Source organism: Clostridium sp. LY3-2, from assembly GCF_024705715.1.
Classification (GTDB): domain Bacteria; phylum Bacillota; class Clostridia; order Clostridiales; family Clostridiaceae; genus Clostridium.
In genome coordinates this window covers 1-52,379 of record NZ_JAMDLQ010000038.1, presented here as the reverse complement: position 1 = coordinate 52,379, position 52,379 = coordinate 1, and the positions used below count along the sequence as shown (strand labels likewise).

General features: G+C 27.5%; 48 protein-coding genes, 2 pseudogenes and 1 other annotated feature. Of the genes and pseudogenes, 43 read left to right on the top strand and 7 right to left on the bottom strand.

Features of this window, described 5'->3' with window-relative positions:
* The 13 genes and pseudogenes from M4I33_RS12310 to M4I33_RS12250 all read left to right on the top strand — a co-directional run.
* A pseudogene (locus tag M4I33_RS12310) lies at window positions 1-279 on the top strand (1-acyl-sn-glycerol-3-phosphate acyltransferase); the annotation flags it as partial.
* Between the two features lie 99 nt (window positions 280-378).
* Entirely contained in the window at window positions 379-726 is a 348-nt protein-coding gene (locus tag M4I33_RS12305) for a DUF5301 domain-containing protein (RefSeq protein WP_257917069.1), read from the top strand.
* A 77-nt stretch (window positions 727-803) separates the two neighbouring features.
* Entirely contained in the window at window positions 804-1,439 is a 636-nt protein-coding gene (nth, locus tag M4I33_RS12300) for an endonuclease III (RefSeq protein ID WP_257917068.1), read from the top strand.
* A gap of 101 nt (window positions 1,440-1,540) precedes the next feature.
* Window positions 1,541-2,302, top strand: a complete 762-nt coding sequence (locus M4I33_RS12295) for an EFR1 family ferrodoxin (protein WP_257917067.1) — start codon at window positions 1,541-1,543, stop codon at window positions 2,300-2,302.
* A 13-nt stretch (window positions 2,303-2,315) separates the two neighbouring features.
* Window positions 2,316-2,888: a DJ-1/PfpI family protein gene (locus M4I33_RS12290; protein ID WP_257917066.1), complete on the top strand. Its 573-nt coding sequence runs from the start codon at window positions 2,316-2,318 to the stop codon at window positions 2,886-2,888.
* 15 nt (window positions 2,889-2,903) lie between these two features.
* On the top strand, window positions 2,904-3,464 hold the full coding sequence (locus M4I33_RS12285) for an NUDIX hydrolase (protein WP_257917065.1): 561 nt from the start codon (window positions 2,904-2,906) through the stop codon (window positions 3,462-3,464).
* A gap of 22 nt (window positions 3,465-3,486) precedes the next feature.
* Window positions 3,487-3,987, top strand: coding sequence for an AAA family ATPase (locus M4I33_RS12280; RefSeq protein WP_257917064.1), 501 nt, complete (start codon window positions 3,487-3,489; stop codon window positions 3,985-3,987).
* Between the two features lie 100 nt (window positions 3,988-4,087).
* Entirely contained in the window at window positions 4,088-6,250 is a 2,163-nt protein-coding gene (recQ, locus tag M4I33_RS12275; protein WP_257917063.1) for a DNA helicase RecQ, read from the top strand.
* A gap of 10 nt (window positions 6,251-6,260) precedes the next feature.
* A complete protein-coding gene (truA, locus tag M4I33_RS12270) occupies window positions 6,261-6,998 on the top strand; it encodes a tRNA pseudouridine(38-40) synthase TruA (RefSeq protein ID WP_257917062.1) in 738 nt (245 codons plus the stop codon).
* Between the two features lie 174 nt (window positions 6,999-7,172).
* The gene (locus M4I33_RS12265; protein ID WP_257917061.1) at window positions 7,173-7,823 is read left to right on the top strand and encodes a D-alanyl-D-alanine carboxypeptidase family protein; all 651 of its coding nucleotides are present in this window, start codon (window positions 7,173-7,175) and stop codon (window positions 7,821-7,823) included.
* Window positions 7,816-8,499: a response regulator transcription factor gene (locus tag M4I33_RS12260; RefSeq protein ID WP_257917060.1), complete on the top strand. Its 684-nt coding sequence runs from the start codon at window positions 7,816-7,818 to the stop codon at window positions 8,497-8,499. Before M4I33_RS12265 ends, M4I33_RS12260 begins: the two co-directional genes overlap by 8 nt.
* Window positions 8,489-9,619, top strand: a complete 1,131-nt coding sequence (locus tag M4I33_RS12255) for a cell wall metabolism sensor histidine kinase WalK (RefSeq protein ID WP_257917059.1) — start codon at window positions 8,489-8,491, stop codon at window positions 9,617-9,619. Before M4I33_RS12260 ends, M4I33_RS12255 begins: the two co-directional genes overlap by 11 nt.
* 25 nt (window positions 9,620-9,644) lie before the next feature.
* The gene (locus M4I33_RS12250) at window positions 9,645-11,129 is read left to right on the top strand and encodes an NAD(P)/FAD-dependent oxidoreductase (RefSeq protein ID WP_257917058.1); all 1,485 of its coding nucleotides are present in this window, start codon (window positions 9,645-9,647) and stop codon (window positions 11,127-11,129) included.
* Window positions 11,130-11,141: 12 nt separating this feature from the next.
* Here M4I33_RS12250 and M4I33_RS12245 read toward each other — a convergent pair whose 3' ends face one another.
* Entirely contained in the window at window positions 11,142-11,783 is a 642-nt protein-coding gene (locus M4I33_RS12245; RefSeq protein ID WP_257917057.1) for an undecaprenyl diphosphate synthase family protein, read from the bottom strand.
* Between the two features lie 123 nt (window positions 11,784-11,906).
* Here M4I33_RS12245 and M4I33_RS12240 point away from each other — a divergent pair, with 123 nt between their 5' ends.
* The 4 genes from M4I33_RS12240 (at window position 11,907) to M4I33_RS12225 (ending at window position 15,422) form a co-directional block, all read left to right on the top strand.
* Entirely contained in the window at window positions 11,907-13,703 is a 1,797-nt protein-coding gene (locus tag M4I33_RS12240; protein WP_257917056.1) for a carboxypeptidase-like regulatory domain-containing protein, read from the top strand.
* A 10-nt stretch (window positions 13,704-13,713) separates the two neighbouring features.
* Window positions 13,714-14,076 carry an RNA polymerase sigma factor gene (locus tag M4I33_RS12235; protein ID WP_257917055.1) on the top strand — a complete coding sequence of 121 codons (363 nt, stop codon included), beginning with the start codon at window positions 13,714-13,716 and terminating at the stop codon, window positions 14,074-14,076.
* Entirely contained in the window at window positions 14,069-14,359 is a 291-nt protein-coding gene (locus M4I33_RS12230; protein WP_257917054.1) for a hypothetical protein, read from the top strand. The genes M4I33_RS12235 and M4I33_RS12230 overlap by 8 nt, the downstream gene beginning before the upstream one ends.
* Window positions 14,360-14,471: 112 nt before the next feature.
* Window positions 14,472-15,422, top strand: coding sequence for a hypothetical protein (locus M4I33_RS12225; RefSeq protein ID WP_257917053.1), 951 nt, complete (start codon window positions 14,472-14,474; stop codon window positions 15,420-15,422).
* Between the two features lie 47 nt (window positions 15,423-15,469).
* On the opposite strand, the gene M4I33_RS12220 is transcribed toward M4I33_RS12225, so the two are convergent.
* Window positions 15,470-16,603 (bottom strand): DEAD/DEAH box helicase, encoded by a 1,134-nt coding sequence (locus M4I33_RS12220; protein ID WP_257917052.1) that lies wholly within the window; start codon window positions 16,601-16,603, stop codon window positions 15,470-15,472.
* Between the two features lie 108 nt (window positions 16,604-16,711).
* The gene (gene aspD / locus M4I33_RS12215; RefSeq protein ID WP_257917051.1) at window positions 16,712-18,340 is read right to left on the bottom strand and encodes an aspartate 4-decarboxylase; all 1,629 of its coding nucleotides are present in this window, start codon (window positions 18,338-18,340) and stop codon (window positions 16,712-16,714) included.
* A 255-nt stretch (window positions 18,341-18,595) separates the two neighbouring features.
* Between aspD and rpsD the strand changes: the two genes are divergently transcribed.
* The 6 genes from rpsD to tdc all read left to right on the top strand — a co-directional run bounded on the left by rpsD (window position 18,596) and on the right by tdc (window position 28,509).
* Window positions 18,596-19,186: a 30S ribosomal protein S4 gene (gene rpsD / locus M4I33_RS12210; RefSeq protein ID WP_257917050.1), complete on the top strand. Its 591-nt coding sequence runs from the start codon at window positions 18,596-18,598 to the stop codon at window positions 19,184-19,186.
* Window positions 19,187-19,308: 122 nt separating this feature from the next.
* Window positions 19,309-21,924, top strand: coding sequence for a 3'-5' exonuclease (locus M4I33_RS12205; RefSeq protein WP_257917049.1), 2,616 nt, complete (start codon window positions 19,309-19,311; stop codon window positions 21,922-21,924).
* A 148-nt stretch (window positions 21,925-22,072) separates the two neighbouring features.
* Window positions 22,073-22,609 (top strand): TetR/AcrR family transcriptional regulator, encoded by a 537-nt coding sequence (locus M4I33_RS12200; RefSeq protein ID WP_257917048.1) that lies wholly within the window; start codon window positions 22,073-22,075, stop codon window positions 22,607-22,609.
* A gap of 63 nt (window positions 22,610-22,672) precedes the next feature.
* Window positions 22,673-24,373 carry an MFS transporter gene (locus tag M4I33_RS12195; protein ID WP_257917047.1) on the top strand — a complete coding sequence of 567 codons (1,701 nt, stop codon included), beginning with the start codon at window positions 22,673-22,675 and terminating at the stop codon, window positions 24,371-24,373.
* Between the two features lie 681 nt (window positions 24,374-25,054).
* Window positions 25,055-26,461, top strand: a complete 1,407-nt coding sequence (gene tyrP / locus M4I33_RS12190; RefSeq protein ID WP_257917046.1) for a tyrosine-tyramine antiporter — start codon at window positions 25,055-25,057, stop codon at window positions 26,459-26,461.
* Between the two features lie 185 nt (window positions 26,462-26,646).
* On the top strand, window positions 26,647-28,509 hold the full coding sequence (gene tdc, locus M4I33_RS12185) for a tyrosine decarboxylase (protein ID WP_257917045.1): 1,863 nt from the start codon (window positions 26,647-26,649) through the stop codon (window positions 28,507-28,509).
* Between the two features lie 85 nt (window positions 28,510-28,594).
* On the opposite strand, the gene M4I33_RS12180 is transcribed toward tdc, so the two are convergent.
* Both M4I33_RS12180 and tyrS read right to left on the bottom strand, forming a co-directional pair.
* Window positions 28,595-29,512 carry an AEC family transporter gene (locus M4I33_RS12180; RefSeq protein WP_257917044.1) on the bottom strand — a complete coding sequence of 306 codons (918 nt, stop codon included), beginning with the start codon at window positions 29,510-29,512 and terminating at the stop codon, window positions 28,595-28,597.
* Window positions 29,513-29,763: 251 nt separating this feature from the next.
* Window positions 29,764-30,993 (bottom strand): tyrosine--tRNA ligase, encoded by a 1,230-nt coding sequence (gene tyrS, locus M4I33_RS12175; protein WP_257917043.1) that lies wholly within the window; start codon window positions 30,991-30,993, stop codon window positions 29,764-29,766.
* A gap of 98 nt (window positions 30,994-31,091) precedes the next feature.
* Window positions 31,092-31,325 (bottom strand) — a binding site (T-box leader).
* Between the two features lie 319 nt (window positions 31,326-31,644).
* Between tyrS and M4I33_RS12170 the strand changes: the two genes are divergently transcribed.
* The 6 genes from M4I33_RS12170 (at window position 31,645) to M4I33_RS12145 (ending at window position 37,141) form a co-directional block, all read left to right on the top strand.
* On the top strand, window positions 31,645-32,148 hold the full coding sequence (locus M4I33_RS12170) for a GNAT family N-acetyltransferase (RefSeq protein ID WP_257917042.1): 504 nt from the start codon (window positions 31,645-31,647) through the stop codon (window positions 32,146-32,148).
* 96 nt (window positions 32,149-32,244) lie between these two features.
* Window positions 32,245-33,294 carry a calcium/proton exchanger gene (gene cax, locus M4I33_RS12165; RefSeq protein ID WP_257917041.1) on the top strand — a complete coding sequence of 350 codons (1,050 nt, stop codon included), beginning with the start codon at window positions 32,245-32,247 and terminating at the stop codon, window positions 33,292-33,294.
* 267 nt (window positions 33,295-33,561) lie between these two features.
* A complete protein-coding gene (locus tag M4I33_RS12160; RefSeq protein ID WP_257917040.1) occupies window positions 33,562-34,764 on the top strand; it encodes a DHHA1 domain-containing protein in 1,203 nt (400 codons plus the stop codon).
* Window positions 34,765-34,820: 56 nt separating this feature from the next.
* Window positions 34,821-35,777, top strand: a complete 957-nt coding sequence (locus M4I33_RS12155) for an aromatic acid exporter family protein (RefSeq protein ID WP_257917039.1) — start codon at window positions 34,821-34,823, stop codon at window positions 35,775-35,777.
* Window positions 35,778-35,864: 87 nt separating this feature from the next.
* Window positions 35,865-36,311: a GNAT family N-acetyltransferase gene (locus tag M4I33_RS12150; RefSeq protein ID WP_257917038.1), complete on the top strand. Its 447-nt coding sequence runs from the start codon at window positions 35,865-35,867 to the stop codon at window positions 36,309-36,311.
* Between the two features lie 68 nt (window positions 36,312-36,379).
* A complete protein-coding gene (locus M4I33_RS12145; RefSeq protein WP_257917037.1) occupies window positions 36,380-37,141 on the top strand; it encodes a sporulation protein in 762 nt (253 codons plus the stop codon).
* 47 nt (window positions 37,142-37,188) lie between these two features.
* Here M4I33_RS12145 and M4I33_RS12140 read toward each other — a convergent pair whose 3' ends face one another.
* On the bottom strand, window positions 37,189-37,956 hold the full coding sequence (locus M4I33_RS12140) for a histidinol-phosphatase HisJ family protein (RefSeq protein WP_257917036.1): 768 nt from the start codon (window positions 37,954-37,956) through the stop codon (window positions 37,189-37,191).
* 90 nt (window positions 37,957-38,046) lie between these two features.
* Between M4I33_RS12140 and M4I33_RS12135 the strand changes: the two genes are divergently transcribed.
* From M4I33_RS12135 to M4I33_RS12075, 13 genes and pseudogenes are all read left to right on the top strand, one after another.
* Complete coding sequence (locus tag M4I33_RS12135) at window positions 38,047-38,436, top strand: hypothetical protein (RefSeq protein ID WP_257917035.1); 390 nt, start codon at window positions 38,047-38,049, stop codon at window positions 38,434-38,436.
* Window positions 38,437-38,578: 142 nt separating this feature from the next.
* A complete protein-coding gene (locus tag M4I33_RS12130; protein ID WP_257917034.1) occupies window positions 38,579-39,817 on the top strand; it encodes a hypothetical protein in 1,239 nt (412 codons plus the stop codon).
* Window positions 39,818-39,837: 20 nt separating this feature from the next.
* Window positions 39,838-41,169, top strand: a complete 1,332-nt coding sequence (locus M4I33_RS12125; RefSeq protein ID WP_257917033.1) for a murein hydrolase activator EnvC — start codon at window positions 39,838-39,840, stop codon at window positions 41,167-41,169.
* Between the two features lie 430 nt (window positions 41,170-41,599).
* Window positions 41,600-41,743, top strand: coding sequence for a hypothetical protein (locus M4I33_RS12120; protein WP_257917032.1), 144 nt, complete (start codon window positions 41,600-41,602; stop codon window positions 41,741-41,743).
* A 66-nt stretch (window positions 41,744-41,809) separates the two neighbouring features.
* Entirely contained in the window at window positions 41,810-42,607 is a 798-nt protein-coding gene (locus M4I33_RS12115) for a hypothetical protein (protein ID WP_257917031.1), read from the top strand.
* A 116-nt stretch (window positions 42,608-42,723) separates the two neighbouring features.
* A pseudogene (gene tig, locus M4I33_RS12110) lies at window positions 42,724-44,007 on the top strand (trigger factor).
* A gap of 156 nt (window positions 44,008-44,163) precedes the next feature.
* Complete coding sequence (clpP, locus tag M4I33_RS12105; RefSeq protein WP_194189797.1) at window positions 44,164-44,760, top strand: ATP-dependent Clp endopeptidase proteolytic subunit ClpP; 597 nt, start codon at window positions 44,164-44,166, stop codon at window positions 44,758-44,760.
* A gap of 26 nt (window positions 44,761-44,786) precedes the next feature.
* Complete coding sequence (gene clpX, locus M4I33_RS12100; RefSeq protein WP_257917030.1) at window positions 44,787-46,085, top strand: ATP-dependent protease ATP-binding subunit ClpX; 1,299 nt, start codon at window positions 44,787-44,789, stop codon at window positions 46,083-46,085.
* Window positions 46,086-46,226: 141 nt separating this feature from the next.
* The gene (gene lon / locus M4I33_RS12095) at window positions 46,227-48,563 is read left to right on the top strand and encodes an endopeptidase La (RefSeq protein ID WP_257917029.1); all 2,337 of its coding nucleotides are present in this window, start codon (window positions 46,227-46,229) and stop codon (window positions 48,561-48,563) included.
* Window positions 48,553-49,149, top strand: coding sequence for a ribosome biogenesis GTP-binding protein YihA/YsxC (yihA, locus tag M4I33_RS12090; protein ID WP_194189800.1), 597 nt, complete (start codon window positions 48,553-48,555; stop codon window positions 49,147-49,149). The genes lon and yihA overlap by 11 nt, the downstream gene beginning before the upstream one ends.
* Before the next feature lie 128 nt (window positions 49,150-49,277).
* Entirely contained in the window at window positions 49,278-49,808 is a 531-nt protein-coding gene (locus M4I33_RS12085; protein ID WP_257917028.1) for a hypothetical protein, read from the top strand.
* 38 nt (window positions 49,809-49,846) lie between these two features.
* Window positions 49,847-50,113 (top strand): hypothetical protein, encoded by a 267-nt coding sequence (locus tag M4I33_RS12080; RefSeq protein ID WP_257917027.1) that lies wholly within the window; start codon window positions 49,847-49,849, stop codon window positions 50,111-50,113.
* Window positions 50,114-50,260: 147 nt separating this feature from the next.
* Entirely contained in the window at window positions 50,261-50,974 is a 714-nt protein-coding gene (locus M4I33_RS12075) for a hypothetical protein (protein ID WP_257917026.1), read from the top strand.
* A 130-nt stretch (window positions 50,975-51,104) separates the two neighbouring features.
* Here the strand turns inward: M4I33_RS12075 and M4I33_RS12070 are convergent, their stop codons facing one another.
* Window positions 51,105-52,016 (bottom strand): hypothetical protein, encoded by a 912-nt coding sequence (locus M4I33_RS12070; RefSeq protein ID WP_257917025.1) that lies wholly within the window; start codon window positions 52,014-52,016, stop codon window positions 51,105-51,107.
* 98 nt (window positions 52,017-52,114) lie between these two features.
* On the opposite strand from M4I33_RS12070, the gene M4I33_RS12065 reads away from it, so the two are divergent.
* Window positions 52,115-52,379, top strand: a 265-nt coding sequence (locus M4I33_RS12065; RefSeq protein ID WP_257917024.1) for a hypothetical protein, incomplete at its 3' end; no start/stop codon positions are given.

Genomic DNA, 52,379 nt, shown 5'->3' with positions numbered 1-52,379 from the left:
AAAAGAGGTATACTTCTTTTAGCAAAAGTTAAGGGTGCAAAGGTTGTTCCTATAGGAATGCACGGGACTGACAAACTTCTTCCTATCTGTAAAGATGGGGATATGGGGGGAGAAGAGTGGCATGATGCTGATGTATATGTAAACTTTGGAGAACCTGTGGTATTACCTAAAAAAGATAAAGAAGAAACAAAGCATGAATATGATGATAGATGTATGGAAATATTAATGAAATCTATAGCTAAAGAATTACCAGAAAGTTATAGAGGAGTTTATAAATAGAAAAATTGCCTAAGAGATTTAGGCAATTTTTTTTACTTTAAAGGACTTTTTTTAAGATTATAGAAGATAATAATTAATATAAAGTTTTAGGGGGATTTTATGAAGAAGATTTGTTTAATTATAGGTTTAAGCTTATTTTTCTTAGTAGGCTGCACTAAAGAAGAGTTATTTAAAATAGAAAAAGAAGAAAATATAGAAAAAGTTATAGTATCTAAAGATTCAAAAGAAGAAGAACTTAAAGATAAAAAAGAGATAGATAGATTAATTAAAGAACTAGAATCTTATAAAAAGACTAAAAAAGAAAGTGTACATGATACTCCAAGTAGTGAGTTTACTAAGATTACTATAAAAGGTAAAGATTCAGAAGAGATTATTTTTTTATATGAAGAATATGAAACAAAGTATTTAGAAAAACCTTATGTAGGTATTTATGCACTAAAAGAATAAAGAAAAGTTAAAATTTAATAATAATTATTATTAAATATATGATAAAATAAATATAATATATTTAAGGCGGTGCTAAAGTGAAAAAAAGAACAAAAGAAATTTTAGAAATATTAAAAGAAACATATCCTGATGCAAAATGCGAACTTAATCACGAGACTCCATTTCAGCTTTTAGTAGCTACTTGCCTTTCAGCACAAACTACTGATAAAAAGGTAAATGAAATCACAGAAACCCTTTTTAAAGAGTATCCTGATTTAGATGCGTTTTTAACATTATCAAATGAAGAGATAGAAGAAAAAATTAAAAAGATAGGTCTTTATAGAAATAAAGCAAAAAATTTAGTTATGATGTGTAGACAATTAAAAGAAAATTTTAATGGAGAAGTTCCAAACACTATGGAGGGAATAACTTCTCTTAGCGGGGCTGGGAGAAAGACTGCAAACGTAGTTTTATCAAATGCTTTTAATGTACCTGCAATTGCAGTAGATACTCACGTATTTAGAGTTTCAAATAGATTAGGCCTTGCAAACTCTAATAATGTTTTAGATACTGAAAAACAACTTCAAAAAGAAATTCCTAAAAAGGAATGGACTTTAACTCACCATTTACTTATATTCCATGGTAGAAGATGTTGCAAAGCGCAAAGACCAACTTGTTTTGAATGTCCTTTAAATCACATCTGTAAATGGGAAGGCAAAAAAAATCATATGTAAAAATTATTGAGTACAAAATAGTACTCAATTTTTTTACATTAAATTCTTTAAAAGTTTGATATAATAAACTTATATGTAGATATAAATTTTGGAGGATTTTTATGAAAATATTTTATTTCACGTCTACTGGAAATTCACTTTATGTTTCTAAGAAGATAAAGGAGAATTTTGAAGAGTGTGATTTAGTTAAAATTTCTAGAGAATTAGATGAAGTAATAGTTGAAGACGAAAAGATAGGTATAGTTTATCCACTTCATTCTTTTGGACTACCTATAATAGTTGAGGAATTTATTAAAAAAATGAAATTTAATAGCAATCCTTATATATTTGTAGTTCAAGTTACAGGAGGCGGAAAATCTAATAATGGTTTTTATAAGATAAATGAAATACTTAAGAAAAAAGGTGTTTCAATAAGTAATTATGAAGAGGTAAAATATATCTCAAACTATATAAGAGCTGGAAGAAATCCAAGCAAAGAAAGAGCGATTAAAGCTATTGAAGATAGTGAAGAAAAGTTAAATGATTTTATTGAAAATATAACTTTAGATACTATAAAAGAATTTAAAAAGAGAAAAAATCAGATAACTTTTTTAATTCATGATTTATGGAGAGACAAATATAAAAAAAGAGACAAAAATTTTAACGTAAATGATGATTGTATAAATTGCGGTTTATGCATAGATTTATGTCCTTCTAATAATATAGAAATAGTAAATGGAAAAGTAAAATTTAATGGGCATTGCGTAGATTGCATGGGATGCATTAATATTTGTCCAAAGAATGCAATTAATATAGGTAATAGTACTATCAGAAAAGATAGATACTTAAATCCTTTTATAAAAAGAGATGAATTAATAAAATAAGGGGAGTTAAAACTTGAAAAGAATAGGAATATTTATTTTTAAAGATATGACAGATTATCATGTATCTTTAATTTCACAATTATTAAATAGTTCAGAAGGTATTGAAGTCGTAACTTTAGCAAACAAAGATGGAGTTATAAAAGCTAGAAGTGGATTTAACTTTATTCCAGATAATACTTTAAGAAAGATAGAATTTGAAGAGTTAGATGGACTTATTATTCCAGGCGGTTGGAGTAATGACTTTTCAGATGAATTAAGAGAGCTTATTTGGTATTTAAAAGATAATAATAAATTAATAGCTGGAATTTGCGGTGCAGGAACGATTGCACTTGCAAAATCAGGAGTTTTTGAAAAATACGAATATACAACACCTGTAAAAACTTGGACTAAGAAACATGAAGAGGTTTTTGGAGGAGAAGATCCATTTAATCGCAAAAATTACGTAGAATATGATGTAGTAAGAGACTGCAATTGTATTACAGCAGATGGAATGGCTTTTATTGATTTTTCAATTGAGATTTGTGATATGTTAAATCTTTTCTCATCAGATGAAGAAAAGAAGGAATTTAGAAGAATGTTTAAATAAGAAAGAGAGAAAACTATGGATTGGGTTTTATATATTTATAATTATAAACCATGTAATGAGCAAGAGGAAAAAGATAAAGAAGCTATATTAGAATTTATAAAAAATAATGATAATGTACTTTTAAGAGAAAATAAAACTGCGCACATAACTAGTTCAGCCTTTGTTTTAAATAAAGAAAGAGACAAGACTTTAATGATTCATCATAATATTTATAACTCTTGGGCTTGGACTGGCGGGCATGCAGATGGTGACTCCAATCTTTACAAGGTATCATTAAAGGAACTTAAAGAAGAAACAGGAGTTTTAGGAAGAAAAAATATCTTAGGAAAAGAAAATATTGCATCTATAGATATTTTACCTGTATTTGGTCACGTAAAAAATGGAAAGTACGTTTCAGCTCACCTTCATTTATCTATAGCCTATTTAATAGAAGCAAATGAAGAAGATAAACTAAGTATAAAAGAAGATGAAAACAGTAACGTAAAGTGGATAAAGATAAAAGATTTAGAAAGCGTTATAAAAGATGAACCTCATATGAATTATGTATATAATAAAATTTTAGATAAATTAAGATAAACTAAGAAGAGGTGGTGCATTTATGAAAAAACTTATAATAGTAAATGGTCCTATGGGTGTTGGAAAAAGTAGTGTCTGTAAAAGGTTAAATTCAAGATTACCTAAGTCTGTATGGCTTGATGGGGATTGGTGCTGGATGATGGACCCCTTTATAGTAGATGATGAAAATAAGGATATGGTAATAGATAATATATCTCATATACTTAGAAATTATCTTAAAAATTCAAACTTTCAAAATGTAATATTAAGCTGGGTAATTCATAAAGATGAAATCTTAAACGAAATTTTAGATAAGATTGCACTTAATAATTATGAACTAAAAAAAATAACTTTAGTTTGTAGTAAAAATGTACTTAAAAAGAGAGTATCAAATGATATAGCTTCTGGAAAAAGAGATGTTGAAAGTTTAGAGAGAAGCTTAGCTTATCTTAAATATTATGAAGAGTTTGTAGATAATAAACTTGATACATCAGAAAAAGGAAAAAGTGAAATAGTAGATGAAATAATTAAAATAATAGAATAAATATAAAAAGATAGACCTTTTGTGGTTTATCTTTTTATATTTATATTAAAAATGATATTATATGGATAGAATTAAAATAAAAACTTAGGAGTTAGTAGATTTGAAAAATAAAGCTTTAGATATTTTAAATAAATATTACGGATACGATAAATTTAGAAAAGGTCAAGAAGAAATAATAAATGAAATTATAAAAGGTAATGACGTATTATCTATAATGCCAACAGGTGGAGGAAAATCTATCTGTTATCAAATTCCTGCTGTAATTTTAGATGGAGTAACTGTTGTAATATCTCCTCTTATTTCTCTTATGAAAGACCAAGTAGACTCTATAAATAATATAGGTATTAAATCAGCTTATATTAACTCATCTCTTTCAAACATTCAAATAGAAGAGATTTTTAATGAAATAAGAATGGGTGAAGTTAAAATACTTTACGTAGCACCAGAAAGATTAGAATCTTTTAGTTTTTTAAATATTATTTCAAATATAAATATAAGCCAAATTGCAGTAGATGAGGCCCATTGCGTATCACAATGGGGTCACGATTTTAGAAGTAGTTACAAAAACATTAATAAATTTATAAATATGCTTAAAAAAAGACCTATAGTTACTGCCTTTACAGCAACAGCAACAGAAGAAGTTAAAGAGGACATAATAAAGCTTTTAGAACTTCAAAACCCAAAGGTCTTTGTAGCTGGATTTGATAGAGATAATTTAGAACTTGTAATAGAAAAAGGTGTAAATAAAAGATCTTATATTTTAGATTATGTAACTAAAAACAAAGAGCAGTCAGGAATAATATATTGTGCAACTAGAAAAGAAGTTGATGAATTATATAATGCTTTAAATAAAAAGGGAATTGAGGCTTTAAGATATCACGCTGGGCTTTCAGATATAGAAAGAAAGGAAAATCAAGAAGCCTTTGTTTATGATAAAGGAAGTGTAATAATTGCAACAAACGCCTTTGGAATGGGGATAGATAAACCAAATATAAGATACGTTATCCATAACAATATGCCAAGGACTATAGAAAACTACTATCAAGAAATAGGTAGAGCGGGGAGAGATTCAGAAGAATCAGAATGTATTTTATTATTTTCTCCAGGAGACGTTCAAACTCAAAAATATATTATAGATAATGGAACTACTAACCCTTTTAGAAAAAGAAATGAGTTAGCGAAGCTTCAAACTATGATAGACTTAGTTTACTCTAATGGATGTTATAGAAAGTTTATTTTAAATTACTTTGGTGAAGAGGGAAAAGAAAGATGTGACAAATGCAGTAGTTGTAATTTTGATGGTGAAATATTAGATAAAACTATAGATGCACAAAAAGTTATATCTTGTATTTATAGAATGAAAAGACCTTATGGAATAGGAATGATTGTAGACGTATTAAGAGGTTCTAAAAATAAAAAAATAGTAGATTTAGAATTAAATACTTTAAGCACTTATGGAATAATGAAAGATTATTCTAAAGATGACTTAAAAGAATTTATTAATACTTTAATATCTCACGGATATATTAATTATGGGGGAGAATACCCTGTAGCTGAGCCTAATTCAAACTCTTTAAATATAATAAAGGGATTAGAAAAAGTTTTATTTAAAGAGGAGAGAAAAATTAAAGCCTTCAGTAGTAATAACGAATTATTTGATATATTAAAAGGTATAAGACAAAGAATTGCAATCGAAGAAAAGATACCTCCCTATATGGTCTTTGGTGATAATACTTTAAAAGAGATGAGTGTAAGGCTCCCTAAAACTTCTGATGAGTTATTAGATATTTCTGGAGTAGGATTTAAAAAGATAGAAACATTTGGAGAAGCGTTCTTAAATTCTATTAATGATTATATAAAAGAAAATGAAATAGAAACATCTTTTACTTTTATAAAAGGTGGAAATTTAAAAACTGAAGAAAAAGAAAATAAAAAAAGAAAAACTAATAGCGATAAAAAGAAATCATTTGAAGTAACTATAGATATGCTAAGAGATGGGAAAATGTTTAAAGAGATTGCACAAATTCGTGATATGTCTTTAAATACAGTTATATCTCACGTAAATACTTACTTAAGCGAAGGAAACTCTATAGACTTTGAAATTGATTTTAGCACAATAATAAATGAAGATGATGAAATAGAAGTTTTAAGTGCTATAGATAAAATAGGTTTTAATAAACTTAAGCCTATAAAAGAAGCTATAAGAGATAATATTTCATATGATACTATTAAGTATGTTATACTTAAAAAAACATTAGGTTAAAGGTGATAAGATGAGAAACATAAAAATGATAATAGAATTCGATGGAACTAGATATAAAGGATGGCAAGTACAAAGTACAGAAACTTCAACTATAGGTGAAAAGTTTAATAAACTTTTAAGTAAGATGACAGGAGAAGAAATTAAAGTTATAGGTTGTGGAAGAACTGATTCAGGAGTTCATGCTGAAAATTATATAGCAAACTTTAAAACAAATGATAATAAAACTTTAGAAGAAATGTTTAATTATATAAATGAATACCTTCCTGAAGATATAGTTTTAAAAGATATAAGAGAAGCTAGTGATAGATTTCACTCAAGATATAATATAGTTTCTAAAACTTATGTGTATAGAATAAATAATAATTTATACCATAATGTATTTGATAGAAGATATACTCTTCACATTAAAGAAAAATTAAATGTAAAAGATATGATTATAGCTTCAAAAAGCCTAGTTGGAACTCATGATTTTAAAAGTTTTACTACTTTAAAATCTAAAAATAAAACAACTGTTAGAACTATAAATTATATAAATATAACTGAAAATAACGGTTATATAGAATTAGAGTTTAATGGAAACGGCTTTTTACAAAGAATGGTCAGAATAATAACTGGAACTTTAATAGAGATAGGTCTTGGAAAGAGAAAAAAAGAAGATATAATAAATATCTTAGAAGCTAAAAAAAGATCAGAAGCTGGTTTTGTAGCTTTAGCACACGGACTTTCAATGAAAGAAATAGAATATTAGATAAAATTATTGCATCTTTATAATCATAAGGGTGCTATTTTTTTACTAAAAATCTGAAAATAGTATTATAATTATGTATAATGAAAATGTAAGATTTCGTAAGAATTAAGTTAAGAAAACGAAAAGTTCCCCATTTAAAATTAAAGTATACTTAAATTAAGGGGGACAAAAATTATGAAAAAAATACTAAAAATACTTATTTTATGTTTAATATTTTATGGTGTATACATGGGTTTTGATAAAGAAACAAGAGCAGCAAAAAAAACAATAATTAAAAATGATATAATTTTAATTAATGACTCAAGCGAAATAGGAGAAAATTATAAAAGTGATTTAGTAGAAGCAGAAATAGAATTTGTTCATGAAGCGGATAACGAAGAAAGATTAGTTTCTAAACAAATTAAAAAACCTCTTAAAGAATTAATAAATGGTGCAAAAGAAGAGGGGATTTCACTACTTGGTACTTCAGGATATAGATCGTATAATACTCAAAAATTTATTTACAAAAGAGAAGTAATGATAAAAGGTAAAAGATATGCAGAAAATTATATTGCAAAGCCTGGACAAAGCGAACACCAAACTGGTCTTTGTATTGATTTAACTAATCCTAGTAGACTTTTTATAAGAGGAACTAAAGAAGCTGATTGGCTAAACGATAATTGCTATAGGTATGGATTTATAGTTAGGTATCAAAAGGGCAAAGAAAGAATAACAAAGAAAAATTATGAACCTTGGCACATACGATATGTAGGTAAAAAGGTAGCAAAAGAAATATATGAAAAAGGAATTTGTTTAGAAGAATATTTAGGAGAAGCTTATGAATAATATTTTAGTTGTTGATGATGAAAAAGAAATAAGAGAGATTATATCAATTAATTTGAAAAATGAAGGGTATAATGTACTTCAAGCTAAAGATGGAGTAGAAGCATTAGTATTATTTGAAAACTTTGATATTAATTTAGTTATATTAGATATAATGATGCCAAAACTTGACGGAATAGGAGTTTGTAGAAAAATTAGAGAATCTTCAAACGTACCTATTTTAATGTTATCTGCTAAATCTGAAAATATGGATAAGATAGAAGGGCTTTTAACTGGAGCTGATGATTATATAGTAAAACCTTTTGATTCTTTAGAATTATTAGTAAGAATAAAAGCATTACTTAGAAGAGCTTATTTTTTTAATAAAAGTGTAGATAGAGATATAATACAAGTAGAGAGTTTAATAATAGATAAAGGAAAACATAACGTAACTTCAAATGGGGAAGAAATAAATTTAACTGCAAGAGAGTTTGAAATACTTTATTTATTATGTAGCAATAGAGGAAGAGTATTTAGTACAGAAGAAATATTTGAAAGAGTATGGGAAGAAGATTACTTTCAATCAAATAATACCGTGATGGTACATATGAGTAGACTTAGAGATAAATTAAACAAAGCTACAAAAGGTGAAAAGATTATTCATACTGTATGGGGAGTTGGTTATAAAGTTGAGAAATAACAGAGCATTAAAAGAAACTTTAAATATATTTATTGATTTAATGATAGGCTTTGCTATATTCTTTGCAGGAATTACTGCTTTAAAGTATATAGTACTTTTCTTTTATAGATATACTAAAATAGAGCTCTTTAATATAATTATTGAATTCTCATATTCTTATAGAATTTTTATAAATGGAATATTAGTATGCATATTATTATTATTGATAGTTTATTTAATTTATAGAAGAAATAAAAAGTTATATACTTATTTAGAAGAATTAGAAAAGAATGAAAGTGAAATTGAAAGTTTAAGCAAAATAGTTTCACGTATGCCTAAAGAAAACTTCCAAAAAGAGATAGATATAGAATGCTTTAGTGGAGATATAAAGGGGCTTAGTATTAATATAAATAATTTAGTAAAAGATCTAAAAAATATTACTTTAGAAGAAAAAAAAGCACAAAAAACTAAAAATGATCTTATAACAAATGTTTCGCATGATTTAAGAACTCCACTAACATCAATTATAGGGTATTTAAACCTTATAGAAGAAGATAAGTACAAAGATGAAGTAGAACTTAGGTATTATACAGATAGCGCATATAAAAAGGCAAAAAGATTAAGGGTTTTAATAGATGATTTGTTTGAACTTACTAAATATCAAAATGATGGTATAGCACTATCTTTTCAAAATGTTGATTTTATTGAAATGGTTTGGCAACTTATCTCAGATTTTCAATTTGAGTTAGAAAAAGAAAATTTAAAAATAAATACAAACTTTTGTAAAGAAAAAATATTCTTAAAATGTGATCCTATGAAACTTTCAAGGGCTTTAGAAAATTTAATTAGTAATTCTATAAAATACGGAAAAAATGGTAAACATATAGATATAGAAGTTAAGAATTTAGGTGAATCAGCATCTTTTTCTATAAAAAATTATGGAACGCAGATTTCAGAGTTTGAACTTGAACATATTTTTGACAGATTTTATAGGGTAGATAAAGCTAGAAACAGTGAAGTAAGTGGTAGTGGGCTTGGGCTTTGTATAACTAAAAGTATAATAGAATTACATAAGGGGAATATCAAAGCAAAGAGTGTTTGCGGGGTAGTAGAATTCGAAGTGATTTTACCTTTAGTATAAAAATTTAGATTTGAGGTAGATATTTATGAAAAAGGTTATTGTTGTAGGGTCAGGTCTAGGTGGACTTAGAACTGCTATTAATTTATTAAATAAAGGGTATAGCGTAACTATAATTGAAAAAGAAAAAACTTTAGGTGGAAAGATTAATTATATAAAAGAAGGTGATTTTAAATTTGATTTAACAGCATCGATTTTAATGACTCCAAACTCTTATATAGATACATTTAAAGATGTTAATAAAGACTATAGAGATTATATTCATATGTTTGATTTAGACCCTCTTTATAGAGTATATGGTTTTGATAAAAGTGATTTTAGAGTTTATCAAAAATCTGATAAAACTTTAAGAGCGCTCGAAAAACTAAGGGGGAATCTTCCTAAAGAATATATTAGATTTTTAGAAAGTTCTAATGAAAAGTATGAGATAAGTAAAAAAGCTTTTTTAGATAAACCTATGGTTTCTTTTAAAGAGATATTTAGCTTTGATTCTATTTCAAGTTTTTTTAAGCTTCATCCTTTAAAAAGCAATTATGATTACACAAAAGATATTATAAAAAATAATAGATTTTTAGAATACTTATTATTTACATCTATGTATATAGGATGTAATCCTTATAAAAATACAAACATTTATTCTTTAATACCAGCTATAACTCAATTATACGGTTTAGTTTATATTAAAGGTGGATTCTATTCGTATATTGAAGCTTTAGAAAAACTTATTTTAGAACTAGGCGGTGAAATTTTAACAGAAACAAATGTAAGTGAAATAGTTTTAGAAGATAGAAAAGTTAAAGGCGTTATAGCAAATGGAAATAAAATTTCATCTGATATAGTAGTTTGTAGCGCTGATTATCCTTATGCAATTAATAATCTATTTAAAGAAGAAGTAGGTTCTATAAATAAAAAAGATACAGAAAATATGGAACTATCACCTTCAGTTTTTATAATTTATTTAGGGTTATCTGAAAAATTAGAAAATCTAGAAGTCCATAATATTTACTTAAATGATGATTTTAGAGAAGGAATAGAAGCACCTTTTAATTTAAAACTTCCGAAAAAGCCTTCAGTTTATCTATACTATCCTTCAAAGGTTGACGATACTTTAGCAAAGGGAGAAAAGAGCATATTAAACCTTGTAGTTAGAGTTCCAAATCTAAAAAATGAAGAAATAATTTGGGATGATGAATCAATTAAAGAGTATAGAGATATTGTTATAAATTCTATAAAAAAGATAAATGGACTTTACAATATAGAAGATATTATAGAATTTGAAAAAATTCTAACTCCAAAAGACTTAGAAGAAAAATTTAATTTATATAAAGGTGCAGCTTTTGGAATAAGTCATAAATTAAATCAAAGCGGCTACTTTAGGCCTCATTTAAAGGGAAGAGGAACAAAGGGCTTATATTTTATAAGTGCATCAACCCATCCTGGAAACGGGGCTTCTGTAGCATTAGATGGCGGAAAGGTACTAGGAGAGTTAATAGAAAAAGAGAACCCAATTTAAAAATAGGGTTCTCTAACCTCCAAGAGTTACATCTTGCTCGTTATACCAAGAAAGGGCATCGTAAAAATCACTTTCTTTAAAGTCAGGCCACATATTATCTAAAACATAAAAGTCAGAGTAGACAGTTTGGATAGGTAAAAAACCTGATAGTCTACGGCGACCGCCCCACCTTATAACTAAATCAATTCTTGAAATATCTTTAGAGTGGATAAAAGGAATTATAGTTTTTTTAGATGAAGTAGATTCTTTTAAAGGGTTAAGATCCCACTCCCAACCGTAATGAACTAAAAAGTTTACTTTTAAACCACCTTTTCCAAATACTCTTCTCTTTGTAAAGGGAAGTAATTCTTTAGGGAATGCAGAAGATTTAGTGTTTCCTATAACTAAAATCTCGCAATTTTCTTTCGATAAAAGATTAACTGAGTCTATACAAGCTTTAGTAAAAGCAAGCTTTTGAACAGCAGGTCTTTTAGTGTTATCAACAGTAAAACCGTAAAAAGTAACCTCTTCAATATTTTCTTTTTCGCAAAGTTTAAAAAGTTCTTTTCCAGGGTTTATACCGTGGTCATACCCCATATCTTTAGTAAGGCTATTATTTAAAGCCCAGCGTCTATTTCCGTCTGGAATAATTCCAATATGTTTTGGTACTCTCATAAAATCCCTCCTTTTAATATTAATATTTTGCCCAATAAATTCTAATTTAAACAAAATTTATTTTCAAAACTGAAACTTTTATTTAAGTTTAGGAGTCTAAATAAATAAAGGGGGCTAAAGTTCATGAAAAAAAAGATTAAAATAGTAGTTAAACATATTATATTTATACCTATAATTGTTTTTATATTAATTCCAAACTTGTTATTTTTAATAGGTAACACTATGGCAAATAGTGATATTTATTTAAGTAGTATAAGAAGAGATTTAAAGGATTTTTCTTATGGTATTTTAAAGTTTTATACTATATATCCAAAGGTTTTAAGCCCGTATGAAGGAGAAGCTTATTATAATTTAGCAAACTTAAAATATGATTTAGGAGATTATATGGCAACTAGCAATTACTATAATGGAATTAGATATAATAGTCTTAAATTTGATACTTTAGAAAATTTAAATGAGGCTATAGATATAGAAAAAAAAGCTTTAGATTATAAAAAAAGCAATTCGTTTTCAAAAAATGTTATAAACCTTTTAAAGTTATATGTTGAAAAAGGTGATATAAAATCAGGAGAAAAATTAGTAGAAGATTTTTTAAAAGAAGAAGATTTTAATCTTAAATTATCAGGGGAAATAGGAAAGCTTTATTTACTTCATATAACTAATAATAAAAAAGAAGCTAAGACTTTTGGAGAGGGTTTATCAAAAAAGTATAATAATGATGTGTTTAATGAGTTTAATTATAACGTTTTAGAAGGAGCAGCAGAAGATTATACTTTTTATAATTATGATGAATTTGGTAAGCCTTTATTAGATAATAAAAATAAATTTATTACAAAAGCACTAAACGAAACAAAATTAATTAATAAAGAAATTTATTTTTCAGAAGATAATTTAAAATCAAGCGCTTTTGATGTTAAAAGTAAAGAGGAATATTATAATGGCAAAAACAAATTAAAAGGAAGGGTGACTTTTAATGGGGAGCCGTTAAAATATAGACCTGTTATTATAGGGGGTTCTAATGATTTTGTATTTGACACGTATTTAAGAGATACACCAATAAGTAATACAGATTTCATTACTTATACAGATAAAGATGGATATTATGAATTTAATAATATTCCAAATTTAAAAGACGATTTATATATATCATGTATAATTCCAAAATTTTTAGGAGCAAAATCAAATATTCTTAATTTAGCTGATAAAAAAATAGATTTAAAAGAGGGAAAAGAAAATATCTTTAATATAGAACTAAATAAAGCTATTCAGTTTAAAGAACCTGGAGTTAAAAATTTAGAAGGGGATGAATATACTATTGAATTCTTTAAAGTAAATAATGCTAAAAGTTATAGGGTATCTTTAAATTATACCTGTGATTATGGAAATAATAATAAATCTTTAGAGGGAGTAGGAAATAGAAATATCTATACAGTTAAAGATAATAAACTTAAAATTCCTTTAAAAGATGGAGCTTTGATAAGTCAGTATTATAGAAAACCTATTTTAGAAGATGACGGATATAAATATTTAGAGAATGTAGGTCTTATTAAAGAAGGAGAAATAGTAGTTTCTGTAGAAGCTTTAGATAAAGATTCTAATGTGATTAATTCTTCAAGTAACTTTATGGAGGGAAATAAAGATTATGGATTGATTTTAAAAGGGAAAGAAAAAGAATTAAATAAAGGGGAAGAACTTTTCTTAGATAAAAGGTTTGAAGAAGGGGTAGATTGGTTTTTAAATAGAATAAAAGATGAAGGCTTTAAAAAGGAATATCTTTATCCTTTAATATATTTATCTTTTAATGAAGAAAATTATATTAAAAAAGAGAAGTGCAAAAATCTAATTGAGGAGCTTTATAAAATAAATAAAAATAAAAGTGAATATGACTATTTTAACCAATTATTAAATGAAAAATCTTAGGGGTAAGTTTATGGAGTATATGGGGAAAGAAAAGATACTTTCTTATATAGTTAAAGATAGAAAGAAAGCTTTTAATACTATAGTAGATAAATCTTTTTTATCATTAGATTATTTAGATAATTTAAATGTGGAATCTTTTGAAGAAGAGGTTATAGAAGATATAGGAAGGTTTGACCTTTTAGAGCTATTAAATAAATTAGATTATAAATATAGAAGAGTTCTTTATTTATATTATTATGAGGATTTTAAAATAAAGGAAATAAGTGAAATTTTAAAGACAAAGGAAGAGACTATAAAGACTTGGCTAAGACGAGGAAAAATTTACTTAAAAAAAGAACTTTTAAAAAATGGAAGGGAGGAGTATTTTGGATAATTTTGATAAAGAATTAAAAAAGGAATTTAAGAAATCATTTGATGATTTAAAGTTAAGCTGTGACTATTTAAATAGTTTAGAAGTTAAAATTTTAAAAGAAGAAGAATTTTTAAATACTAAAAGAGGGAAATTATATAGCTTTTTAAATAAAGAAATAGAAATTGATATTAGATTTATAACCGTTGCCTGTTTGATATTTTTAGTTGTATCTACTACTTTTTCAATTAAAGGTCTAAATGAAACTCCTAAAGTTTTAGAAATAGGTAGCTGTAATTTAAAATAGCTTTTAAAAAATTTTTAAATTTAGAGATATATTAAATAAAATAATAATACCTATATACAAATAAGTACCAGTATATTGAAAAAAAGGTTATAATTATATAGGGGGTGAGGTATTGTTTACAGAAATAAATGAAAAAATCAATGGTTTTGCAGATGCAGCAAAGGAAGAAAAATCTATAAAGAATAAGCTAAAAGTATTAGAAGAAAAGATAAGAAATTCTAAAGAAGAACTACTTTTATTAAATAAAAAGGTTGAGAAGGAATATAGGGATGTAAAAAACTTAGAAAAAAACAATTTAAGCAACTTTTTAGCTAATGTACTTGGGAAAGTAGATATGAAAATTGAAAAAGAGCAAAGAGAATATTTTGAGGTTAAAAGTTTGTATGAAAAATGCGAAAGAAATTTAGAAGATTATAAAATAGAAGAATCAATACTAAAAGAGAGGTTAAAGGTAGTTAAACCTCTAAGTTACGAATATAAAGAACTAATATTTAAAAAATATAACATGATATTAGATGGTGATAGTGAAGAAAAGATTCGAATTATTCAATTAGAAGATAGAATAAAAGAAATCAAAAATGAAAAAGTCCAATTAAATGAAGCCTTAAAAGAGACTGATAACTGCATGCCGATTTTAGATGATGCAAAAAGACACCTAGTTTGGGCTCAAAATTTAGGTCATTTAGATATGGCAAGTAGGGGGAAAGGCGGAATGCTTACATCTATGATAAAACAAGCTAAGATGAGAGAAGCTAAAAAGTGCCTTGAAGATCTTAATTTTGCTATGAAAAAATTAAATGAAGAGTTAGAAGATGTTAATATTAGGATATTTATAGAGGGGATAGAGGTAGATTATTTTACTAGTGTCTTAGATATTTTCGTTGATAACTTTTATACTGATTTAGCTGTTCAAGATAAGATAAGAAATAGTTTAAATAATGTTTCAAATTTAAGGGATAGGGTTTATGATATAGCAAAAACAGTAAGACAAAGAGAAGAGGATATATTATTAGAACTAGAATCTAAAGAAATAGAGTTAGATAATATTTTGTTAAAAGCATAATGAAAAAAGCCACAAAAAGAATTTAAAATCTTTTTGTGGCAATATTTTTATACTAGAGCCCCGTGACTTAGAGATTTTTTCTCTATTTTAATTCCAAATTCTCTTTCATATACTCTAATTGCAGGTAATTCTCTTTCTGTAACTAATGATATAGTACAGCCGCTTTTAGTTCCTCTTGCAGTTCTACCAGCTCTATGAAGATACTCGTTTGTGTTTTTTGGGAAGTCTAAATTTATTATATGAGTTATATCATCTATATCTAAACCTCTAGCTGAGATATCAGATGAAACTAATATATTTATTTTTCCGCTTCTAAAGTTTTGAAGAGCTTGTTGTCTTTGCTCTTTTGTTATTTTTTTATGCATACCAAAAGCTTCTCTGTTGTGGTATTTTAATTTTTCAGTAACTTCGTTTATATCAAAACCGTGATTTATAAACACTAAAGCTTTCTTTGGTTCTACAGCTGCAAGTAATTTTCTTAAAGTTTCGATTTTATCTCTAGGGTCAACCTTAATATACATATGCTCAATATTAGGGTTTAAGCTAGCTTTAGAATCTGATTTTATAATTACAGGATTCTTTAAGAAAGATTTTGAAATTTCAATAGCTTTTTTACTTATAGTTGCAGTGAATATAAGTATTTGAGTATCTCTCATAAGAGATTTAATTATCTCATTAACATTTTGAATACTTGTGTTATCTATTAAAGTATCACCTTCATCAAGAACTAAAGTTTTTACAGTATGTGCTTTTAGTTTCTTTTTTCTAATTAAATCTAAAACTCTACCAGGTGAACCTACTACTATTTGAGGTTTAACTTCTTTAAGTTTTTTTATTTGCTTATCTAAGTTAACATCACCTATTATAGATATAGATTTAATGTTTGAATTTGAATTTTCAGATAGAAGTTTTACTTGAGCTTCAATTTGCATAACAAGCTCACGAGTTGGAGCTAAAATCAGTGCTTGAACATCCTTTTTACTAGAATCTATCTTTTGGAAAATAGGTGTTAAAAATGCTAGGGTTTTTCCGCTTCCAGTATGTGATTCCCCTATTAAATCCTTATTTTCTAAAATTTCAGGAATTGAAAGTTCTTGGATTTTTGTAGGCTCTTCTATGTTTTGTTTTAAAAGACCATCTATTATATTTTCGTTTAATTGTAATTCTTTAAAAGACTTCATTAGATTCTCCTTAATTTATATAAATATATTTTATCTTAATTTAAAAATAAGATGGAGTAGAAACTCCATCTTACTTAAGTATATAATAACATATTAATTAAACAAAAACTATTTTTTAGTTTCGTTGAATTTTTCTATTAAATCTATTACTAATTTTCTTAATACTTTACCTATTTTTTCATATTCTCTATCTTCTAAATTTGCTAGTGATATTCTAAGTGACCACTCAGAATCATTAAAGCCACTACCAGATAGAAGGATAATTGAAGTTTCTTCAGCTAACTTATATAAAATATAAACTAAACTATAATTTTCTTCTAAGTAGTATGCAAATTCTTCTCCAAAGTGATTTTTAGCCCAAACTAATAGGTTAAATTCAGTATAATAATCTGCATCATAAATACTGTCTCTAGGTTCTAATCCTAAGCTATTAAATAATATCTCTTTTCTTTTTCTGCAAATTTCCATAGTTTGATTTTTGTAAGTGTCATCTTTATCTAAAATTGCAAATGCACAGAAAAATGCCATTTGAACTTGCATAGGAGTAGAAAGACCAGCTGTATGGTTAAGTGCAACTTGCCTACTATCTGCTACAACTCTATCTATAAATGATATGTCTTTGTAATTTTGAGATAAAGCGCCGTATCTACCTTTTATCATTTCTTGTTTATCATCAGGTAGTTCTCTAATTAATTTATCTATAACATTATTTTTGTGAACTGATATTGTACCTAGTCTTTGACCAGTTACACCAAAATACTTTGAGAAAGAATAAACACCGATAGTATTATATGGCAAATCAGCCATAAGAGATCTAAAGTGTGGAACAAATGTACCGTAGACATCATCTGAAATTATGATTAAATTTTCGTTATATTCTTTTATGATTGAAATTAAATCATTTTTACATGAGTTACTTAAAGCAACTGAAGAAGGATTCCCAGGATTAACTACAAATAAAGCTTTTATAGATTTATCTTTAAGTTTTTCTAGTTCTTTCTTTGGATATTGCCAAGCACCAGAAGGATCTTTTGAAAATTCATCTGCCTTAATTTCAACAATTTCTAAACTATATCTTGGTAATTCAGGTATTTCTAGATATGGTGTAAATACCGGAGTCATTATAGCAATTTTATCGCCTTTTGTTAAAAGCTCATTTGCTTTTAATGAATCGAAAATGTAACACATCGCAGCAGTAGCCCCCTCAACTGCAAATATATCAAAATCATTTTCTAAAGGTTTATTATTACACATTTCTTTTATTAAGTAATCATGAACTATTTTTTCGATGTGAACTAACATTCTATCTGGGTAAGGATAATTATCTCCGATTATTGCATCTGTAAGTTCGTAGACAAAAGCATCAGGGTTAAAGTTTTTTTCCTTTATACCGTAGTTAATTATGTTTTTTAAAAGAGCCATGCCAGGAAGAGTCTCATTTTCCTTAGAATATTTTAAAAATCTTTCGTATATTCCAGTTTTATGAGGCATTCCAGCTAAATCACCTTCCATCCAAACTCTTTGAGTTTCAGTAACTGCAAATTGTCCAAATGTAAAAAAGGCTTGCCTTGGAGTTGCAGCAGTCCAGTTAGGGTTACCACGACCTGCATCAAGTAAGGGTCTTTTACTAGTTTCGTCTGAAGTATGCGCTACATTTATTAGTTCATTTTTAAATTCAAATGGGCTAATCTTACCGTAAACTTCTTCAATAGTTTTTAATGTCTGTTTAGTTTTCATTTGTTTATCCTCCTAAGAAAAAGCTTCTATAATTAATATTACCTAAAAACTATATAATAATAATAATATTAAAAAAGAAATATATAGTTAACTTTTTATTAAAAATATGAAACTAGAGGGAGATAATAAGAGATATTTAAAGAAATTATAGAATAATTAAAAAATTTAAGGGTAAATAGAAGTGATAATCATTTTCAAATAGAAAAAATTATGGTATGATAAATTCATAATATAACTTTAAAAAGGAGGACTACTATGGCAAAAATGATGGGACCACGTTTTAAGCTTTGTAGAAGACTTGGACTTAATGTTACAGGTCATAAAAAAGCTATGGACCGTGCAACTAAAGGAACTAGTAGAGCTGATAAGAAATTATCAGAATATGGAATAAGACTCTTAGAAAAACAAAGGTTAAGAGCTTATTATGGAGTATTAGAAAAACAGTTTTCAAGATACGTAAAAGAAGCCTTTTTATCAAAAGACCATCCTGGTGAGGCACTTATAATGCGTCTTGAGGCGAGACTTGATAATATGGTTTATAGAATGGGATTTGCACCTTCAATAAGGGCTGCAAGACAAATGGTTAATCATGGACATTTTTTAGTAAATGGAGAAAAGGTTAATATACCATCTTATAAATTAAAAGTTTCAGATGTAGTTGAATTAAAAGAAAAGTCAAGAAAAAATGAATTCTTCAAAGAAACATTTTTAAATAGTTTAGATAATATTCCTTATGTAGAAAAATCAAAAGAAGAATTTAAGGGGATATTCAAAAGAAAGCCTTTAAGAGAAGAAGTTCCAATATTAATAGATGATCAATTAATAGTTGAGTTCTATTCAAAATAAGTTTTAGTATAGATTACCTTCTTAAAATTAAAGTATATTTTGCCAAATTTAAGCCGTAGGGGTGCAGCCCTACGGTTTATTTTATATAATTAAATAAAGAAATAAAATTTAGAGGTTTAAGTATGAGTATTAATTTAAATGAAGAGCAATTAAAAGTTATAAATGAATTAGACAAAAATATATATTTAGTAGCCCCAGCTGGAACTGGTAAAACAAATACGCTAGCTATAAGAATATCAAAGATTATAAAAGAAAATAGATGTAGCCTTAAGGAAATACTTTGCATAACCTTTACTAATAAAGCATGTAAAGAGATGGAAGAGAGAGTTTTATTTGAACTTTCAAAAAGTGATGAGACTAAAAGTTTAGTGAAAGATATAACGGTAAAGACTTTCCACGGCTTTTGTCTTCAAATACTTAAAGAAGAAGCAAAGAAAAAAACAGATATATTTACTGACTTTACAATCTACGATGAAGAGGATTCTTTAGAAACTTTAAAGTTTTTAAAATACTATTTTAAATTTCCAATGAAAAATTTAAAAAGTTTTATAGATTTAGTTAAAGAATCTAGAGTAAGATATGGATTTGTTAGTATAGATGAAGTTACTGATTACAGAAATACAATAAATAATCTATATAAATATTATAGAGAAAAGATTGAAGATGTTTGCAAAGTTAAATATAAGTTTGAAGAAGAACTTTTTAAAGATCTTTATAAAAGCGGAGTTCATTATATTAGAGCATATAATAGAGAATTATCTAATAACCATGCATTAGATTTTAATGATCTTATATTAAAAATGGAAATACTCCTTAAAGATAAAGATGTAGTAGATAGATTAAGTAAAAGATATAAATATATTAATATAGATGAAGTTCAAGACACAAGTTATTTTGAATATAAGATCATAGAAAAAATATTTAAAAATAATAATATATTACTTTGTGGAGATAGATTTCAAACTATATATTCTTGGAGAGGTTCAGAACCTAAAAAAATAGAAGAAGCATTTATAAAAAACTACAACCCTTTATATATTAATTTTGTTAAAAACTATAGGGCAACTAAGCTTTTAACAGAGATGTCAAAAAGATATTTAGAAAATGTATCAAAAGATGAATTTAATGAAGTTTATAAAAGCGGTATAACATCAAATTCAGAAGTTATAGGAGAAAAAGTTATAGTTAAAGAAGTTAATAATCAAGGGGAAGAAGCTTTATTTTTAATGCAAAAGATAAAAGAATTAGAAAAAGAAAATAAAGATTTATCTAAAACATGCATATTAACAAGAGATAATAGATATAGTATAGGGTTAAGTAAATCCTTAAATAACATGAATTACTCTAAAAACTTTGAATTTATTTTAGTAGATGAATATAAATTTTTTAGAAGAAGTGAAATTAAAGATATAATCGCTTTTTTAAAGCTTATTGTAAATAATTCAGACTCAACTAGTTTAAAAAGGATCCTATTAAGATTAAAAACTGGAATAGGAGAAGAAAAGATAAAGGATATATTAAGCGCAGAATATAGAAGCTTTGGAATAAAATTAACAGATTTTATAGATAGTAAATCAGATAGAGGTGAATTCTTTTCACTACTTTTAGAGGAAGTTAAAAAAGATAATATAATAGTATTTGATGTTGAAAGTACTGGAACTGACGTAACAAAGGATCAAATAATTCAAATAGCTGCAATTAGAATAAATAAAAATGGTGAAGTTTTAGAGAAATTTGAAAGATTTATAAAACCTACTAAATCAGTTGGAAAGTCATATTTAGTACATGGATTCTCAGATGAGAAATTAAAAGAAATCGGTGAAGATAAAGAAAAGGTATTTAAAGACTTTTTAGAATTTACTAAAGGAAGATTAATAGTTGGGCATAACGTTCAATATGATATAAATATTTTAAATTCTGAACTTAGTCGTATAAACTTTAAGTCTCATGAATTTTTAGACTTTTATGATACCTTAGATATTTATAGAAGGTTTTATCCAAATGAATTAAATCATAAACTTGAATATTTAAGTAAAAAGTTTAATACTTTGCATAAGCCAAGCCACGATGCTATGGATGATATTATAGCAACTGGAGAATTATTAATTATGGCTATAGAAGATAAAATAAAAGATACGAGTATTAATAGATTAAATCTTATGCAAAAGCATTTAAAATCATTTAAGGAGATAAAAGAAAAATTAAATAGTTTATTTATATTTTCTAATAATAATGAACCGAGCGATATAATAATAGAAATACTTAGGAATTTTGATTTATTAAATAGATATCCAAAAGAAGAAAGAGAAAATAAAAAAGATAGAATAATTCATTTTCATAATTTAGTTAAAGAAATAAAAGAAGATGATATTTCAAACCGTGATTCATTAATAGAAGTTGTAAACTTAACGTCTCTATCAAACGGGGAGATGGAAGATATTATGACTAAAAAGAAGGGCAAGATAAGAATCCCGATAATAACAGTTCATCAGGCAAAGGGATTAGAGTTTCAAAATGTTTTTATAGTGGGACTTTACGATGGAGGTTTTCCAAACTTTTTCTCTTTAAAATCTAAAGATATAAGTGAAGAAAAGAGGCTCTTTTATGTAGCGTTAACTAGAGCTAAGGAAAGACTTTATTTAAGTTACCCAAAAGCAATAAGAAATACAAATGGTAATATTAGAAATGTTTTAAAAAGCTGTCTTTTAAATAGCATAAGCAAAGAATTTATAAAATAAAATATAAAAAATTAAACATAGTTTTAATATAAATCGTAGTTTAATTGTGTTATTATATTAATAGTATTAAGAAAACATATCGAATGTTGACTAATTATAAAAAATATTATATTATGTGAACAAGGTTCAAAAAGCGAGAGGTGATAGTTTGCCAAAGATATTAAATAATCCTAAAGAAACAATACTAATTGAAGCAAAGATTTTGCTCAAAGAATATGGTTATAGGAAGTTTAGCATGAGAGAACTTGCTAAAAGAAGTAATATTGCAACTGGAACACTTTACAACTACTATAAAAACAAGTTTGATATCATAAGAGAGATTTTTATAGATGAATGGAGAAAAGTAATCTCTAATCTATCTAATATCAATTATGAAGATGTAAGCTTTGAACACAAAATGATGGCTATATATGATGAAATAGAGGGGTATTTAAAAGATCATATGGACATCTTTATGGAACTTACTGAACTTAGAGGCAGAGAAGGCTGCAAGGGGATGAAAGAATCTATGGAAAGTTTATATAAGATAACTGATGAAATAGTGATATTTCATAAGGAAAAAGGGGACATTAAACTTGATATAGAAACTAGAAAAGGAACATTATTTTTAATAAATAATATACTATTAATTATTAAAAACAAATATATGACAATCGAAGATTTAATCAAGATTGTAAAAATGTAAGAGCTTTTATAAGCTCTTACATTATGAATTTAAATGAACGAGGTTCAAAAAGGAGGAAAAAATATGGAAAAGAAAAAAGGCGCAGAGAAATTATTAATGATTATGTTTTTACTTGGAATTTTCATTGGAGCTATGGATACTGGAATTGTGTCACCAGCTAGAAGTGTAATAGCTAATGGTTTAAATATAACTGAAAGTGCATCTATTTGGATGATAACTATTTACACATTAGCATATGCAGTTTCAATGCCTATATCAGGAAAGCTATCTGATATATTTGGTAAAAAGAAATTATTTACTTTCTCAATAGTATTATTTGGGATAGGTTCAATTCTTTGTGGATTATCAGATTATTTTGGTGGATACTCAATGCTTATTATAGCAAGAATTATACAAGCTATAGGTGGTGGTGGAATAATGCCAATAGCTACAGCTTATATAGGAGATAGTTTCCCTGAAGAAAAACGTGGAACAGCACTAGGGCTTGTCGGTGCAACTTATGGTATAGCAACAACTTTAGGACCAACTATAGGTTCAGGGATATTAAGCATTTTTGGTGATTCAAACTGGGGCGTATTATTTTTTATAAATGTTCCTATATGTATAATTGCATTACTGATAAGTGCAAAGGTTAAAGTAGTAGAGGTAGATAAAGAAAAAAGAAAGATGGACATTAAAGGTAGTGTCGTGATTTCTTTAATGATACTTTCTTTAATGTATGGAGTTACAAATTTAAATTTCCATGATTTTTTAAATTCACTTAAATCAGTAGATGTATATCCTTACTTAATAGTATTTATAGTACTTTTACCAGTATTTATATATATTGAAAAAAGAGCAGAAGATCCAGTAATGAATTTAAATTATTTTAAAACTAAAGATATAGCGATTACTTTAGTTTTAAGCTTCTTAGTTGGAGCAGGTCTTATGGGAATAGTATTTATGCCTCAATTTGCAGAAAACACTTTAAAAATCCAAGTAGGATCTGGAGGTTATTTTGTAACACTTATGGCTATCTTTTCTGGACTTGCTGCACCTTTTGGTGGAAAGCTTATAGATAAATACTCAGCAAAACTAATATTATTATTAGGATTTGGATCTACTATAATAGGTTCATTAATTTTAGGGTTGTATGTTGCAGAAAGTAATAGTCAAATAGGATTGATTATAGGACTTGCATTTATGGGACTTGGAATGGGATTTACAATGGGAACTCCTTTAAATTATTTAATGCAAAGTTTTGTAGATAAAAACGAAACTGCATCAGCCCAATCAACACTTTCTTTAGTTAGAAGTATAGGGGTTGCAGTATCTCCAAATATTCTAGTTAACTTTATAGCGGAAGCTGGAACTAAAGTTCCAGGAAAGATTATGGAAGTAATGCCACAAATTCCAGGTATGAATGGAAATGCTTTTGGTGGTGGAAATATACCAGAATCTGCATTAAATTCTTTAAAGAGCGCTAATGTCACTAATATAGTAGAAACTATGAAAAACTTTTCAAGTACAATGATGGATAGTTCTAAAAATGCTATAGAAAGCGGAATAATGCATAGTGCACATGGTAACGTAGATCCAAATATTATATTTAATAATATGAAGCTTGACTATTTAAATAAAATAGAAGCTTCAAGAAGTACTATTGAAAGCACATACCAGCAAACTATGAATAGTGGTTATTCAAATCTATTTATAGCAGCGGCAGGAATAGCTTTAGTAGCATTTATTTTAACTCTATTCTTAAGTAAAAAGAAATCTAATTAGTAAAATTAAAGCAACCTAGCGATTTATTGCTAGGTTGCTTTTTTATACATAATTAATATGTATTATAACTATATTAAATATTTGATGAAAAACAAAATTGAGGGATAACGTATAATTTATTAATAACAACCTCATAAAATGGTATGAAATACAACATAGTTTTGTGGGAAATAAATCTCTAGAAATGGCTTAAATACTTAGTTTTTACGGTTTAATCAATCTTGCAAAAATAAAGGGAAAAATAGGGATGAATTTATAAAACTGTAAAAAAACAAACTAACTTTTTATTAATAATTTAGTTACAGAAAAAAACATTTAAAATACAAAAAAAGTAAAAAAGATAACTTTTCTTGTAAAAATCAAAATAAACAAGGGAAAATAAGGAAGTAAATACAATTGATAATTTGTAACTAACGTTTCTTAAATGTAAATATTAAGTCTAAATGATGAACAATGTAACAGAGATATTGCGAAATTCTTAGGACAATGTTTGACAATAATTTTAAAAGGTTTATGATAAATGATGTGGTGAGCGAGTACAAGCCACAAAGTAAAGTTAAGTGGTTATTGTTTTGTTAGAACAATTAATAAATGAACTTATTATTTTATGACTTACAATTGGTAATAAAACAAAGAGCACTTTACAATATTAAAATTAAATATTGAAAGGAAGTAGTCTTAATGAGCAGTGTTAAAAAACTTACACTTTTCCAACTTATAGGTATTACAATGGCATTCTTCGGAACAGTTAGAAGTGTACCTACATTAGCAGTTAACGGTTGGACACAAATTACTTATTTACTTGGAGCAGTAATATTATTTGCTATTCCAATATCTTTAATCGCAGCAGAGCTTGCAACAGGATGGCCAGAAGAAGGTGGTCCTCAAGTTTGGGTTAGAGAAGCATTCGGAGATAAATGGGGATTCGTAACTTCATGGTTATTATGGGTTCAAATGTTCTTCGGAATGGTTATGGTTGCATCAACAGTAGGAGTTCTTATTGGTTATATAATCAATAAACCTGAATTATCACAAAACAATATTTTTGTATTTATTGTAATAATCATTTCATACTGGGGAGTTACATTACTTAACCTTAAGTTCGATATGGTTAAAATGGTTGGTAACTGGGGAGCAGTTATCGGAGTTTACATTCCATTTGTAGCTTTAGTAGTTCTTGGAGTTGGTTACTTAGTTAAAAACGGTATAGATCCTTCAGGATACTTAGGAACATTCGAAGCTAGCAAATTATTACCAGACTTTAGTAACTTAGGAAGTTTATCATACTTCGCAGGAATTATCTTCATATTTGCTGGAGTTGAGATTTCATCAGTTCACGCAAACAACATTGATAATCCTAAGAAAAACTATCCTATAGCTGTAATAAGCTCAGTTATATTATTAGTTATCTTTAACTTAATTGCTGGTTTAACAGTAGCAAATGCAGTTCCAGAAGGTAAAATGGAACTTGCAAATATAACACAACCATTCGTTATATACTGTAAGAGCCTTGGAATTCCAATGATATTTACAAATATCATCTCAGCTATGATAGCTATTGGAGTTTTAGTACAATTAAGTGCTTGGGTTTTAGGACCATCAAAAGCAATGATTAAGGTTGCTGAAGAAGGAAACTTACCAAGAGTATTCCAAAAAAGAAGTGCAAATGGTGCACCAATAACTATAGTTTTAATTCAAGCTATCGTTATTTCAGTAATTTCATTATCTTACTTAGTAATAAAAGATGTTAACAGTGCATTCTTTATGATCACAGTTACAACAACTATCCTTTACTGTATAGTTTACATCTTAATAGCTTTATCAGCTATCAAATTAAGATACAAAAGAGCTGATGTTGAAAGACCATTTAGACTTGGTTCAAAAGGAAATGGACTTATGTGGTTCACAGCTATCCTTGCAATTTTAGGTATAGTATTAACTATAATTGCTGGATTAATACCACCTGCAAATTCAGGTACAAGCCCAGCATTCTATGTTGGATTCCAAGTTATGGGAACAATAATTTCTATAGCAATAGCACTTGTAATATTTGCTTGTAGAAAACCAAGTTGGAAAAAAGAAAACTAATTAAAAGTTTTAAATTAGATTAATATGTGCCATTTAAAGTAGAGCACTAAACTTATTTAAATGGCACATTAAAATAAAAATAAATATAGAAATTTTAAGAACGTATGGTAATTTAAAATGGCATCCTAGTTCCATTTTAAATGATCATATGGTTTATAAAATTTGCTTATGAAGGAGAAATTAAAATGAGTGGACAAGATTTAAACTTAAAAGCATTATTTTTAGGACCAAAATCAGAAAACAAAGATGTGTTTGGTAAACACCTAACAAGATTATTCGAAGATCACAGTGAGTGGAGAAAAAACTACCACCCAGAAGATATGCCAATAATCAAAAATACTGATAAAAGAGATGAAAATTTCCTAGGTACATCTGACAAGTTAGAAGAAGTTTTAACAGAGTTATCAGTTAAATTAAGATCAAAATCATTACCATGGCATTCACCAAGATTCTTAGGACACATGAACTCAGAAACTTTAATGCCAGCATTACTTGGATATTTCGCAGCAATGCTTTATAACGGAAATAACGTTGCTTACGAATCATCACCAGGAACTTCAGAAATGGAAGAAGAAGTTGGATTAGACTTTGCAAAACTTATGGGATATGAAGACGGAATCGGTTGGGGACACATCTGTGCAGACGGATCAATCGCTAACTTAGAAGGTTTATGGTATGCTAGAAACATAGCTTCATTACCACTTGCAATGAAAGAAGTTACACCAGAATTAGTTGAAGGAAAAACTGAGTGGGAATTATTAAATATGCCTACTAAAGAAATCTTAGACTTAGTTGAAAGTGTTCCAGATAAATTAGATGATTTAAAAGAAAATTCAGCAAGAGGATGCGGTAAAAAAATCGAGAAGTTAGGAAAATGGTTTGTACCACAAACTAAACACTACTCATGGTTAAAAGCTGCTGATATAATCGGTCTTGGAACTGAGAATGTTGAAGCTGTTAAAGTTAACGAACAATACAGAATGGATACAGAAGTTTTAGAAGCTAGAATCAGAGAATTAGCAGCAGAAGGAATTCCAACTCTTGGAGTTGTTGGTGTTGTTGGATCAACTGAAGAAGGTGCAGTAGATGATATCCACAAAATAATCGAAGTTAGAGATAGATTAGCTAAAGAAGGAATTCACTTCTACGTTCACGTTGACGCTGCATACGGCGGATATGCAAGAGCTATCTTCTTAGATGAAAACTTCAAGTTCATAGAAAAAGATCAAGTTAAGAAAACTTACTTAGAAAACGGAGTATTCGAAAACGAAGCTACTGCAGATGCATGGCCATCAGATGATACTTACTATGCTTTCAAAGCTATAAGTGAAGCTGATACAGTAACTATCGACCCACACAAAATGGGATATATCCCTTATTCAGCTGGTGGAATAGTTATAAAAGATAGAAGAATGAGAGATTCAATTTCATACTTCGCAACTTACGTATTCGAAAAAGGAATGGATATCCCAGCATTACTTGGAGCATTCATGCTTGAAGGTTCAAAAGCTGGAGCAACTGCTGCATCAGTTTGGGCTGCGCACAGAACATTACCATTAAACGTAACTGGATACGGAAAACTTATCGGAGCTAGTATCGAAGGTGCATTCAACCTATACAACCACTTCAACGGAAAATCATTCATGGTTGGAGATAAAAAAGTTGTTATGCATACACTAATCAGACCAGACTTTAATATGGTTGACTACACATTCAACGAAGAAGGAAATACTGATTTAGCTAAAATGAATCACTTAACTCACAGAATGTATGAAGAAGCTTCATTCGTTCACGGTGGATTATATGACAATGACGTCATAACTTCACACACTGACTTCGCAGTACCAGATTACGGTGATTCACCATTCCCATTCGTTAAGAGCTGCGGAATGGATAGAGCACAGTGGGATAAAGAAGAAAAAGTTACTGTATTAAGAGCTTGCGTTCTTTCACCATTCATAGGAAACACAGCTACTTTCAATGAATACATGGAAAAAGTAGATGTAGCTATCCAAAAGAAATTAAACAAAATATATGATTTAAGATAATCATTTTAAAGCTGCATGTTTAACATGCAGCTTTTTTTTATCTATATAAAAAGAGAAGGGTTTATTTTAAACCCTTCTCTTTAAGTTATAATATTGACATTATAAGAGGTATAGTAAATAGTGAAAGTAAAGTGGTTATAAATGATACCTTTGCAGCTAAATCTTCTTTTATGTTGTATCTCTTTGCAAATATTGAAACTACAACAGCAGCTGGTGTGGCTTCAAGTAATACGCATATAGTTCTAAGTTCTTTAGTTTCTCCTAGGATAGTTACTACTAAATAAACTAAAATAGGGATTAATATAAGCTTTATAAAACTTATTAAATACATCTTTTTATCTTTAAATATATCTTTAAAATTAACTGTACTTAACATTCCACCTACTATAATCATAGCTAGTGGGGTAGTCATATCCCCTATGTCGGAAATGGCTTTAAATAAAGGATCTGGTAACTTTAAATTAAAAAGCATAAGTACTATTCCTAAAAGTGTAGCTATAATTCCTGGATTTAATAAAATAGTTTTAAACACTTCTGTTTTTGATGATTTAAAGCTTTTTTTAGAAAATAAAAAACTACCGAACGTAAAAAGTATTATATTGTAGGGAATTCCAAAGATTGCAGTATATAAAACCCCAACCTTTCCGTATATTCCAGCCATAAGAGGATAACCCATAAAGCCTGCATTTGAAAAGATATAACTAGACCTTAGGATTATTGAAGTATCTGAATCCTCTTTAAAACATAGAATTTTAGATATCAAAATAAGAAAAATATGAATTATCGATGCATATATAAATATTCTTAAACAGTTATATTCTAACTCTTTTGATACTGTGTAATTAAAAGAAGATATTATAAGAGAGGGGAGAGTTATATTTAGCATAAGATTTGAGAGGGAAGTTGTACTCTCCTCAGTTAATATATTTTTTTTGCGGCAAAAGATACCGACAAGCATAATTAAAAATAAAATTATAACTTGGTTTATTATAGTTTTATCCATTTTTAAAACTCCTTATTTCTTAGATAAATATAATTATACAGTGCTTTATAAGGGTTATGATTAATAAAATGGCAAGGTTAATAGTAATTTCATAAAATTCTAGTCTATTTAATAATTAGTATAAAAAGAAAGAGAGATATAGTTCCTAGTCTATATCTCTCTTCTATATTATTAAGTCAAAATGAGTAGTGTATATATATTTAAATTAATGAGTGGTTAATTTAAACAGCTAATTTAATTTGAGTGGTTTATTATTTAATTACTATTTTGTTGAAGCCTTTTTTACCTCTTTTAACAAGAGCGTGTCCTTCAGCAAGATGATCTTTTTCTAATTTGAAGAATATATCATTAACTTTTTCATCGTTTATTGATAATCCTCCTTGTTGAACTAATCTTTTACCTTCAGCTTTTGATGGTATAACATCGAATTCAACTAAGATATCTAATATACCTTTTCCTAAATGATCTTCAGTAATTTCTATAGTAGGAACGTGCTCTAAATCAACTCCGCCTTGGAATAAAGCTTTTGAAGCTTGAAGTGCTTTTTCAGCATTTTCTTCTCCGTGAACTAATTTAGTTACTTCAAATGCTAATCTTTCTTTAGCAGTGTTCATTGCAGCACCTTCAACTGCACATAATTCTTTTATTTCGTCTACTGGTACAAAAGTTAAAAGCTTTAAGCATTTTTCAACATCTGCATCAGCAACGTTTCTCCAGTATTGGAAGAACTCGAATGGAGAAACTCTTTCTGGGTCTAGCCATAAAGCTCCACCAACAGTTTTTCCCATTTTTTCTCCTTCACTATTTGTAAGAAGAGTACAAGTCATTGCAAATACGTTCTTTTGATCTTTCTTTCTTACTAGGTCAACTCCAGCAATCATGTTTGACCATTGGTCGTCTCCACCTAATTCCATTTTACAATCGTATTTTCTGCTAAGTTCTACGAAATCGTAAGCTTGCATTAACATGTAGTTAAATTCAAGGAATGATAATCCTCTTTCAAGTTCAAATCTTTTTTTGAAACAATCAGCAGCTAACATTTTATTAACTGTGAAGTGTCCACCAACTTCTCTTAAGAAATCGATGTAATTTAAACTTCTTAACCAATCTGCGTTATTTACAAGTATTGCTTTATCATCTGAGAAATCTATGAATCTTGACATTTGAGATTTGATTGACTCAACGTTGTGATTGATTTGCTCATCTGTAAGCATTTTTCTCATATCAGTTTTTCCACTTGGGTCTCCAACAGTTACAGTACCACCACCTATTAATACTATAGGTCTGTGTCCGTGTTGTTGCATGTGAGCCATAAACATAAGAGCTATGAAATGTCCTACGTGTAAGCTATCGGCAGTTGGATCAAATCCGATGTAGAAAGTTATGTTCTCTTTTCCTAATAGTTCTCTTGTTTCTTCCTCGTGTGTGAATTGTTTAATGTATCCACGTTCCATTAATGTATCTAATACGTTTCCTTTCATATCTAAAACCTCCATTTATTTTTATTTTTCACGATGTAAATACTCTTTAACTAGTATAAGTATTTAAATTTAAGTATAAAAAAACTCGCCCCTTAAATAATAAGGGCGAGAGTATTCACGCGGTACCACCTTAATTCATCGTATAAATTTTTATACAATCTCATTAATAGTTATTAACGGTAACTAACCGATATTGCCTAATATCTAAATTATTAGAGTTCAACAACTGACTCCAAGATGTATTCAAAATAAATTTCTTTAGCGCTTCTCATCAACCAGCAACTTTCTGTTAAGAAGGGTTTATTTCTACTTGTTCTCTTCTTAGTCTTTGTAATTTAAAATTTTGTTTTGCGATTTGTCCTATCGCTTGCACTTATTATATACCCGCTAAATTATAAAAGTCAACACCCATTTTAATTTAATTTATGTTAAAAAAGAATGAATATATGGCACGAAAAAGTTAATAAAATGACAAAGTTTTGAATAGGTAAGTTTACTTTTTTTATTGCATATAATGAAAGAAATAGAAAAAACTTTTGATTAAGATAGAATTTTTAGAATAATTAAAAAATATAAGTGAAAGATTTAAAAAAGTATGTTATAATATTAACAAAGATTAACGAAGAACTAGATATACTAGGGGGAAGAATTATGATAGAGATTATGAACACAAATACTTTAGATAAAGCTATTGTTGATAACTTTCTAAAGGAAAAAGAAATAGATAAAAATGTTATAGCAAAGGGTAAAATTTATAATTTAGATAACCTCGATGCATTTATGCTTTTTGAAGGTATTTACGCTTTAGGAGAAAATGATCCTAAAGGGATAGCTTACTATAAAGTAGGCGTTAGAGGGATGGAAATTGTAAAAATATACACAATAACAGAAGATGATAGAATTAAAAATATTCTTCTTAAAAAGCTTATAGAAAAGGCTAAGGAAGAGGGGTGCAAAAGAATTTGGAGCTTGGTTACTAACGATAAAGTAGAAACTATGGAATTTTTACAAAGAAATGGTTTTGAAATGAAGATGCTTCATGAAAATCTTATAGAAGAAATGAGAAAAAATAATTTAAACGTGTACGAATATGGGTTAAACGGAATAAAAATTTCACACGGATTAGAATTTGTTTATGAATTCACAGAAGACTAGCTAAATTTTAGCTAGTTTTTTTTATAAATTTATATTGAGTTAACAATTTTAGGTTAAAATATTCTTGTTTAAAAAAATTTAGAAACGAGGAAATCTATGAAATTCTTAAAAGTACTTTTAATATTTATACCCTTAAGTATTGTAGGTGAATTTATGCATTTTTCACCTACTGTTAACTTTTTATTATCAGCTTTAGCTATAGTTCCTTTAGCTGGAATGATGGGAGAAGCTACAGAAGAGATATCATGTTACACAGGTCCTAAAATTGGAGGATTTTTAAATGCAACATTTGGTAATGCAACAGAACTTATAATATCTTTTTTTGCATTAAAAAGTGGGCTATTTGATGTTGTAAAAGCATCTATTGCAGGTTCAGTTATAGGAAATACACTTTTAGTTTTAGGTGCAAGTATGTTGCTTGGCGGATTAAAATATAAAACTCAAAAGTTTAATAAAAAAGTAATTGAAGTAAGTGCAAGTATGTTACTTTTTGCTGTAATTGGACTTAGTGTACCTGCTATATTTACACATACAATTAGTCAGGATTTATTAAATACAAAATACGAAGGATTAAGTGTTTTTGTTGCAGTTATAATGTTTATTATTTACATATTAAGCTTAGTATTTTCATTCTTTACACATAAAGATATTTATGCAGTTTCAGGGGAGGAAGAAAACCTAGAAAAAGCTAAGTGGACTTTAAAAAAATCAATTTTAGTTTTAGGTGTTTCTACTATACTTATAGCACTTGAAAGTGAAATTTTAGTTAGTGCAGTTGAGCCTATGACAAAGAGTTTAGGCCTTAGTGAATTCTTTGTAGGTATAATAATAATACCTATAATCGGAAATGCTGCAGAACATAGCACAGCTATTGTTATGGCACTTAAAAATAAAATGGATGTTGCAGTTGAAATTGCAATAGGTTCAAGTCTTCAAATAATATTATTTGTTGCACCTGTACTAATATTTTTAAGTTTAATATTTACTCCAATGAGTATAGTATTTAACCCATTTGAATTAGCTGCACTTATAGTATCTGTGCTAATTGTAAATAGGGTAGCAAATGATGGAGAGTCTAACTGGCTTGAAGGTGTTCAGCTTTTAGCGGTATATGTAATTATCGCAGCTGCATTTTTCATAGTTTAATAGAAAAAAGATGTATATTAACTTTAAAGTTAATATACATCTTTTTTATTTATATCTAAAATCTCAATTAACCTTTTTACATTCCTATATTTAATACTATACCTATAGAGAAATTGTTTTTAAAAGAGATATATAAACAATTTATAAGTGGAAGTGTAATACTTATTATAAATTACTATATAACTTTAGTTGTTTAAAAAAATAACAAAATTAAGTGATTTGTTTTTTATATGTTATAATCAACTATATAAATAAGAGGTGAATTAAATGGAAAAATTATATTATGTTGATGAATATATAAAAGAATTTAAAACAGAAATTACAAATATTATAGAAAAAGGCGATAAATATTATGTTGCTTTAGAAGAGAGTGCATTTTTTGAAGGTGGAGGAGGTCAACCTTCAGATACTGGTTTTATAGATAATCATAAAGTTATAGATATAATAGAAGAAGATGGGGTTATATATCATATAACAGAAACTAAGCCTATTAAAATCCACAAGGTCTCTTGCAAGATTGACTGGGAAAAAAGATATGATTTTATGCAGCAACATTTAGCTCAACATGCTCTTTCAGGATGCTTTTTTAAATTATTTAATAAAAATACTTGCGGAATACATTTAGGAAAAGATATAAGTACTATAGATATCGAAGGAACCGTTACAGAAGAAGAGATAAGAAAAGCAGAAAAAATGGTAAATGAAATAATTTTTGAAAATAGAGAAGTTAAAACTATAATCCCAACAAAAAGCGAACTTAAAAAATTAAAAATAAGAAGAGCGCTTCCAAACACTAAAGAAGATATAAGAGTAGTTATTATCGAGGATTTAGATATAAATGCTTGCTGCGGGGTGCACGTTAAGAGCACAATAGAGCTTCAAGCTATAACTTTAAAAAGGTTTGAAAAACATAAAGGCAATACTAGAATAGAGTATTTAGCAGGTAATAGAGCTATAAAAGATTATTTAAATAAAGATAGCTTTTCAAGAACTATATGTAGAAGTTTAAGTTGTAGTGAAGATGAAACTTTAAATAGTTTAAATAAACTAAATGATAAAATTAAAGAATTATCAAATGAAAACAAAAATTTAAGAATAGAACTTGATGATTATAAAGTAAAAGAATTTATAGAAAAATCAGAAAAGGTAAATGATATTACTATTATAAAAGAAATATTTAAAGAAGATAGCATAAAAAATATAAGCAAATTAACAAATAGGCTTTTAGAAAATGATAATATAATAACACTTTTTGCAATAGAAAATGAAGATAAAGCTAACTTAATATTTGGATCATCTAAAAATATTAAAAATATAGATATGAATATACTTTTAAAAGATGCAATATCACTTATAGATGGAAGAGGTGGCGGAAGCAAATTCTTATCTCAAGGTGGAGGAAAAAACAATAATAATCTAAAAGGAACTTTAGATTATGCATTTAAGAAAATAGAAAATAATATTAAATAGATAAAAAGAGGATTGTTTAAAAAATAACAATTCTCTTTATCTTTATAGGAGGAAACATGAATTTTATTAATAGTAATACTATAAAAATTGCAATTTCAGCATCTATTGCGATATTAGTTTCAAACTCTTTAGGGCTACAGTTTGGAGTAACAAGTGGAATAATTGCAATTTTAAGTATTCAAAACACTAAAAAAGATACGATTATAGTTGGAATTAGAAGATTTATTGCAGGAGTAATCGCTGTTTTAATATCATATTTTCTATATGTTTGTTTTGGTAATAATTCTTTTATTTTTGGACTTTTTTTATTGATTTTTATACCATTAACAAAAAGGTTTAATATAGAAGAAGGAATGGTAGCGGGTGCGGTTTTATCTACCCATCTTTTAGTTAGTTCAAATATAAATATTACTTGGATTTATAACGAGGTAGGATTACTTACTATCGGGATAGGAGTAGCTACATTATTTAATTTATATATGCCATCTCTTGAAGAAAAGTTTAATAAAGATAAAGTGATGATAGAAAATCTTTATAGAAGAATTCTATTAGATATGTCTGATTCTTTTATATCTAAAGCGGTAAGTATAAATGAGCAAAAAAGATTAGATTTAGCAAAGGATTTGATTTTAGAATCAAGAGAATTAGCTTATAAAATAAGTAAAAATAATATATTTAAAGAAGATAAATATTATTTAGATTACGTAGAAATGAGAAGTGCACAATTAGATGTTATTTTAAAGATGAGAGCGCATTTTTCAAGGTTTACTATGACTTATTCACAGATGCTTATAATGTCTGAATTTACAAAAGAAATTGCACAAAATATATATTTTACTAATGATTGTATAGAATTATTAAAAAGGACCTATGACTTAAGGGAAAGCTATAAAAAGATGGATCTTCCAAAAACGAGAGAAGAATTTGAAAATAGGGCTATGCTATTACAATTTTTAAATGATTTAGAGGATTTTTTAATTTTAAAAAATAAATTTGTCTTAGATAGAAGATGAGAATTATTAATATGTAAAAGATGGTAATAATATATTAAAAAAGATAGTATTAATAACTATATTTATTTAATATAAGGGGGAAAGACTTTGAAAGAAGATATCTTAGTTAAAGAGGCAGAAATTAAAGAATTAAAAAATATAAAAAATTTAATAACTGAAAACTTTAACTCTTATGAAAAAGAGAGTTTTTCAAAAAGTGGAAGAGTTGAATTTTTAAATAATATAACTGAAGGCGAACTTAAGAATAGAAGAAATTCAGGAAGCAGATTTATTATAGCTAAAGTTTTAGGAGAAATTAAAGGTGTTATGGAAGTTAGACCTTATAACTATATTAATTTATTTTTTATCCAAAAAAATGATTTAGAATTAACAAAAAAACTAATTAAATCTTATTCCAATTTTTGCGATAAACCTAAAATAATAAACGCGCCACTTTATTTAGAAGAAACATTTAATTTATTAGGGCTAAAAAAATTATGCAAAGAGCAAGAAGTTGAAGGAGTGAAATTCATTCCTTATAAGTTCACTTTTTAAATAGGAGTAATTACTTAAAATTTTAAGAATAAACTATATAGAAAACCTTAAAATAAAGGACTGATTTTATGAGCTTATGGAGTAAGAGACTTTCAAATTCCGTATATAGTATATACGCTAAAAGTAAAGTGAATTTGAAAACTTTAGAAATTATTTCAGGTGAAGTTATAAAAGGTGAGGTAGAAATTTTAGGAGGTAAGATAAAGCAAGAAATTCCCTATATAAAAGTATTTTTAAAAACTGAATACGAAATATATACTAAGTGTTCTAAAAGAATTAAAGAATTTATAATTAAAGAAGAGGACTTAATAGTAAATAAAACTATAAATGAAGGAGAAATAATTAAAATTCCCTTTAAAATCAAAAGTCCTGAAGATATGCCTTTAAATTCAGGTGAGTTTGGAGTTTGGGTTGAATCTGAGATTTGTTCTTTAAATTCAATTGTAAATCACGATAGAGTATATATTAAAATTAAACCTATTTTAGAAATTAAAAATATTTTAAATGCTTTTGAAAAGTTTGGATTTATAGTAAGGTCTATTTATAATAATAGTGATTTAAGTTTAAGCAGATTTAACGATAAAATGCCTTTTTATCAACAATTTCAAATTATACCAAAAGATGATTCTATATTTATTGATCGTTATTATTTAAATTTAGTATTTTATATTAGTAGTGAAAATATAGGCATTTTTATTAAAAAAAATAGTGAAAAGAAATTTCTAAAAAGTGAAGATAGATTTGAAGATGATAAATTCTATGAATTATTATTCCAAAGAGTGGAATTGACTGAGGGTAGGGAATTTGATGATTTAATTCATTTATTTTAATAAAGGTTTTTAAAATTTTGGCACCTAATTTTTAGGTGCCTTTAATTTTAAGATAATTTCATAATTCTATTTTGGAAATACACAGGTATAAGGCCTGTTTCTTCTAAGAATCTTTTAGCGAGTTTAAAATTTATACCAATACTTGTAGCTTCGTGTGCATCAGAACCTAAAGTTACATATTTACCTCCAAGACTTTTATAAAGCTTGTATACAGGTATTAGTGAGTTATAAACCTTAGGAATACTAAGTCTTCTTGTATTTAACTCTAAAACTTTATTTTTATTTATTAATATATCAAATAATCTTTTTAAATATTTTTCATGTTCTTTTAAAGTAAATTCATTATTTTCGTAATTACAATACCTACAAGGGTAATCTATATGCCCTAAAGAATCAAAATCGTCAAATTCTGTTATATATTTTATTCCTTCTTCAAAATAAGTTTTAAAAAACTCATCTTTTTCCATATTATTAGAATCAAAAAAACTATAAATATCTAAATCTTTTATAGAATGAATTGAACCTATTACATAATCAAAAGGATAAGACGATATTAAATTTTTATTCTTTTCTATTATAGAGGAAGATAAACCAATTTCAACTCCAAGTAATAGAGTATCATCTCTATATTTAGAATAGGACTTAAAAAAATTATCTATATCTGCTCTAAAAAGATTTGGATCTGGGTAGTTAAAATCTACGTGTTCAGTTAAAATAGTTCCAATTTTCAAGTTGTTTTTAGATTGTATTAAGTCTGCTATTTTCATTTGACTATCAGATGAAAGGTTAGTGTGCATATGTGTATCAAAAATCATAGCGGCCTCCTAAATGTAATTATTTCTTTGTATATTATATCATAGTGTTGTAAAATACTAGTTAGAAATATAGACTTTGGAGGAAAAACTATGGAAAACAATTTAGATATACTATTTAAAGTTAAATATAACGACGAATTAAAAGGGGTAAAGGGAGAAGAACTTATCTTTACAAAAGAAGACTATTTAGATGATATTGAAGAATATGAAGATATTATCCCTATAATTTCAGAAATGCAAGATTCTTTAGAAGCTGAAAGAATAACATGTACTTCAGTAAATGATGAGTGTTGCGGAATAAGTAAAGATAATTACATTATAGAAATTCACGGTTATATAAATGATGAAGATGAATTTATAACGAAAGAAGAATTAGAAAAATACGAAAATGTATTTAATAAAGATGTTTTAGATTTATTTGTTATAAGAGTATATAAATGCGTTGATTGTGGTAAGTGGATAATTGATATATTAGAGTAATATAAATATGCTATGGTTTTAAATCATAGCATATTTAATTAATATCTAAAAAATATTAAAATAATATTAAGAGTTTATTTTTCTAAAGCTATTAGGTTGATTTAAATAAAAAATAAAGAGTATTATTAAAAGGGGTTGTGTTATGTCTAAGTTTAAGGAGAAATTTTTAACATTCTTTGATAGATTAAAAGATAGTTTTTATGATTTCAAATATGGAGATAAAAAAGAGTTCTTTAAAAAGAATATAATTCTTATTTCTATAACTTGTATTATAATAATTTTTAGTGTTGGATTTTTCTTTGGAAATATAATAAGCACTAAAGAAGGAACTTTAAAAAAGCTTCAAAGAGGACTAGTTAAAGGTAGCGTTAGCACTTTAGATGATGTTATTAAAATAGATGGTGAAAAGGCTACAAAAGAAGAATTAAAACCATTAAGTGATTACTATAAAGGAAAAGATACTTTAGTAAATAATTTAATTGATGATATAAAAGATGATAAATCAAAAATTATGAAACTTACATCTAGTAAATCTTTATTTTTAGAAAATTATAGTTTAGATTTAAATACATTTACATTAACTATAGAAAATGATAATAAAGATGCGGATTTATATTTAAATGATAAAGAAGTTAAAGGAACAACAGAAATAAAAGGCTTAATTCCAGGTGAGTATAAACTAAAGGGTGTAGTTAAAAGTGAATTTGGTGACATAAAAAAAGAAGAGTCTATTTTACTTATGAAAGATGAAAAAGTTAATTTTAAAATAGGTGCAAACTTTATTACACTTCATTCAAACTTTGATGATGCTAAAGTCTTTATAAATGGTGAAGATTCAAACAAAACTGTAAAAGAATTTAAAAATGCAGGACCTTTTCCAAGTGATGGAAGTGTAAAGATTAGTATAGAAAAGGATTTGCCGTGGGGAAAAGTTAAAAGTGAAGAGGTTCAAATCAAAGATAAACCTGATATAACTATAAATTTAAACATTAAAAATGATGAATTATTTAATGAAGTGCAAACTTTAGTAGATAATTTTTATGATAGTGTTTTTAAAGCCTTAAATGAAGAAAACAAAGAATTAATTAATGCAGCAACAAACGAGGCTAAAGATAAAGTTTTTGGCGTTTTAGAAAAGAAATACTTTTTCTTAAAAAATCAATATGAAATCACAGGTATTAACATAGATAAAGAAAAGAGTAAGTTTACTTATGAAAATGGTGAATTTAAAGGAAGCGTTGTTTGTGATGTTAATTATGATGTGAGTAAGGTTTTATTTGGGTTAGGTAAGGAAAGTAAAAACACTAAATTTTTTACAAAGATTATTTTTAAAGACGGAAAGTGGGTTGTTTCTGACGTAGAAAACTTCACGCTAAGCTAACACAGGAGGGTTTTTAATTTATGAAAAAAAAGTTAATAGCTTTTATTATTATAGGAGCCATAGGAAGTAGTTACTTTTTAGGTGACTCATCAGCCTATGCTGTAAGTAAAAAGGATAATGAAAATAAAATAGAACAAAACAAAGATAAAATAGATGATTTAAAAAAAGAAAAAGAAAAAGTAAACGAAAATAAAGAAAAAAAGAACGATGAACTAAACAAAGTATTAGGTGAAATAGATAAACAAGGTAAAATAGTATCTGATTCAGAAAACGTAGTTTTAGGGTATCAAAAGAAAGTATCAGAATTAAATAGTGAAATTGATTCAATAAATAATAAAATAAAAGATATCGAAAATAGCGTAAAAGCTAAAGAAGAGGCTATAGAGAAAAATCAAAAGAAAAAAGAAGAAAACCAAAAGATATTAGATAGTAGGCTTAGAGAATATTATAAAACTAATATGGGAACGAGTATGCTATCTGCTGTATTAAATTCAGATGGATTTTCTGATTTAATTTCAAATATTTATACTATGAATAAAATAATAGATATGGATAATAAGCTTATTAAAGAGTCTAAAGAACTAGATAAAAAGCTTAAAGAAGAAAAGGTTGAATTAGATAGGGAAAAATCTTTAAAAGATTCCGAAAAAGCCAAGATATCAGAAAAGAAAAATGAACAAGAAAGCTTAAAGGAAAAAGCTGAAAAAGAAAGAGATAAACAAAAATCTGAACTTAAAAAACTTGAAAAACTTGAAAATGATAAAAAAGAAGTTTTAGATAATATGTCTAAAAAAGAAAGCAGCATAAAAGATGAAATAAATGATTTAGAGTCATATAACAAAGAACTTCAAGATCAAATAGATAAGCTCTTTGAGGAACTAAATAATAAAAATAACAATACTAATAATAACAGTAGTAATAGCGGTTCTTCAAATAACGGAAGTAGTAATTCAGGTGGAGAACATGTAAGTGGAAAGTACATAAGACCTACAAGCGGACCTGTAACTAGCCCTTATGGTCCTAGAATTCATCCAATACAAGGACAAGTTGGATTCCACACAGGAGTAGATTTAGGAGCGCCAAATGGTGCACCTATAAAAGCGGCAGCTGATGGTACTGTAGTACTTGCAGGCTGGGTAAGTGGATATGGTAAAACTGTAATAATAGACCACGGAAATGGTGAACAAACATTATATGGTCACACTAGCGCATATAATGTTACGGAAGGACAAAGCGTAAAACAAGGACAAGTCATTGCAAATGTAGGAAGTACTGGAAATAGTACAGGGCCTCATCTTCATTGGGAAGTAAGAAAAAATGGACAACATGTAAGTCCTATGGCATACGTATAAAAATTAGGATTAGGTGTCACACTCTTTTGGTGTGGCATTTTTTTTATTTAAATTTATCTATAAAAATAAAAAACCTGTACATGACTGTACAGGTTAAAGGGTTTGTTCATTTAAGAAAGGGAATAAATGAACAATTGTGGGGTTTATTTAAACTCTATAGCTTTTGCTATTAGAGTGGTATGGGCTTTTTAAAAACAAGTTGTTTTACTTGTTAATTATATTATACAACAAAGAAGAAAAGTTTCAATACAAAATCATCCAATTAATAAAATATTAATAAAATATCTGTATTTTCGTAACATACCCCTAAATTATGACCCTAAATAATTAAGAATTACTTATAATAAATAAAACTTATTAAATTTTGTAATAATTTATGATAGAATTGAGATAAATAAAATTGAAGGATAATTTAAGGAGTGATATATAAATGATAATATTAAAAAAAGATAATTTCTTAAAGGATGCTCCTGATTATGAAGATTACACAGATAATGTTGCTAATCTTTCAAAAGAAGAAAAGGAATCTTTAGGAATAAAAAGTTGCAACTGTTCTTGCAAAAATAAAAAATAATGTAAATAGGTATATTAGGTTATAATATATTTAGTAAATATACGAAAAATTTAGGAGGTACTAGTTTTGTCAAAACCAAGCATATTCAGCAGAGATTATGAAAAAAGAATGAAAAAAAGAAAAATAAGAATCGCTTTAATAATAGGGGTTATCCTTATTGTGGGAGGAGCTCTTTTATACAATTTTAAAATAAAAAATATGGATTTTAGTAATGTACGAAATAAATTACAAGCTTGGGTAGATAGTGATAAAAAAGAAGAACCAAAAGCTAAGGCTGAAGATCCAAAAACTCAAATAGAAGAAAAACCTGTTGAAGAAGAGAAAACCTTTCTAGAAATAGAACTTCCTAATAAAGAAAAAATAAAAGTTCAATATGAAGTAGAAGATAACAAAGGAAAAGTTAAAGAATTAGAAGATAAAAAAGGTTATGATTTTGATGTTTCACCTGATAAAGATGAAATAATAGCATTAGATAAAAATCAAAATATGTACTTAATTAAATTAAGTAAAGAAAAAGATTATAAAGTAACTGATATAACTAAAAAACAATATGTATCAAAAAATGGAACTAAATTCCCAAAAGACACTCGCTTAGAGGCTGATAAAAATTATAAATGGCATGCTGAGCCAAAGTTTATTAATGAAGATACTATTATATATGTAAGCGAGTTACCTTTCTTTGGAACTTCTGCAACTAAAGAGTATGTTTGGATTTATGATATAAGTAGTAAAGAAGATAAAGTAATATTCAAACTTTCAGGAAAGAAAATAGATATAGGTGACATAAAAAAAGATAAGGGAATAATAGTAGATATAGATAAAAATGAATATATTATAGATGATAAGGGTAATATTGTAAAATAGGACGTATACAAGCTATAAATATTTGATAATAAATAGAAAACTATGTTATAATAAGCTAGTTAAATTATTAAGAGTTATAAACTAGTAGAATAACTATTTTAGGAGGAATAACAAAAATGGAAGCTAAAATGGAAAAAATAGAAAACAATATAGTTAAATTTGAAGTGAGAGTAGAAGCAGAGAAATTCACTGCTGCTTTAAATAAAGCATTTAACAAAAACAAAAAAAGATTTGCTGTACCTGGATTTAGAAAAGGTAAAGTACCAATGCACATGATAGAAAAAATGTATGGAACAGAAGTATTCTTTGATGATGCTGCAAATACATGCATAAGTGAAACATATCCTGTAGCAATTGAAGAAAACAACATAAGACCTGTTGACTTCCCAAGAGTCGATATTAAAGAAATTGGAAAAGGTAAAGATTTAGTTTATACAGCTGAAGTTACTGTTTATCCAGAAGTTGAACTTGGAGAATACAAAGGTTTAGAAGTTAAGAAAAATACTTTATAAGTATCTGACGAAGAAGTTAACGCTCAATTAGATTCTATGCAAAAGCAAAATGCTAGAGTAGAAGTTAAAGAAGATGGAAAAGTTGAAAGCGGCGATGTAGCTGTAATAGACTTTAAAGGATTCATAGATGGAGTTGCATTTGAAGGTGGAGAAGGACACGATTACGCTTTAGAAATCGGTTCAGGTTCATTTATAGATAACTTCGAAGATCAATTAATCGGTCTTGCAAAAGGAGAAGAAAAATCAGTTAAAGTTACTTTCCCAGCTGAATACGGAAAAGATGACTTAAACGGAAAAGAAGCTACTTTTTAAGTAACTATTAAAGAAATTAAAGCAAAAGAATTACCAGAACTTGATGATGAATTCGCAAAAGAAGTTTCAGAATTTGAAACATTAGCTGATTTAAAAGCTGATATAAAAGAAAAATTCCAAAAAAATAAAGATGAGCAAGTAGAAAACGAATTTAAAGATGCTTTAATAGCTGCTGCTATCGAAAATGCTAAAATGGAAGTACCAGAAGTTATGTATGAAAAAGAAATAGATAACATGGTGAAAGATTTAGAGCAAAAATTAGGATACCAAGGGTTATCATTAGAGCAATATCTTCAATTCACAGGAAACACTGAAGATAAAATGAGAGCTTACATGAAAGAAAATGCAGAAAAGAAAGTTAAAGCTGACTTAGTATTAGAAGCTATAGCTAAAGCTGAAAACATAGAAGCAACAGAAGAAGAAGTAAACGAAAAAGCTACAGAAGTTGCTAAAATGTACGCTGGAGACAATGCAGAAGAGATGGCTAAAATGTTAGTTCAAACTCAAAGACCTATGATAGAAAAAGATATAGTTGTTGCTAAAACTATAAAATTATTAGAAGATAATTGTAAATAATAGAAAAATTAAAAATAGAATATTTTTACTTTAAGATAATTGCCAGAAAAGACTTTTCTGGCAATTATTTAAAATACAGATTAACAAATAAGCGTTTGAAATATGTATAATAGGTAATAATAATATAATGTCTAGTTAAAAAAGGAGGGAATTATTATGAGTTTAGTACCAATGGTAGTAGAACAAACAAACAGAGGGGAAAGAAGTTATGATATCTTTTCAAGATTGTTAAAAGATAGAATAATTATGATAAATGGTGAGATAAATGATACTACTTCTAATTTAGTAGTAGCACAACTTTTATTTTTAGAAAGTGAAGATCCAGATAAAGATATTTATATTTATATAAATAGTCCAGGTGGTTCAATAACTGCTGGAATGGCTATATATGATACAATGCAATATATCAAGCCAGATGTTTGTACAATTTGCATAGGGCTTGCTGCATCAATGGGATCATTCCTTTTATCTTCAGGAGAAAAGGGTAAAAGATTTGCACTTCCTAATGCAGAAATAATGATACACCAACCTTTAGGTGGGTTCCAAGGTCAAGCAACTGACTTTGATATACACGCTAAGAGAATCCTTAAAATTAAGGAAAGATTAAATAAGATATTAAGCGAAAATACAGGGAAACCTCTTGATGAATTAAAAAAAGATGTTGAAAGAGATTATTTCTTAGATGCAGACGAAGCTATGGAATATGGTTTAGTTGATAAGGTAATCACTAAAAACGAAGAGGCAAAAGCTTAATAAATTTACTTTAGTGAGGTGAAAGTATGGCTAAATTTGAAGAGAAAAAGGGACTAAAGTGTTCTTTCTGTGGCAAAAGTCAAGATCAAGTAAAAAGACTTATTGCAGGTCCAGGAGTATATATTTGTGATGAATGCATTGAATTATGCTCTGAGATAATAGAAGATGAGTTCGAGGAAACAGTAGATGTTAAAGGAACAGAAGATTTACCAAAACCAAATGAAATTAAAAAATATTTAGATTCATATGTTATTGGTCAAGATGATCCTAAAAAAGCTTTAGCAGTTGCTGTTTACAATCACTATAAAAGAATTAATTCAAAAAAATCTAACGATGATATAGAACTACAAAAAAGTAATATCTTACTTTTAGGACCTACAGGTTCAGGTAAAACATTACTTGCACAAACTTTAGCGAAAGTTTTAAACGTACCTTTTGCTATAGCAGATGCTACTACTTTAACTGAAGCAGGTTATGTAGGAGAAGATGTAGAAAACATATTACTTAAATTAATTCAAAATGCTGATTATGACGTAGAAAGAGCACAAAAGGGAATTATCTATATAGATGAAATAGATAAAATTACTAGAAAATCTGAAAACCCTTCAATTACTAGGGACGTTTCAGGGGAAGGTGTTCAACAAGCACTTTTAAAAATTCTTGAAGGTACAGTTGCATCAGTTCCACCACAAGGCGGAAGAAAGCATCCTCATCAAGAATTACTTCAAATAGACACTTCAAATATATTATTTATTTGTGGTGGAGCATTTGATGGTATAGATAAAATAATAGAAAAAAGAACTACTAAAAGTTCTATAGGATTTGGAGCTGAAATCCAATCTAAAAAAGAAAAAGATTTAGGAAGTTTATTAAAAGAAACTACTCCAGAAGATTTACTAAAATTCGGATTAATACCTGAATTTGTTGGAAGACTTCCAATAGTAGTAACTTTAGAATCATTAGATAAAGATGCATTAGTAAAAATACTTTGTGAACCAAAGAATGCATTAGTTAAGCAATACAAAAAGCTTTTAGAACTAGACAACGTAGATTTAGAATTTACAAAAGAAGCTTTAGATGGAATTGCTGACGAAGCTATAGAAAGAAAGACAGGGGCTAGAGGACTTAGAGCTATCATAGAAGAAATGATGATAGATGTAATGTTTGATGTTCCGTCAGATGAAAGAATCACAAAAGTTACAGTGACAGAAGACACTGTTAAAAAAGGTAGTGAACCAAAAGTAGAAAGATTACCAGAAGGTGAAATAAGACCTATGTTAGTTGATAAATCATCTACTAAAGAAGAAAATGGTGAAACTGCATAATTAATACTTAGGCACTCTATGCTTTAGAGTGCCTATTATTTTTATAAAGATTTATAGGTTTAGTTACAATTATTGAAAAAATTAATGGTTATGTTATACTTATTAAGTCTAAATAAATTATAAGTTTGGAGGAAGATAAAAATGACAAAAGAAAATATTCTTCCGCTAATTCCTTTAAGAGGGTTAACTATATTTCCAAATATGGTTATCCACTTTGACGTAGGAAGAGATAAATCAATGAAGGCAATTGAGATTGCTATGGAAAATGGTGAAAATATTTTCTTAGCACCTCAAAAAAATCCTGATATATCTGAACCTAAAAAAAGTGACATCTGTAGTATAGGTACTATTTGTAAGATAAAACAAGTTATAAAACCAACTGAAGGTATAAACAGTGGTGTTATGAAGGTTTTAGTTGAAGGTAAGGAAAGAGCTAAAATATTAAAATTAAAAAATAAAAAAGAGTATTTAGAAGTAGAGATAGAAAAAATAGAAGAAGAGGATGTAGATTCTTTAGAAGTACAAGCTTACTTAAAAGAATTAAAAAAGGTGTTTATAAGATACATAAAACTAACTGGTGAAGCTAGTCCTGACATGATTAGAGGAATCCAAATGGATGATAATATAGTTAGCTTTGTTGATATGGCATCTAGTATAGCTGCAGTTAGAGAAAAAGATAGACAGGCTATACTTATGACTACTAATCTTAAAAAGAGAATGGAAAAATTACTTTTAGTTATTGAAGAAGAAATAAAAATTATTTCAGCTCAAAAGAAAATAGCAAATAAAGTAAAAGCAAAAGCTGATAAATCTCAAAAAGAATATTATTTAAGAGAGCAAATAAAAGCTATAAGAGAAGAACTTGGTGATGAAAACGAAGAGGAAGAACTAGATAGATACGAAGAAAAAATATTAAGTTTAGACCTTCCAGAAGAAGTTCTTGAAAAAGCAAAGTATGAACTAGGAAGACTTAGAAGTATGTCAAATAGTTCTTCAGAAAGTTCAGTTACTAAGGCTTATTTAGATTGTTTATTGGATGTTCCATTTAATACTTCTAGCGAAGATAGAATTGATATAAATGAAGCAGAAAATATTTTAAATAGTGAACATTATGGATTAAAAGATGTTAAAGAGAGAATTGTTGAATATTTAGCAGTTAAGCAGATGAGTAATTCAATGAGAGGACCTATACTTTGTTTAGTAGGACCTCCAGGAGTTGGTAAGACATCTATAGCAAAATCTATAGCAGAAGCTATGAATAAAAAATATGTAAGAGTAGCCTTAGGTGGAATGAAGGATGAATCTGAAATAAGAGGTCATAGAAGAACTTATGTTGGAGCTATGCCAGGTAGAATAGTTCAAGCGCTAAGAGAAGCTAAAACTAATAATCCTTTAATTTTATTTGATGAAATAGATAAAGTTTCAGCAAATTATAAGGGAGACCCATCTGATGCGCTACTTGAAGTTTTAGATAGTGAACAAAATAAAGATTTTAGAGATAGTTACTTAGAATTACCTTTAGACCTTTCAAAAACTCTATTTATAGCAACAGCAAATAGTTTAGATACAATCCCAAGACCACTTTTAGATAGAATGGAAGTAATTGAAGTATCAGGTTATACTTACGAAGAGAAATTCAATATAGCAAAAAAATATTTGATAAAGAAAGAATTAGCGGAACATAATATAGAAGAAGACAAAATAAAAATAAGTGATTCAGCTATAAAATTATTAATAGATGGTTATACTAGAGAATCAGGAGTTAGGGGATTAACTAGAGTAATTGCATCTTTAATAAGAAAAGCTATAACAGAAATGCTTAAGAAAAACAAAGATAGCATAAGTATAAATTCTAAAAAGGTGGAAAGCCTTTTAGGTAAAAGAAGATATACTTTTGATAAAATTGATAACGAAGATAAAATAGGAGTAGTTACTGGGATGGCTTGGACTGCTTACGGTGGAGATACTCTACCTGTAGAGGCTATGGTTATGGACGGAACTGGTAAGTTGCAGCTTACAGGTCAGTTAGGTGACGTTATGCAAGAATCTGCAAAAGCTGCTTACACTTACGTTAGAGCTAATGCAAAAAAATACAAAATAGACGAAGACTTCTATAAAAAGAAAGATATTCACATACACGTACCAGAAGGTGCAGTTCCAAAAGACGGTCCTTCAGCCGGTGTAACTATGATTACAGCTTTAGTGTCAGCTTTAAGCAAAAGAAGAGTTAGACACAACGTAGCTATGACAGGTGAAATAACTTTAACTGGTAGAGTTTTACCTATAGGTGGATTAAAAGAAAAATCATTAGCTGCTGTAAGAGCTGGAATTGATACTATTATAATTCCAAAAGATAATGAAAATGATGCTTTAAAAATACCAGAGTCAGTTAAGAAATCTCTAAAAATAATTACAGCCTCAGAGATTGATACTGTATTAAAAAATGCAATAATTGGAGATGATTTAAATGAGAATTAAACAATCAGAATTTATAACGTCGGCAGTTAAGCCGGACCAATACCCTACAGATAAAAGAAATGAAGTAGCTTTTGTTGGTAGATCAAACGTTGGTAAAAGTTCTATAATAAATGCTTTAACTAATAGAAGAAAATTAGCTAAAGTAAGTCAAACGCCTGGAAAAACTAAACTAATAAATTTCTTCCTTATAAATAATGATTTTTATTTAGTTGACTTACCAGGGTATGGATATGCTAAAGTTTCAAAAACAGAAAAAGAAAGCTGGGGTAAGACTATAGAAACTTACCTTTGCGATAGAGAAGAGCTTAAGAGAGTTGTACTTTTAGTAGATGCAAGACATAAACCTACAGCAGATGATAAGCTTATGTATGATTGGATAAAGCATTACGGCTATGATGTAATAGTTGTTGCTACAAAAAGCGATAAATTATCAAATAACGGTATAGCTAAAAGTAAAAAAATAATTAAAGAAGCACTTAATTTAGAAAAAGAAGAAAAGTTATATTACTTCTCATCTTTAAATAAAAAAGGTAGCGAAGAGCTTATAAACAACCTATTTTCTGAGTATGCAACAGATTTAGATTAAAGTATAAAAGCCTATGAAAAATATTTTTCATAGGTTTTTTTTTATGTAAAAAAATAGTGTCAAAATATTTCTAGAGGAATAGTATATAGTATAAAAAGCAAACAAAAAGGTATTAAAGGAGGCAAACCATGGAAATCGATGATATCTTAAATAGATTCAGTCATGATAGTGATTCTTCGAGTTCCTTTAGCTGCAATTCAGATCGTAGTGATAGCTATTCAGACGAAGATGTCTGTGATTTCAGTTGCGAAGATGATTCATCTTGTTCAGATTATGATTCTTTCGACGATTGTGACCCTTGCGATTTAGATTGCGATTGCAATTGGAACGATGGCTGTGATCGTGGATGTGGCTTCGGTAATAACAATCTTTGGATAATAATATTGCTACTATTATGTGGCGGATGTAGAAATGGAGGATATAATACTATGTCAAATTGTTGTTGTTGTTGTTGTGAAAAACCAAAATTCAAAAAATGCACTCAAACAGTATACTATCCAGAAAACTGTGCAGCAATGCAAGGTTATGGAAATCAAGGATATGGTAACTGCGGTGGCGGATTTGAATCAGGCGGATTTGGTATGTGGTGGATAATAATTATAATTTTATTATTCTGCGGCGGATTCAATAACGGTTGTGGAAACAACTGTGGATGTTAATTAAAAAAATAATTTAAATAAAATTAGGAGGATTAAATATGTCACACAAATGTTGTTGTAATGATACAGTAGTAGTTTCACCTTGTAATACAGGATGTCAAAACCATAGTGGATTTGGATCATGGTGGATAATTATATTAATATTATTACTATGTGGTGGATGCGGAAATAACGGATTTGGATGCGGAAATAGTTGTGGAAATAGCTGTGGAAACGGATGCGGAAATAACGGATTCGGATCATGGTGGATTATTATAATAATCTTACTATTCTGTGGTTGTGGAAATAACGGATACGGATTCTAGTTTTAAAGTAATCTAAACAAGTTAATCAATTTAATAGATTGATAATTGTTGGAGGGCCAATTGGCCCTCCAAAAAAATGCAAAAAATTTTAACAAAAATAAAGTTTATACATATAATAAATAATAAATGAAAAAAGGTGGGGGAGATGTGTCAAAGAGAAAACATAAAAATAGAAATGATCAAGATAATAACATGAACAATATGAATAACATGATGAATGGACCATTTGGATTAGACCCAAACGGGCTTATGAATATGATGGGTAGTCTTGATATGAATAAGATAAATGAAATGATGCAATCTATGAATAAAGATGGGGTTAATCTTTCTGATTTTCAAAATAATATAAATGGCGAGAGTAATCCTATGGAGATGTTTAACAATATGAATGGTGGAACAAACAATCAGATGAATAACCAAATGAATAACCAAATGAATAATCAAATGAATAATATGATGAATAATCCTATGGGGAATTTTAATCCTATGGCAATTTTAAGTCAACTTGGAAATATGAACAATAGGATGTCAAATAACATGAATAATTTTAAAAATAACATGGGTAACAACATAAACAATAATAGACCTACAAATAACAATGGGCAAAGCAATAAAACAAATGATTTAAATAAAGAAAAAATTAATAATAACCAAGTAAAGCAAAACAGAAATCCTATAAATAAAGATAATACGAGTCCTATAAATAACTCAAAAAATGGGGATGGAACTGAGAAAAAGAAGATAAGAGTAGACGATGCAAACGTAGAAATGTTACTCTCTTTAAAGAAATTTGTAAATGATGAAAGAAAGGCTTTTTTAGATAAAGTTATACAAAAATATAATGAAGGTATTTTTGATTAAGGTGTATAAAAATATTTTAATTGTTAATAATATAATTGTACCGGAGAAATAGTTCTCCTACAAAGCTTTATTGACAAAGTTAATAAGGCAAACCCCCCATCCCCCTTTTAGGCCGCTAGAAAGCGGCCTTTTATTTTGTTACATTATATAAACTTAAAACTTTAAAATTATTATCTATATTTCTTTTAAGGACTACCTTTACTTTAAAAGGAACTACTGAATTATTTGATTTGTTTTTTTTATTAAAGTTTAAATAAGCTTCTATAGTCTCTAAGTTTGAACCGTCAGAGAAGGACTTATCTTTTATAATTGCATTTTGAAAAGCATAGCTATAAGAATCTTTATCTAATTTCCAAAGTAGAGATATTTCATCTGAATCAGTAGAAGAATCAAAAATATCAGGAACGCTTTCTAAATCATAATTTAAAGAGGTTATATTTATAATTTCATAGAGAGAGCTTAAATTAAATTTAGTTAAATTAGTCTTTGTTACATCATAAAAGTTGTCATTTATAAGATAATATGAATTAAACGGTGTAACATTATTATAAAAATGGAAAGTTATAAATTGAGGTGATTTATTTGAGTTATAATCTTTTAGATAAACTACATTTATATCATCTTTATATATAAGTTTAAGTTCGTTTTCTAAAAACCCAAATAAATAAGTAACATTATTATTATTTTTTACTCCTGTAATTAAAAGTTGACTTTTTGAGTTTCTAGAAAGGTTTAAAATATTAATTGAAGAAAAGTCTAAGTTATCTACTAAAAAATCATCATTATCTAAATTTCCAAGAGAAATTTCTTTATCATTATCTATTAAAATTAAATTAAAACCCTTAGGTGTTTTAGAAACTTTCAAAGTTTCAGTAGAATTATCGCCATCTAAATTAACTTTATAATCTTTTTCTTCTAAAGAATAAGAAGATATAGTGGGTTTTTCTCTATTGTTTGTTAAAAATTTATTTATCAAAACTAAAGTTATAAAAATAAAAGCTAAAAACAACATGATTTTATAGGAATTTTTTAAAAATTTCATCTATTATTACCTCCTTATAAAAGTATATGAAGAAGATATAATTTAATGATTATTAAGCAAACTATAATATAGAGAATTTTTAAATGAGGAGTGATTTTATGAAAAGTAAAAGAGTTGTTTTAGGTTGTATTTTATTTTCAATACTATTATTTGTATCTTGTATGGAGAAGAAAGAAGAAACTTCAAAAGTTAAATTATATTATAATAAAAGTTCTATTGTAACTATTAAAAATGTGGAGACTTTAGTTAAAGAATATAAAAATAAAGAAGGAAAAGATATAGAAATAGTTCCCCTAGGAAGTGAGGAGGAACTAAAAAGTAAAATAGGCGAACATAAGGAATCGGCTCTTGTTTTATTAGATA

Coding starts and splice junctions, on each gene's coding strand:
- M4I33_RS12125 (WP_257917033.1), top strand. CDS start 39,838: ATGAAAAAAAAGTTAATAGCTTTTATTATTATAGGAGCCATAGGAAGT.
- M4I33_RS12240 (WP_257917056.1), top strand. CDS start 11,907: ATGAAAAAAAAGATTAAAATAGTAGTTAAACATATTATATTTATACCT.
- M4I33_RS12245 (WP_257917057.1), bottom strand. CDS start 11,783: ATGAGAGTACCAAAACATATTGGAATTATTCCAGACGGAAATAGACGC.
- M4I33_RS12180 (WP_257917044.1), bottom strand. CDS start 29,512: ATGGATAAAACTATAATAAACCAAGTTATAATTTTATTTTTAATTATG.
- tdc (WP_257917045.1), top strand. CDS start 26,647: ATGAGTGGACAAGATTTAAACTTAAAAGCATTATTTTTAGGACCAAAA.
- M4I33_RS12080 (WP_257917027.1), top strand. CDS start 49,847: ATGTCACACAAATGTTGTTGTAATGATACAGTAGTAGTTTCACCTTGT.
- M4I33_RS12160 (WP_257917040.1), top strand. CDS start 33,562: ATGGAAAAATTATATTATGTTGATGAATATATAAAAGAATTTAAAACA.
- M4I33_RS12220 (WP_257917052.1), bottom strand. CDS start 16,603: ATGAAGTCTTTTAAAGAATTACAATTAAACGAAAATATAATAGATGGT.
- M4I33_RS12155 (WP_257917039.1), top strand. CDS start 34,821: ATGAATTTTATTAATAGTAATACTATAAAAATTGCAATTTCAGCATCT.
- clpP (WP_194189797.1), top strand. CDS start 44,164: ATGAGTTTAGTACCAATGGTAGTAGAACAAACAAACAGAGGGGAAAGA.
- M4I33_RS12140 (WP_257917036.1), bottom strand. CDS start 37,956: ATGATTTTTGATACACATATGCACACTAACCTTTCATCTGATAGTCAA.
- M4I33_RS12305 (WP_257917069.1), top strand. CDS start 379: ATGAAGAAGATTTGTTTAATTATAGGTTTAAGCTTATTTTTCTTAGTA.
- M4I33_RS12260 (WP_257917060.1), top strand. CDS start 7,816: ATGAATAATATTTTAGTTGTTGATGATGAAAAAGAAATAAGAGAGATT.
- tyrP (WP_257917046.1), top strand. CDS start 25,055: ATGAGCAGTGTTAAAAAACTTACACTTTTCCAACTTATAGGTATTACA.
- tyrS (WP_257917043.1), bottom strand. CDS start 30,993: ATGAAAGGAAACGTATTAGATACATTAATGGAACGTGGATACATTAAA.
- M4I33_RS12280 (WP_257917064.1), top strand. CDS start 3,487: ATGAAAAAACTTATAATAGTAAATGGTCCTATGGGTGTTGGAAAAAGT.
- rpsD (WP_257917050.1), top strand. CDS start 18,596: ATGGCAAAAATGATGGGACCACGTTTTAAGCTTTGTAGAAGACTTGGA.
- M4I33_RS12265 (WP_257917061.1), top strand. CDS start 7,173: ATGAAAAAAATACTAAAAATACTTATTTTATGTTTAATATTTTATGGT.
- M4I33_RS12120 (WP_257917032.1), top strand. CDS start 41,600: ATGATAATATTAAAAAAAGATAATTTCTTAAAGGATGCTCCTGATTAT.
- lon (WP_257917029.1), top strand. CDS start 46,227: ATGACAAAAGAAAATATTCTTCCGCTAATTCCTTTAAGAGGGTTAACT.
- yihA (WP_194189800.1), top strand. CDS start 48,553: ATGAGAATTAAACAATCAGAATTTATAACGTCGGCAGTTAAGCCGGAC.
- M4I33_RS12170 (WP_257917042.1), top strand. CDS start 31,645: ATGATAGAGATTATGAACACAAATACTTTAGATAAAGCTATTGTTGAT.
- M4I33_RS12295 (WP_257917067.1), top strand. CDS start 1,541: ATGAAAATATTTTATTTCACGTCTACTGGAAATTCACTTTATGTTTCT.
- M4I33_RS12205 (WP_257917049.1), top strand. CDS start 19,309: ATGAGTATTAATTTAAATGAAGAGCAATTAAAAGTTATAAATGAATTA.
- clpX (WP_257917030.1), top strand. CDS start 44,787: ATGGCTAAATTTGAAGAGAAAAAGGGACTAAAGTGTTCTTTCTGTGGC.
- cax (WP_257917041.1), top strand. CDS start 32,245: ATGAAATTCTTAAAAGTACTTTTAATATTTATACCCTTAAGTATTGTA.
- M4I33_RS12135 (WP_257917035.1), top strand. CDS start 38,047: ATGGAAAACAATTTAGATATACTATTTAAAGTTAAATATAACGACGAA.
- M4I33_RS12145 (WP_257917037.1), top strand. CDS start 36,380: ATGAGCTTATGGAGTAAGAGACTTTCAAATTCCGTATATAGTATATAC.
- M4I33_RS12130 (WP_257917034.1), top strand. CDS start 38,579: ATGTCTAAGTTTAAGGAGAAATTTTTAACATTCTTTGATAGATTAAAA.
- M4I33_RS12250 (WP_257917058.1), top strand. CDS start 9,645: ATGAAAAAGGTTATTGTTGTAGGGTCAGGTCTAGGTGGACTTAGAACT.
- aspD (WP_257917051.1), bottom strand. CDS start 18,340: ATGAAAACTAAACAGACATTAAAAACTATTGAAGAAGTTTACGGTAAG.
- M4I33_RS12285 (WP_257917065.1), top strand. CDS start 2,904: ATGGATTGGGTTTTATATATTTATAATTATAAACCATGTAATGAGCAA.
- M4I33_RS12235 (WP_257917055.1), top strand. CDS start 13,714: ATGGAGTATATGGGGAAAGAAAAGATACTTTCTTATATAGTTAAAGAT.
- M4I33_RS12195 (WP_257917047.1), top strand. CDS start 22,673: ATGGAAAAGAAAAAAGGCGCAGAGAAATTATTAATGATTATGTTTTTA.
- M4I33_RS12070 (WP_257917025.1), bottom strand. CDS start 52,016: ATGAAATTTTTAAAAAATTCCTATAAAATCATGTTGTTTTTAGCTTTT.
- truA (WP_257917062.1), top strand. CDS start 6,261: ATGAGAAACATAAAAATGATAATAGAATTCGATGGAACTAGATATAAA.
- M4I33_RS12085 (WP_257917028.1), top strand. CDS start 49,278: ATGGAAATCGATGATATCTTAAATAGATTCAGTCATGATAGTGATTCT.